The organism is Xenorhabdus beddingii (assembly GCF_002127545.1).
GTDB lineage: Bacteria > Pseudomonadota > Gammaproteobacteria > Enterobacterales > Enterobacteriaceae > Xenorhabdus > Xenorhabdus beddingii.
On record NZ_MUBK01000016.1, the window covers coordinates 1 to 57,671 of the forward strand.

Sequence of the window (57,671 nt, forward strand, 5' to 3'; positions counted from 1 at the left end):
TATCAGGCCATGATTTCGGGTGTGAGAGCCGTGAAATGTATCACAGTTGACTCACGCCTTTTAATATTCCGCCTGTTGCACTTAATATGTTAACTCAGCATGAATTATATGATATATATGAAAATTTTATTAAAGGGAGCTTAACAAAAAAGCGAACAATTGGGAGGCTATATAGAATATCAATATCTAATATTTCTACATCCAACGGCATAGGTACAATAATATTTACTAGATCTAATGATCAGTGGTTTACTAATTAAGAATTTGAATGAGTTAGTACAAGATGGCTAGGGCGTGTTAACGTTTTGTGAGTGGAATTTGAACAGCATGATGATCTGGTATCATTGTCTTCGCGAAAAAACGATTACCCCAGTCCATCATGCCAAGAACCATGTTATCAAAATCCTTATGGAATAAGCTAGCTGTATTGATGCAACAACGTGGATGTATTTACCACAAAGAAGAGCACTACCTGACTTTCGAAGGGATCCTTTATCGCATGAGAACGGGATGTCCATGGCGGGATTTACCTGATGAATTTGGAAATGTAATACCCTCTTTAAGCGTTTTAATGAATGGTCAAAGAAAGGTGTTTTTGATTTATTATTCAAATTATTATCTGAAAATACGGATACCGAGTGGTTATTTATTGATGGCAGTATTGTCCGTGCGCATCAACATAGCTCAGGCGCAGCGTCAACGGAAGATGAAGCCATCGGTAAGAGTCGGGGCGGACGTTCGACTAAAATTCATTTAGCCGTAGACAGTTACGGCTTGCCTGTCCATTTTGAGCTGTCAGGCGGTCAAACGCATGATCTTGTCCATGCAGAAAGTTTGGTCGCCCATTCACCGGCATCAGATTTTGTGATTGCAGATAAAGGTTACGATAGCGGTGCGTTCAGAAGTTTTGTTGAAAAACACGGGGCGAAAACGGTTATTCCTTATCGAAAAAATAGCCGAAAATCGGATAAGAAAATTGATAACGGCTTATACCGTTATCGGCATTTAGTCGAAAATGCGTTCGCCAGAGTGAAACACTTTCGTGCAATAGCAACAAGATACGATAAGTTTGAACGGAATTACGCCAGTATGTTGGCACTGGCGTTTGTCATTATATGGCTACCGATGTGGATTGAGTAAATGATAAACAATAAACGTCAACACACCCTAACTAATTTATTTGTTTTTCTTTATTTCCTCAATGTTTTTTTTCTTATGTAATTATTTATTGGTGATTCCAATTTTTTATGCATGATAATAGATAATAAAACACAAATAGCATAACAGAAAATAGATGTTAAGAATTGACTGTATATGTTTTTAACACTAAATAATTTTAACAATTTATCTAAAGCTTGTATTATGTATGCGTGAGTCAAATATAATGAGTAGCTAGATGAACCAAGCAGCAAAAGCCAATTATTGAATTTAATATTCTTGAATGCCATTAACAATATCAGCATAATAATGAATGAAGATATTCCATAAAAATACCCTCTTGATGTAGCAAGCTCGTAGTTTAATATGATAGGTGTTATTAGTATCATTATATATATAGTGCAGTGCAATAATCTTCTTGATGTCACTATTTCAAATAACATCATTCCCATGATGAACTCAAGTATTATCGAGTCACCATATACTCTATATATAAACCCGTCTAAGTTGTTGCATAAAATGAATGTTGATAAAACAAAAACAGATGCTATTAATCCTCTAAGCTTTGAATTTAAATTTAATGCTATAAAAAATAAAAAATAAAAAATAAAAAATAAAAAAACATTTCATAATTTAATGTCCATCCAACGAACAATATTGGGAAGTGTCCTATTCCGTTTTTATCAAATGGAATAAAAAGAATAGATTTGAATAGATTGATAAAATCGGGTGTTGTGTTATTTAATAATTTAGGTGCTATCAATGCTATCATAAAAACACCTAAAGTAAATAGCCAGTAAATAGGAGCAACACGAATAATTCTTTTTATGAAGAAATTTTCTCCAGAGTTTTTAGTTGATGCCATCATAACGAAGCCACTAATAATGAAAAACACATCGACACCCCAATGCCCTATCTCTATTGTTGGTATATGCACACAAACAACAGCCGATGCGGCAATAAATCTCATAATCTCTATTATTTCATACTTTTGTTTATCCATTTAATAATTCCGTCATTACTATTTATTTTTCTAGGAGAGTTTGATTTCTAGCGAACATGAACATCTAGTTACGCAAGTTATTACGTGAAACAATTAATCATAACAGTATGTCTATATGGAATATACAACATTCATGAAAATTATCCTACCTCTATTAATGTAATCAGCAAACAGGACTAATGCATGGATACTTATATAATGAACTAAATGATTATGAATAGTATGTAAAAGATGAATAAAAATTCGGAATTGCATATGAAATAAACTATTATTGTTCGATATAGGTACATAGGAGATTAAAAAGCGTTCGTGCGTTAGCCCTGAATTAGCAAACCATTGCGTCATAGTGACCGTAGCTTATTTTCCCATTGCTCTATTATTTCACGTTTTTCTTTCAGATAACTATAACGGTCATAGTATCTTGATGATATATCGAGTCTTTTGTGGTTTTGTACCCGATTTCTCATTTCAGAACTGAACTGCTCTGCACCGATATCGCATGGCCTGAACAGCCACAGTAAAGGCGGACTATTTTTCTTTTTTGAAAGTCACTTGTATGGATTTTTATACAAGACGCATTAATTAAAATAATCACAAATATTTATTAATATATTCGGACTGTTTAGCAATGGACGGGAAACACATCCTTTGGGATTGATCCCCTTGATATTTTGAACGAGAAGGAAACACGATGTCTGAATTGATTAAATCTGAAAATACATATCATCTGACTGATGACAATGCCCGTCAGGTGGGTGCTTTGGGATGGGCGCTGAGGCAGTTGAGAAAAGGTAATAAAGTCCGCCGCAGTGATTGGGATGACGCAGAACAGTTGCGTTTTGTTCCCCGTAAACCTGACGCAGAGGGGCAGGGCGATTATCTGGCGCATCTGGATAAGCACAATAAACAGGGGAATTGGGCACCGTGGCAGCCGACACAGGAAGATTTGATGGCCGAAGACTGGGAACAAGTGAAAGAGGCCGTCAAACCAGAACCCGAAACCGGTGATAATACGCTGATGTTTGACTTAACGACGGGTATGTTCACGGTACGCGGTATGCAGCAATTTCCTCATTTTTATGGATATACAGATACGATGATGGGGTATCCGACTATCCCAGTGACGTTGGGGACGTTGTCTATTACGCAAAATACCACCGTAATTGACAAGATAATGAATATTATGTGGGAAGAGCCTAAAGATACCCAATCGACGCTGGCTTTGTATTGGTATGTACAAGGAGCATCGTCTGTGGTGAGCGAATTATTTAAAAAGGCCCTGCAGATTACGGTGGAAGGAGTCACGTATAACTTGGGTGTCCCTGAAGTCAGCTCAAGTAAACCAGATGACTATCGTTTCAAATATGTTTATAACGTGAATTCTGAACTGAGAACAGAAGCTCAAAAATTCAGTGCGCTGTTTAAACAGGTTGATCAAACTAAACGTTATTCCTGCTCTTGGAATTAACGGCACTCTACCTTAAACTCTACCTTAAGGTTGCGCTCAGGCGCAGCCTCTTCACTGCATCGAACAAGGTGATTACGCCACGTCTTAACAGCTAATAATATTGCTTCCTAATTCATCCGCAGGGATCTCTCTTATCTGTTTGGTGTTCTTCCCTTTGTGCCAGCCCCACACAACCGTAATCCTCTGCATTTTATTGTAAAGTCGACCACTATAACGGCATCACCTTAACCGGAGTTTTTCCTGGATGAGCAGAGCTGTCACACCGATGATGAACCCGCAGGCACGCGCTTAGACGCCCGTATCCAGATGCCGGAAGATTCGGTGTGGAATGTGAGGCAGGGGGAGACTGGTGAGTTGGGGTCGTGATAAATATAAACCCGCAAAAGTTGCGGGTTAAATGGTCAACTCAGATTTAAGCGGCTCTGACTATGTAATTGAATGCAATATTGCGGGGGCGGGTTTCGTCACCGCTTGTATTGTTAGCAATCGAGGCCTTAGTCGCAGTTCCTATCACATCTCTACCGATTGGGAATTTTAGGTTATCCAAGTGGCCTTGGTATATGCTTAGGTAATCAATACCGTTACCTTCTGCAAGCTGTATTTTTTTTGTATTGTCAGCTTGCCATGATAAAACTTCTCGAGGATCGTCGACTCCACGCTCATCATCCCATCCTCGAATAAACTCGCCTCTCAAATCGGGTAATTTACCGGATGGATAGGCAAGGGCAAGTTTTGGATATTTCTCTGTATCAAATGTTTCACCATTGCATTTAAGCCAGCCATCTGGTGGGATTTCTGATGGCCACGGAATAGGAACGCCAACGGGTAACATTGTATAACCAATGTCTTCCCATGATTGCTGTGCTGATACTTCAGGCTTTTTATCTTGAATACTCATACTTATTCCCTCATCTAATCAACAATACAGATTGCTAAGTAACATGAAGGCGGTGGGTGACTGCTCCGCCTGTGAACATCAATAAAATGGGTTCATCAATACTGGAGAGTGCGTCTTGACTACGTTCAGTAGGTGAGTTGCATGTTTTGATGGCAGGATGACATAAAATAACAAACAGGGAATTAATAATATTTATCTGACGACTGATAAAACTTGGTGCAATAAAAATGAGATCCCTGCCTTTTAACTTACTGACATTTCATCGATCTAATCAGCAAGCTATTGCATCATCTCACACCGTTTATCCAGGGAAGAAATTATCGAGTGCAGAGGACGATGTTGGGAGTAGTAGGGAAATAAGCGAGGAAGTAACTATAAATCCCTCTAATTGGTACCAAACAGAAATCACCGAAAAAAACAGCAAGAAAAAAGGCGCCTCACACATCTTTGGGCAACAACAAAACCCATCCCAAAGTTAGCGCGCTTTTGTCATTTTTCGTCGGCCATTTTACCAGAATATTACCATCATTTTACCAATGGCAAATCCAAGGCATAAAAAAACCAACCCTAACAGGTTGGTTTTTCTGGGGAAATTTGGTCGGCATGATAGGATTTGAACCTACGACCCCCGACACCCCATGACGGTGCGCTACCAAGCTGCGCTACATGCCGATGACTTTTCCTATAGTACCGTTTTTTATTTTCAAAGCAACCCCCTAATTTAGCGAGTGATTGATTTTTAAACGATTAGTTTGCTAAAAAACGTTTCACTTCAGTGAGTACCTGTAATAATTGTGCAAGATTTGGTTTGGCATCTTGAATTTCATGACCATTTAAATCATATAGATGATATTCCCCATCTCTGGACAGGTAGATGGTATTTTTAGCTGTCGTAATAATCAATGAACCATTATCACCAGTAATCAGCCACGGGTTTTCTCTCTGGGCGTTAAAGAGGTCTTCGCCTTGTGAGTAATCTTCTGGAGAATTACTGACGTGAAGTAAACGTTGCATAAGGGTTGTCATGACATCCTGATGGCTGGTCAGTTTGTCAATAACTTGTGCCGGTGTGCCCGGCCAGTGAATGATCAGAGGAACGTGAAGCTGTTCGCGGTTGAATTTGTCATCAGTAAACCATTCTGAGGAACGGTTTGGTGTCTCTTTATTCTGCTTGGCTGTAATCACAACGATGGTTTTATCCAGAATGCCTTTATTTTTCAACACCTCTAAAACGTTGTTGATTTCGGTATCCAGCTCTTTCTTGTTAAATTGACCTGATGTATGACTAAAACCATTAATATCCAAAAATGAGAACCATGGTGTGGAGCCGCTGCGTAAATCCAACCATTGACGCCATTGTGTCACGGTTAAGCTATCGTCTTGTTTGCTGGCATTTGGCAGTGAGTAATCGGTCAATATCGCTTGACGATAAAGTGGGGCTTGGAATCCATCGGAAGAGAAGAGGCCAAATCGATATCCTTGATGTGTCAGCGCATCAACAAGTACGGATGATTTTCTGGCACTAAGGATCCCATCCAGATAACCCGATGATATGCCATAGAATAAACCAAACAATGCCGTGTCGTCCTGAATCCCTGTACTGAAATGTTGACTGAACTGGATATTGTTTTTCGCAAATTGTTCCAGTGCGGGCATACCATTGGTAATGTCTTGATTATCCAGCCCATCCACCACAAGCAGCAGTAGATTGTAACCGCGTCCGGTATCCAGATAGGATAATTTATTCAGTGGGTAATTGACGCTCAAGGCCGCAGGATTCCCTTGCTGGTCAATGCGACGTTGGTATTCTTGCTGATCCAGTAAGCCATGCTTTTCAAGGAACTTACGGGCCGTCATGGGATAAGAAAGCGGTAAATTTGAGCGTTGCATGGTAATCGGGCGATAGAAATTGGCATCTGCCCAGATATACATGAGATGGGAGGCAACAAAAGCAGTGATGAAGACCGCTGCCAGTGGTTTACCAAACCGCTGACGATTCAGGCTACGTAACTTTTGCCAGCTCCATGTACCGAAAAGCATCTGTATCAAGAATATGACGGGGATACAGATGAACATCAGTTGCCATTCTCTTGCTAATTCGCCTTGCTCTGGGTTGGTGACGAGATCCCAGACTAATGGTGTTAAGTGCAGGTGAAAGCGAACATAGATGGAGGAATCGAATATCAGTAGCGTCAAGCCAGCCGTCGCCAGTGCGGCTGAAAGAAACCTCAGTAACCGCTGAGACATGACGATAAAGGTCAGCGGGAACAAAATAAGTAAATAGATGGCAAAGATAATGAAGCTGAAATGACCGAGCCAACTGACCAGCGCGTAGATGCGACCAAACAGTGAACCCGGCCAGTCAGATGCAAATAAATAGCGACTGCCCAGCACAAGACTGAATATGATGTTGAACAGAGCGAACCAGTGTCCCCAACTGATCATCTGAGAAACTTTTTCGCGGTAATGCTGACGGCTAGTCACCATATTTTCTTTACATTAAGGTGTTAATTAAAGTTAATGCGCTTTATCTTCATTGATTGAAGACTGTAATGCGCGTGCAAACGAGTCTGCGATATGTCTGCGTTGTGCAGGGGCAATGCTCGTATTGATTAAATTCGTTACCATGTTGCCCAATACCATCAGGGTGAGGTCAGTTGGTGCATGGCTTTTCTCGAAAACATTTACTAATTCAGTTAATAAATGTTCAACTTTTTCATCGCTATAGCGAGACGACTGTGGCATAAATCAAATATCCTGAATGTACAAAGCCCCATATCTTACCGTATAGAAGGGCAATTTTCTGCCTTTTTATGACAAATTAATTCTTTACTGCGGGTGTTGCGGTCATTTTCCTGTTTGCTGCATCATTTTACTCTTTGATATGTTGAACATTAAGAATTAAATTGTGAACACTTTTCCATCATTGGGTTTTTTGGTTGCAGCAGAGAGATAACGATGTTTGAATACGCCGCTAGCCGCAAGGCACCATAGGTGGGCAAAGCTGCAAAAGGAGTATAAATAATGAGTCTGGACATTACCCAGATCGCGTTACATCGGTTGATTAAGCGTGATGAACAAACGTTGGAAGTGATTTTGCGTGATTCTCTGCTGGATACGAATCAAGTGGTTGATGAGATGATGGCTGAATTGCATCGTGTATATAGCGCAAAAAGCAAAGCCTATGGTTTGTTCAATGAAGAGAGTGAATTGGCGGAGTCTCTCCGGCATCTGCGTAAAGGTAATGAAAATTTTCTCGGATTTAGTCGGGCTGCAACCGTTCGCCTGAAAGATGAGTTGGCAAAATATCCGTTTGCGGAAGGGGGCACGGTTCTGTTTTGCCAATATCGCTACCTTGCCGTGGAATATTTGCTGATTGCCGTTCTGAATAGCTGTAACAGCATGTCCGTCAATGATGAGCTGGATGTGAACACGACGCAGTATCTTGATATTCCTCACGCAGATATTGTTGCCAGAATTGACCTGACTGAATGGGAAACCAATCCTGAGTCCAGTCGTTATCTGACTTTCTTGAAAGGTCGGGTAGGGCGCAAGGTTTCTGACTTTTTTATGGATTTTCTGGCTGCCAGTGAAGGCATGAATGCGAAAGTACAGAATAAGGGATTATTGCAGGCGGTGGACGATTATTGTGAATCGGCCCAACTGGATAAAAATGAACGTCAAGCCTATCGTCAGCAAGTTTATGGTTACTGTAATGAACAGTTACAGGCTGGCGAGGAGATTAAGCTACAAGATTTATCCCAAGAGTTACCGCCCTTGGGTGAGCAAAATTTTCAGCAGTTCTCGCAAGAACAAGGATATGAGCTGGAAGAAAGTTTTCCGGCTGATCGTGGGACGTTGCGCCAATTGACAAAATTTGCCGGCAGTGGCGGAGGATTGACCATCAATTTTGATGCCATGTTGATGGGAGAGCGGATTTTTTGGGACCCGGTGACGGATACCTTGACGATTAAAGGTACACCACCAAATTTACGCGACCAATTGCAACGTCGCGGTAATGGTAATCGCTAAAAATAAATAACGCCGCAATTGCGGCGTTATTTACTCGGCGTCCCGATAAAAGCTCGACTGTGGCTAATTAAGCACGCAGGAAATCGATGTGCGTCAGTTTAGGTTTAAACGGATGACGCTGTACTGCCTGCACTTTAACTTGGGTTTCTTTACCATCAACAACCAGAGTCATAACTTCGTAGAATTCTGGTTTGCTTTCGTGGTTGATAACTGCATCATGATCCAGTTCGATAGAAACTGGCTCTTGGTTACCACCATAGATGATTGCTGGAAACTTGTTAGCTCTACGCAGGCGGCGGCTCGCACCCTTGCCCTGCTCTTTACGTACTTCTGCATTAATAGTTAACATTATTTTTTCTCTGAAAAAGAAGAAAATAAATCCTGCTACAGGCGACCCAGCAGCAGGTTCGATACTTGTCTTAACATGACATATTATGTTAAGCGGGCGGCATTCTAACGAAAAACCCTTATGACAGCAACCATTATGACAGCAAATAGAAATACACTCTCTGACGGGGTAGGGACAGATTATTTGGCCGACTCAGTACAAATCATCAGCTCGTCTAAACCGCCCCTGGTAATCAAAAATTTTTTCCCGAATTTGCCAAAATTGCCCCTTTTTGCGTGCGACAACAAAATCAGGATGACGTAATAAAGGAAGCTGATGAGCAACGTCTGCTGCTGTTTTCCACTGAAAGGAAACCCCCGGTGCGCGCTGATGTTGGCGAAGGAATTGGAGTTCAAAGACTTTTTTCTGCGCCGGGGTGGATAAGCGGAACAACTCCGATACATCGGCTCCATCTTCATCATAATAGGTGATTTTCAGCCATTCTCCTTTGTTGTCATGACCGGGAATTAATTGCATTCCACCACAACGCAGTACCAAAGCGTCTTTAAGTTTCAGGGCTGCTTTCAGCATATCATCGGGATCGACCAGTATCTCTTCACACCGGTTGCAGCGGCGGGCGGCAATATCATTTTCTGCTCCACAATGGGGGCACGATTTAAAACGAAAACGGAAATCACATTGCTGTCGTTTTCCGTTTTCATCTTCTTCCCAGCCTTGGCAGCGCCTGCCAAAATGTTCGATGAGTTCTCCATCTGCTGTGCAGATTCCCCAAAACGTATTGGCAAATTGGCAGATGGGACAAAATACCTGCACGGGCTGGCTTTGTGAATGAGGTTTTTTTTTGCCGATTTCAGGCGTGTAAAGATCGTGGGGGTTGCCGGCATAATCCAGGATCAGGCAATCTTTTTTATCCGGAAATAAACGTAATCCCCGCCCGACAATTTGCTGATAGAGGCTAACGGACTCCGTTGGCCGCAATATGGCAATTAAATCGACATGTGGCGCATCGAATCCTGTTGTCAGTACGGCAACGTTGACCATATAGCGGAGCTGTTGTTCCTTGAAAGCCGTGATCAAGAGATCTCGCTCGGCTGTAGGGGTCTCCGCGCTGACTAACGCCGCTTGTCCGGTAGGTAACTGTTGAAAAATTTCTTTGGCGTGTTCAACCGTGGCCGCGAAAATCATCACACCTTTTCGGTTTTGGGCATAATCAATAATCTGTTTAACAATATGGGGAGTGATGCGTTTTTGGCGCTTGATTTCCCGATTTAGCTCAGATTCATTGAATATTCCTTGCTGACTGGTGCGCACTTGACTGAAGTCATACTGTATTATTGGCATGTCCAGTCTTTCTGGAGAAACCAGAAAGTGGTGTTTAATCATATAACGTAACGGAAGCTCATAAATGCAGTCGCGAAAAAAACTGCTTTCATCACCGCGTATCATGCCGTGATAATGGTATTGGTATATCCAGCCATAACCCAGGCGATAAGGTGTTGCGGTTAATCCCAGAATGCGTATTTGAGGATTGTTTCTCTGAAGCTGCTGGATAATTTGTTGGTATTGGCTGTTTTCGTTATCACTGATGCGATGGCATTCATCAATAATTAGCAGTGAAAAATGATGGTCAAAACGTTCCAGATTACGGGCTATGGACTGGATACTACCAAAAACCACTTTTCCTTCACTTTTTTTCTGATTTAATCCGGCAGAAAAAATATCTGCGTTTAATCCATAAGCACAATATTTGCCATGGTTCTGTGCAACGAGTTCTTTGACATGTGCCAACACTAAAACGCGGCCGTGAGCCCGCTTTGCCAATTCAGCAATGACGAGACTTTTACCTGCCCCTGTTGGTAAGACAATCACAGCAGGTTCTCTGTGTTGACGAAAATAGCGAATGGTAGCATCTACCGCTTCTTGTTGATAAGGGCGTAAAGTAAAAGCCATTTTTATGTTACTGTCACCGGTATCAGGTAAAAGGGAATTGATGTAGAGGATAACATTTTTCATTTAGCCTTGCTGTTGAGAAAATACTCGCCATTCTTTCTTTTTCTAGAATTAGACGGGCTATAACGCGTGATTTATTACTGTTATAGTTATTTTAGTGATGATTACTCAAAGAATGATCTGTTTAATCTAGCAGCCCAATAGTGACCTTGAAGTTGTTTGCAATATCAAAGGTGTGTTCAGTGTGTTTATTTTTTTTATCAGGGACATTTATTCATGCGATTGGATAAGTTTTTATCTCAACAATTAGGCATTAGCCGCAGTGATGTGGGGCGTGAGTTACGGGCAGGGCTAGTGACTGTCGATGGTGAAGTCATCAAAACAGGAGCCTATAAATTGAAGCTCGATCAGCAAGTTGCTTATGATGGAACGATATTGCAACAATTGAGTGGCTCACGCTATTTTATGCTGAATAAACCACAGGGATATGTGTGTTCGACAGATGATCCATCAAATCCGACGATTTTATATTTTATCGATGAGCCTGTTGCCCATAAATTACATTCGGCAGGGCGATTGGATATTGATACTACCGGATTGGTTTTGCTGACGGATGATGGGCAATGGTCGCATCGTATTACATCCCCCAAGCATCATTGCGAAAAAACCTACCTTGTTACATTGGAACACCCGATATCGGGAGATACTGAGCAACAATTTCTAGCCGGAGTGCAGTTAAATGGTGAAAAAACACTGACAAAACCCGCAAAGCTAGAAGTGGTCGAACCCCAGATTGTACGACTGACCATCAGTGAAGGGCGCTATCATCAAGTCAAACGGATGTTTGCCGCAGTGGGAAACCGTGTTGTTGAACTTCATCGGGAAAGAATCGGTGAAATTTATCTCGATCCTGAATTGGCCCCGGGAGAGTATCGAGCGCTGACTGACAGCGAGATCAACAGCCTCCAAATTCCAACGCTTTAATTTTTTATCCTTCAATTGATTCAGGAGTAACTGCGTGCAACAACAGCGAGTGTCTTATTTGGGATTAGTCATGATCCTTGGCTTGCTTTCTATGTTAATGCCATTGGCAATTGATATGTATTTGCCGAGTATGCCAACGATCGCTGAGAATTTTGGTGTCAGTGATGGTTTGGTGCAGATGACGCAGAATAGCTATATTCTGGGTTTTGCCATTGGTCAAATTATTTATGGGCCAATGGCAGACAGTTTGGGGCGTAAGCCTGTCATTTTAGGCGGTGTCATTGTTTTTGCTATATCTTCGGCTGCGTGTGCTTTGGCCCAAGATATTCATTCCTTCATCTCTATGCGTTTCCTGCATGGTTTTTCTGCCGCCGCAGCCAGTGTTGTTATCAGCGCTCTGATGCGTGATATGTTCACGAAAGATGAATTTTCCCGCAGTATGTCTTTTGTCACATTAGTGATGGTCATCGCGCCTTTATTGGCTCCCATGTTGGGTGGGATGATGATGATATGGTTTAACTGGCATGCTATTTTCTGGACAATTGCTATCGCAGCGGTAATCGCTGCGGCTCTGGTCGCTTTCTTTATCAGTGAAACATTGCCGAAAGAAAAAAGGCAGCGCTTTAATTTAAAAACCACTCTGAAGCAGTTTATTATGCTGTTCCGGCAGCGTCAGGTATTGTGTTATATCTTGGCCAGCGGTTTTTCCTTCTCTGGCATGTTCTCCTTCCTCAGTGTTGGGCCGTTTGTTTACATTAAATTAAATGGCGTGTCTGAACAGAATTTTGGCTACTATTTTGGTCTGAATATAATTTTTCTGTTCATAATGACCATCATTAATAGCCAATGTGTTCGTAGATACGGCGCATTGAAAATGTTGCATATCGGACTGTTGGTCCAGTTTATCATGGGGCTGTGGCTGCTGTTTTGTACCATGTTTGATCTGGGGTTTATTTCTTTAGTCATGGGTGTTGCTATTTATATCAGTGGTATTTCTATGATTACATCTAACACGATGGCTGTTGTGTTGGACGATTACCCTCATATGGCCGGAACAGTCTCTTCACTGGCGGGAACTATCCGTTTTAGTATCGCCGCATTGGTGGGCGTTATCCTGTCTCTACTACCGGGGAAAAGTGCCTGGCCGATGGTGGGTTCCATGGCGTTATGCTCGGCATTGGCGATGTTACTTATTCTCCATGTCCGCAAAGCACAAAAATAACACGTTGAAAGGCTGTCTCTTTGTATGAGATGGCCTTTTGTTGTCACGTCTGTTCACTCCCCCTTTATTTTTACTCTTGATATAAGAAAAATACAGGTTTGCTTAAGGTTTTTTCCTATGTGATAAGCGCTAACTTTGCATTTTCCTTCCTAAAATTCCTTAAATGCGGAAAGACGCTATTTTTTGGGTTAATAGACAGGAAATACCGAGTGATTATCAAATAAATGTAGAAATTTATTAAATTGGTTATATTTGAGAGTGTGGATGTGTTGTTTTTTTGTTAACTTTTCATGATTGGTTACATTACTATAAGTGATAATGGATCTCCTATTGATTAACTTATTGTAAAATAAATAAATTAATCTTGTTTTTGTGTAAGGTAAAGTTTGGAAAAAGCTAATATGTAAAAAAATTTTGAATGAAAAGTTGCCATCTTGCATGAAAATTAGTTGAATTATTTACCTAAACAGTATAAATATATACAAAATGCGAGTTCGATCGCACTTTTCCAAGATTAAGAGCGAAGGAAGTGCGGTAAAGTGGTTTTCATTTTAACTTTTTTTTTACTTTTTTGTTTGGTGGTTATTCGGTTTTGACGAGTCGATCACCGACAGTGGGTGGTTAGATGTATTAATGTTGTTTCTGATAGGAATGATACGTGAATAATATCCAACTTTCGGTAGTACACAGACTGCCGCAAAGTTATCGGTGGTCATCTGGGTTTGTTGGTACAAAAGTTGAAATTTTACCAGCAGAAGAAACAGATAAAGAAAATAGCCTGATGGGGCTGAAATTGTTAAGCCATGAAGGTGAAAAAGCCCGGGAGATTTTGCAGACCATCAATCAGTCTATTGCTGATATGCAGATACTAAGTGCGGTGATTGAGTGGGAAGGGGAACCCTGTTTGTTTTTTGCCAAGGAAGATGAAAGTGCGGTGATATGTCGTTTGAAAACATTAGGTGCTGCAATTGCAGAAAACATAACTGCGTTTTACCCGTTATAATTTTTACTCATTGATAAAAAACGCTTCCTAAATGGAAGCGTTTTTTAATGCCTGCAAGGGAATTTTTTTTGAGTAATGGGCGTTATACTCGATTTTAGGCGTTGGTCATTGCAACTTTCGTCTCATCTGAGAGCACCCGCCTTGCCCCATAGTACCGTTTACTCCAATAGTTATCGGTCAGTTTGGAAACCATAACCCCACTGCTGGTTGAAGCATGCACAAATTGGTTATTACCGATGTAAATACCAACGTGGCGCATATAACGGCCAGTCTTGAATAGTACCAAGTCCCCAGCACGTAATTTCGAGCGGCTAACGGTTTGACCTAGATACTGTTGTTCTGATGTTGAGCGTGGTAATTCCATGCCAAACTGGTCGTGAAAAGTACGCTGTACAAAAGCAGAACAATCAATCCCGCGTTTTGTGTTCCCTCCCAACCGATAGGCAACACCTTTCCAATCCGCATATTGGTTAAGTAGCTTGGATTTTATATCTAGATTATTAACTAAGGTTTCAAATTCATCCTGAGATGGTTGCAGTAAAAAATGCTTTTGGGTGTTTACTGCATGCGTCTCAGTTTGTTTATTACGCAGCCTGGAATCTGGTGAACTACATGCGGTCAGTGCCACTGCCGCTAGAATCGCGGGTATCAGCCGCAATACGTATCTCAGTATTGGTTGAGATTTGACCATTATAGTGATTTTCCCTTGCAGCCCTTAAATACGATTTATTGTCATCAAAAAACACTGAACTTTTTAAAGCCTAGTCAGAATATGATGAATTAACAAATTTTCTGTCCCTAAAGTGTGTGAAGCAACACATTTTATTAGCTTCTTTACAAAACGTATTATTTTAATAAACAGGACACCGGGAAGATTACTTAAATCATTAGTAAAAAGCGAGAGACGAAAAGGGTTCTTTACAAAAAATTAGATTAGGAACTAAGAGGTTAGAATGGTTTGTTGCGACTTTATACAGGTTTGGTAAATATTTTGTGATATTGAGGAGATAGCAGCGATCTCCTCAACAGCCTGACCTTAATTGGCTCGTCTGATATGTGGCAATTTCTTATCTAGCCATTTTGCCATGATATCACTTAATGGAGTCAGTAATATCCAACTCATGCCGATCAGTACCAGAGACAGGGAGCCTACGGCAATATCTGTAAACCAGTGAGCACCGGCCATAATGCGAGGAAGGGCGAAAGTGATCATAATCAGTAGCGCAATAAAGAATGCGCTGCGGGAGACATAACGCAGTATGAAGCTACTGAAAATCAACAACATTAAACCATGATCGCCAGGAAAACTGTCTTTGGATGCATCCTTGGTATGCCAACTCGTCATGCTGTCTATACGGTTAACGTTTTCAAATGTCAGTGTCGGGCTAGGGCGGGTGACAGGGAGCTGGTGACCTATTTGATTAATGATGACGGCAGAAATGAGCATGACGAAACCCATCATGAAAAGCCGGCGTTTGCCTGCATAATCCTGTTTACGAAATGCGCTGTAATAAAGCAGCCCCATGCATAGTAGTGATATCACATCAAATGCCCTGACATTGGCGATGGCGACAAATAGGGTAAATTTTGAATCTGGCAGCAGTTTCTCATTAAAAAAATAAAAAATAGAGGAATCGATGTGAAACCAAAAGCCATGGTTCTCTGGTAAGTACCATGAGAGAAACAGGGCGATACCAAGGATATTGAGTATAAGTATAGCGAGTGGGTGACTGCGGGTCATGGTGTACCTATCTAACACGTAAAATGGATTTTGGTAGACAAATTAACAGGGGAGGCACTATAACAAAAATTTATCGGAAAGCGTAATCATTGTAGAAAGCGATGGTTAAGGTATGGAAATATCAACATATTTGTACAGTCCATTAATGAATCCCTTTTTCATTAACATGGTAATAATTTCAATGATATCGGAAAAAGAGCTAAATCCCAACTTCAGTACCGATAATATATATTTGATGCAATATTGATACCTGACTATCATTAAATAACTGTGAATTAACTCCCTCATATCCAAACTTATCGGAATAATATATCGAATTGTGGTCTGGATAAGTAAAAGTATAAAGAAATCGTTCCATTTGCCGTTATATCGTTATATAGATAACAGGGCGTTGCACTATTATCTGTTTTTCGAATTAGCACGGGGCTAAAACTGAAAAAAAGATAATAATACCTGTAATGGAGGTTAACTGCTTATGTTACGAAAAATGACGACTTTTTTGTTTATGTCTTTATCTTATCCCGCAGTGGCTAATTCTCCATCAACCTCAATGCCGAATTCTGGAAATATTCATTTTCAAGGCGCTATTGTTGATCCTCCATGTCAATTTACTTTGGATGAAGAACGTACTTCTATGGTTTGCTGGTATAATGGTGAACGGCTAATTCAAGATAAAACCATTGAATATCAAGTTGATAGCAAGGATTTGTTATCTCTGAAAAAAAACATTGGAACAGAAGAAATAAGATGGGTGGGGGAAAACAAGCAGTTAGGCATCATGACGTTAACCTATCACTAAATGTTATAAATAATAACCATAATCATTATATTTGTTTTATTTAAACAATAAATATAACGACAAATTGTAAACTTTATTTGTGACTTAGTTCAAGTGATTATTTCTAATAACAATTTGGAAAGTACTTAATAAAAGTAATGTCTTTATTTTTAGCCAGAAATGTACCTTTGATATTTATCAATAAAAGATGTCAATATCGTATTTTTTTCATGTGAAATAGTTATTATGGAGAGGAAGGAATAAAAGATAGCTGCGTTTTAGTTAATGGATAAACGAAAGTGAGGTGACCATGCAAAATTATCTTAAATTGTTAATTAGCTGTTTGTTGGTTTCATGGCTTTCTTATGGGTATGCAGAATCTAAAGGAGGAGTTATCCAGTTTTCCGGCGCAATTGTTGACCCAGGGTGTCAAGTTGTCGTATCAAATGCTCAAGCCAATATCTCTTGCTATCGGTTAGGGAAAAACCACACCGTTAAGCACATCATTTCAACTCAGAAAACAACAGGTAATGTCATGCTTCCTGGTAACATCGGTGTTTCCAGTGTGAAGTGGACTGATAACCAAAAACGAGTGGCAATCGTTAATGTGGATTATTTCTAATTTAATAGGTGATGAGTTGCTCTTTTCATTGGATATTATTTCATAGAAAGAGCAACTCATATTTAAAAAGACAGGTTTAATCACAACGTCCCATATAACGACGCTCCACAATGTGAATGCGGATTTTTTCGCCTGAACTCAGGTATTCAGGAACTTGAACTGTCAGCCCTGTACTCATTTTAGCGGGTTTAGTACGAGCACTGGCTGATGCACCTTTAATGCCTGGTGATGTTTCTTCAATGACCATATCAACCGTTTGTGGTAATTCAAGAGCCAGTAATTGTCCCTCCATCGTTAGCACTTGCATTCCTGGTAAACCTTCTTCTGGAATGAATAGCAACTCTTCTTCGATTTGATCTTTTTTGAAGTGATAAGGCGTGAAATCTTCATCATCCATGAAAATATATTCATCACCATCAATGTAGGAAAAACTGACACCACGGCGAGTTAATGTGATGGCGTCAAGAATGTCATCACCTTTGAAACGCTCTTCCACTTTCTGACCAGTGCGAATATCAGTAAAACGCATTTTATACAAAGTGCTGGCTCCACGGGCGCTGGGGGACTGAATATCGATGTCTTTAACTAACAATAGTTTTCCATTGTGGCTGATTGCAGCACCGCGTTTAATTTCATTGGCTTTAGCCATAGATACCTTCCATAAGAACGGGGAAATAGTGGAATGAATATTTAAGTGGCGACAAAATTACTCGCAGTCAGTCTGTTAGGCAAGAGGTGAATGGATGCCCCCGTAAAAAATACGGGGGGCAAAAGGACGTGATTAACGGTAAGCAGGTAATAAATTAAACAAAGAGAGGATATGTGCTATTGCATTGATCAAACCAAACAGAATAACAAAGGCGATCAGGAAATTACCGCCAGGAGCCTGATAGCTGGCGGTTGGATAACGCTTGCGACTGGCTCGGGCCATTAATGCAGGGACAATCACCGCCCAAATGGTTGCTGCCAGACCGGCAAAACCAATTGCGTACAAGAAACCATTCGGGAAAATCAGTGCCAGCACAGTAGGGGGAACAAAGGTAATCAATGCGGTTTTAAAACGGCCTTTTCTACTGTCATCGAATTTAAAAAAGTCAGCCAGATAATCAAACAATCCCAGTGATACGCCCAAAAATGAACTTGCCAATGCCATATAGGAGAAAGCATTCAGAAGCTGGGCCACGGTTGCGTTGCTGGATGTATGATTCATCTGTTGCAGCAAGTTACCGATATTACCGCCATCTGCAATAATTTGTTTGAAGACCTCACGGGGAATATTTCCCTGAATCACATACTGCCACAAAATGTAGATGACTAATGTTGTCAATGTTCCGTATAACAAGCTGCGGGTCACCGCTTTACTGTCTTTGTGATAATACTTAATAAGCCCAGGAACGTTGCCGTGATAACCAAATGAAGCCAATAGGTAGGGCAGGGCGATTAAAGCGTAAGGCAAATAATTCGCTTCGGTATTGGCCTGATCAAATAAAATAGCGGGTTTGACTTCAGTAAACATCCCCCCGACAGACATGATAAAGGTGATTACCATACCGCCTATCAGGATAGTACTTAAACGGTCTACTGCTTTAGTGGACAACCAGACAATGAAGGCAACGATAAAGGCGAAAATCAGCCCAGCCACTGACTGTTTCATCGGAATAATATGTTCAATATTGAGTAAAATAATTGAGCTACCCGCTGAAACATAAGCATAGGTTAGGATATACAGAACAAATGTGATGGATAAATCGGTCAGAATGCTCCAGTGATTACCCAGCAAATCCTTGGCGACAGTATGGAAACTGGCGCCAACGGGATAATTCAGATTGGCTTCCAGAATCATCAGACTAGAAAAATACAGACATACACAGGTGTACACCAGCAAAATTATTGATCCTGCAAACCAGACACCAGAGGTGACAATGGGAATGGAAAACATACCTGCACCGATAGCAGTACCGGCAATGATCATTGCGCCACCTAATATGGAGGGGCGTTTTAAATTTTGCGTTACCTCAATGGTCATATAGACTCCTGATAAATGGTGTTACCTTGTACTAGCACGAAGATACATGAATGAATAATATGTGTAAACAAATATTTATGGAAGACAAATAGTTATGGAAGAAAGAGAGTTAAATGGCTTTTGTCGCATTTTGTAGACAAAGATAGGCAGGTTATTTGGATGAACCCACCTTTAAGGGATATTAAGTTTCTGAATAGAACTGCGCCTTTTGCCAGAGTTCGATGGCATTGCGGCTGGCTTCAAAATGAGGTTCGGGAAGATGGTTAGGGTCGCACCAAATAAGTTGTTCGCATTTATCTGGCTCCATTAATTTGGGTTCACCTCCGGTATAGTGTGCCAGCAAACAGACTGAAACGGTGTGTTTTCCTTCTTCGTGATAAGTTTCGAGATTATTGCAAATGCCATAGACTTTGGGGTCTTGGATTGTGAGGCCAATTTCTTCCTGAATTTCACGCATGGCGCATTCTTCGAAAGTTTCACCGGGATCAACATGTCCGCCAAAAATTGACCAATACGGAGCATGTTTGCTGGTACGTTTTCCCAATAGAACTTCACCCTTGGCGTTAACGATAATAACACCCACTCCGACAACCACTGACACGGGATAAATTCCTCCAGATTGAACATTTACCAACTGAATGACTTAGTCACCTATTTTCACTTTTAAACTGGAGTAACACAATGATCAATCAGGGCGTAATTTTAACTGAAACGATTCAATTTTGATGATATAAATATATAGATAAATCTTAATGTTACTTATGACTGTTTATTCAGGAGACATCGGGCAAGATGAGCCGCCGAGTTGCCACAATTACCTTAAATCCAGCTTATGATTTAGTTGGTTTATGCCCAGATATTATTAAGGGAACCGTTAACCGTGTACAGACCGCAGGACTGAATGCGGCTGGTAAAGGAAACAATGTTGCGAAGGTACTGCGTGACTTAGGCATTGATGTGACTGTCAGCGGTTTTCTGGGGCGGGATAATCAGGAAGGATTTCAGCAGTTTTTCAGTGAAAATACTATGGCAAATCGCTTCCATTTAGTATCAGGTCGAACGCGCATCAATGTAAAACTGACAGAAAAACAGGGTGAAGTGACGGATTTTAACTTTTCCGGTTTCCATGTGACACAAGAAGAATGGCGTCAATTTGTCAGTGATTCCCTCACATGGTTGGGGCAGTTTGACATGGTGGTTGTCAGCGGCAGTTTGCCTGAGGGGGTTGCGCCAGAGTTATTCGCAGATTGGATGATGCAATTACGGCAGTGTTGCCCTTGTGTTATTTTTGACAGTAGCCGTGAAGCGTTCGTTGCTGGCCTCAAGGCATCGCCATGGCTGGTGAAACCTAATCGCCATGAATTGGAAATTTGGGCTGGCAGACCCCTGCCGGATTTGGACAGTGTGATTGATGCTGCCCATAAATTGCGCGACAAAGGGATCGCCCATGTGGTCATTTCATTGGGGGAGCAGGGGGCGCTATGGGCTAATGCCTCGGGTGCATGGCTGGCAAAACCGCCACATTGTGAGGTTGTCAGCACTGTTGGGGCAGGGGATTCCATGGTTGGTGGATTGGTTTATGGTTTGTTGATGCGTGAATCGAGTGAACATACGTTGCGTCTGGCAACCGCAGTTTCCGCACTTACGGTCAGCCAGTCGAACGTTGGGATCAGAAGTCGCACTGAACTTGCATCAATGATGTCAAGGATCGAACTGACTTCGGTCAGATAATCAATTTTGTTGAGATTTCAGCCAGGCAATTTCTTGATCCCAAATATCTGGGTTGATCGTTTCAAGTATTAAGGGAATGCCATTGAAGCGATCATCTTTCATGATATAACTGAAAGGCGTTTTGCCGATATTACCTTCGCCAAGGCTGTGGTGTCGGTCAACACGACTGGAAAATTCACTCTTGGCATCGTTCAGGTGCATGGCTTTAAGATACGTGAATCCAACGACGTCATCGAATGCTTTGAACGTTTTATCGCAATCTTTTTCAGTGCGTAAATCATAACCTGCGGCGAAAGCGTGGCAGGTATCAATGCAGACACCCACACGGGTTTTGTCTTCGACACCATCAATAATCGCAGCGAGTTGTTCAAACTTAAAACCCAGGTTGGTTCCCTGCCCGGCGGTATTTTCGATGACGGCAATAACACCTTGTGTTTTATCCAAAGTGATATTAATGGATTCCGCAATACGAGCGAGACACTGATCAATATCGATTTTGTTGAGATGACTGCCCGGATGGAAATTAAGCAGACTGATGCCTAACTGCTCACAGCGTTGCATTTCATCAAGGAATGCTGCGCGGGATTTCTCCAGTGCTTCAGTTTCAGGATGGCCAAGATTAATCAAATAGCTGTCATGGGGAAGGATTTGTTGGCTGTCATAGCCATAACGTTCACAATTTTCCTTAAATTGATCAATGATATTTGCCGCTAACGGTGGGGCGTGCCACTGGCGCTGATTTTTCGTGAACAGGGCAAAGGCCGTTGCTTTTAATTCATGGGCACGGATCACCGCCTGATCGACACCACCCGCCGCGCTCACATGGGCTCCAACAAATTTCATATACTTTTCTCCTGTTTTTTTCATCATTATGGCATTGTTCGCCCCGTTGATAAAATTTTGCCGGAAAGCGTCCGTTTCCCTGAAATAGTGAGTCTAATTGGGCACCCCCATCCTGTTTCATTTTGGACTAACTCAATAAATTCTGAATACCTTGATTAATCATCAACCCTCCCACCATTAACCAGATAAACAAAATTAATGCCAATAAAATGGGTTTGATCCCTGCCTGACGAATGGCGCTGACATGAGTGGTTAAGCCCAATGCAACCATTGCCATCGCCAGCATGATGGTATCCGTGGCAATGATATAGTTAACAACGGACTGCGGTAATAAATGAAAAGAATTGAAACCCGCCGTTGCAATAAAAAACACCGCAAACCAGGGAATGGTGATTGGGAATTTTTTCTGCCCGGTATTACAATTCGGTGCTTCTATGCGGTTGAGATAGCAGGAAAGCAGCAACAAGAAAGGTGCCAGCAGCATAACACGGATCATTTTGCTGATAACGGCCGCATTTTCAGCATCGTCTCCCAATGTATGCCCAATCGCAACCACTTGGGCCACTTCATGAACCGTTGACCCAGAGAAGATACCAAATGCTTCTTGAGAGAGGTTAACCCACTGGTAATGAACATTGAGTTGGTAAAACCACGGATAGATAAAGATGGCGAGTGTGCCAAAAATGACCACGGTAGAGACCGCTACAGTGACTTTGCTGGCAGACGCTTTCACCACGGGTTCTGTTGCCATAACTGCCGCCGCTCCACAAATGCTGCTTCCGGCACCAATCAGAATGACAGTTTGGCGATCCAGTTGGAAAAACTTGCGTCCAACCCATAAAGCGATAAAAAAAGTTGAAGAAAGCATGATGACATCAATCAGTATTCCAGCCGCACCTACATCGGTGATTTGTTGAAATGTTAATCGAAACCCGTAAAGGATGATGCCAGCCCGCAGGAGATAGTGTTTGGAAAAATGGATGCCGCTATCGCAGGTGGATTTTAAGAACGGATACACGGTGTTGCCGATACCCATCCCCAAGAGAATCGCAAGGGTCAGGACGCCTAACCCCATGTTGATAAACCACGGAATACGGCCGATATAAATAGCGAACGCAGTCAGGGTTGCGGTTAATATCAATCCGGGAATGAATTTTATGACAGTATTTGGGTGAGGCTTTTTGCGATTACTGCATTGGTTTTCAGACATTGCGACGACTCTATATCTTATGTGTTTTAAGAATATGTGTTTTAAGAATATATATTTTAGGAATAAGCATATAGCTAACACATAAATCAATAAAATTGATAATATCTATATCAATGACCATTAAAAATGGTTAATTAAGGGCGACTTTTGTTAAGTTGCCTAATACTGTCTAAAATCAAGACAACCTTTTAATTTTATTTTGCTTCCCGTGAGGCCATATGCGTATCACTCTGAGACAACTGGAGATTTTTGCAGAAGTTCTAAAAAGTGGTTCAACGACACAGGCTTCTCAGCAATTAGCGTTATCCCAATCTGCGGTCAGTGCTTCACTGACGGATCTGGAAGGGCAGTTGGGAGTACAGCTATTTGATAGAGTAGGAAAACGTCTGGTGACCAATGAACATGGGCGTTTGCTCTATCCTAAGGCGCTGGCATTGCTTGAGCAGGCCGGCGAAGTGGAACAGCTTTTCAAACTCGAATTGGGGGCATTACGGTTAGCGGCCAGTAGCACGATTGGCAATTATATGTTGCCTGAAATGCTGGCGAAATATCGTCGGGATTATCCTGACACCCCCTTGGAATTGCATATCGGCAATACAGAAGATGTCATAAAGGCAGTGGTGGAATTCCGGGTCGATTTGGGCTTGATTGAAGGTTTATGTCACGATCCTGAATTGATCACACAACCGTGGATGGAAGATGAGTTGATCATTTTCTCTTCGCCAGACAGTCTGCTGTTGCAACGCGATTTGACTGTTGAGGATCTGATTACCGCACCTTGGATATTGAGGGAAAAAGGTTCAGGAACCCGAGAAGTGTTAGATCATCTTTTGTTCTCTCAAATGCCTCGATTCAATATCGCGATGGAATTAGGCAACTCAGAAGCCATTAAACATGCGGTTCAATATGGCATGGGGATCAGTTGCCTTTCACGGAAAGTCGTCCAAGAGCAACTAAAAAATGGGACATTGGCTGAACTGGTGATCCCGGGGCTGAGTCTCAATCGTCACCTGTACTTGATTTATCATCGTCAGAAACACATGTCCAATGCGTTACAGAAGTTACTGAGTTATTGTCACTAATGCTAAGTACATAATCGTGTAGCTTATAATGGGTTATGAATTATGAAGGTATCTTATAACCACGAATCGCCGCTATTCTGGAGACGAAGATTTGTTACAATTCCGCATTAAAGTTATTTTTAATGATATAGGAATAGAATGTCTCAAGAACAATGTACGCCACGGGATCAGGCTCCAAGAAACCTGCGCCGCGAATTAAAAGCACGACATATGGCAATGATTGCCATCGGTGGATCAATTGGTACAGGGTTATTTGTTGCTTCAGGCGCAACGATTTCTCAGGCAGGTCCTGCTGGAGCCTTACTTTCCTATGCGTTAATTGGTCTGATGGTCTATTTCCTGATGACCAGCTTGGGTGAATTGGCCGCGTACATGCCGGTTTCAGGATCATTTTCAACCTATGGCTCCAAATATGTGGATGAAGGTTTTGGTTTCGCACTGGGATGGAACTACTGGTACAACTGGGCGGTAACGATTGCCGTTGACCTTGTTGCTGCGCAATTGGTGATGGGGTACTGGTTCAATGATGTTCCTGGCTGGGTATGGAGTGCATTGTTTCTTGGCGTGATTTTTCTGTTGAATTTCATCTCCGTTAAAGGTTTTGGTGAAGCAGAATATTGGTTCTCCCTGATTAAAGTCTCTACGGTTATTGTTTTCATCGTGGTCGGTATTCTCATGATCGTCGGCATCATGAAAGGTGCTGAAGGCGCAGGCTGGCATAATTGGACCATTGATGATGCGCCATTTGCGGGCGGTTTTGCCGCTATGATTGGGGTGGCAATGATTGTCGGCTTCTCTTTTCAGGGCACAGAATTAATTGGGATCACCGCAGGGGAATCTAAAGATCCGGCAAAAAACATCCCTCGTGCTGTTCGTAAGGTATTCTGGCGTATCTTATTGTTCTATGTGTTTGCCATTTTGATTATCAGCTTAATCATTCCTTATACTGATCCGAGCTTATTGCGTAATGGGGTGAAAGATATCAGCGTTAGCCCGTTCACGTTAGTCTTTCAAAATGCCGGATTGCTGTCAGCCGCTGCCGTCATGAATGCGGTGATATTAACCGCTGTGCTTTCGGCGGGAAATTCAGGAATGTATGCTTCTACCCGAATGCTATTCACCCTGGCGAGGGAAGGGAAGGCACCGAAAATTTTTGGTCATTTGTCGCAAGGGGGGGTTCCCCGTAATGCGCTTTATGTCACAACGGTGGTCGCGGGATTGTGCTTCCTCAGTTCTATGTTTGGCAACCAAACCGTCTACCTGTGGTTATTGAATACTTCCGGGATGACGGGATTTATCGCCTGGTTAGGTATTGCAATCAGCCATTATCGTTTCCGGAAAGGCTATGTTGCACGCGGACTGGATTTGAATGATTTGCCATACCGCTCCGGTTTCTTCCCTATCGGGCCGATTTTTGCTTTTGTTTTATGTCTGGCGATCACTTTGGGGCAGAACTATCAGGCGTTCCTGCAAGATAAGATTGATTGGTATGGCGTTGTTGCAACTTACATTGGCATTCCGTTATTTCTCATCATTTGGTTTGGCTACAAATGGAAAAGGAAAACTCGCTTTGTTAAATACAGTGAGATGGAATTTCCCGCATTTAAAGACGCCAACCAAGAGTAATTTGTTAATAACTATATAATTAATTGATATTTATTAATTAAAATATTATTGCCATTATGTGGTAAAAAACTGTCTGTTCTGTGATGGAATTGGCAGTTTTTATTTTTCAGGAGGTTATGGGGAAAATAGAGACTGTAAATTTAGGGCATACTGAATCAATCGCATTGATAAGTATTCTTATTTGCTTTATTGTTAGCGGCACAATTGTTGTATGAAGAGGCTAACTAAAGTGAAGTTTGTATTTCGAGCAGTCGTGAAAAGTATGAGTGTCGGTCTGATGGCAGGCTCCGCCATGATGGCAAGTTTTTCATCTTGGGCTGAAACAGTCACTGATGTTGCTGGACGTACTGTGGAAGTGCCTGAAAAAGTCAACCGGATCTTATTGGGCGAAGGTCGTCTATTCCATTCTATTGCACTGTTAGAAGGCGATAAACCTCTGGCCCGTATTGCTGGCTGGCAAGGTGACTTCCGCAAACTAGACCCACAAACTTACTCCGTCTATAAAGCTAAATTCCCTGAAATCGACAATATTCCCCTGATTGGCAATACCAGTGAAGACAGCGTCAGTTCCGAGAAAGTACTGACACTGAATCCTGATGTTGCTATCTTCGGCCTGTCCGGACATGGTCCCGGAAAAAACAGTGAACTGGTAAAACAGTTGGAACGAGCGGGTATTCCGGTTGTTTTTGTCGATTTCCGCAACGACCCTTTGCATAACACCTTACCGAGCATCCGTATGCTGGGCAAAGTTCTGCACCGCGAAGAGCAAGCAAATGCTTACGCTGATTTTTATGAAAAAAATCAGAAGCGGGTGACGGATATTACTGACCGTATACCGGAGAACCAGAAACCCTCTGTATTTATTGAGCTGTTAGCGGGTTTCAGAGAAGATTGCTGTGGTACGGCGGGTAACGGCAATATGGGGAACTTCATTGACCTGGCTGGCGGTAAAAACATCGCGAAAAATGTACTGCCATCCCCATTGGGAACCATGAATCTGGAAAAAGTGATTGCTGAAGATCCTTATATCTATATTGCCAGTGGTGCACAAGATCCGGGTGATAAAGACGCAGGGGTTCAAATGGGCGCCAAAACTTCCGTGGATGTCGCTCGTGCCGGCTTGAAAACCGTGACTGAACGCAGTGGCATCAACACCTTAACTGCTGTGAAAGAAGGCCGTAGCCATGCTATCTGGCATCATTACTACAACTCGCCTTATAACGTTGTTGTGACACAAGTTTTTGCCAAATGGTTCTATCCTGAAAAATTTGCTGACTTAGATCCACAACAAACATTAAAAGAACTTCACAATAAATTCTTGGCTGTTGAACCAGCAGGTACGTATTGGGTTAGTGAGAAATAAGCAGTAACAGGTAATAAAAATGAGCGTCACTACTGAACCTATGCCAACAGCAAAACAGCCATTGAATGAGTGCGATATCAAAGCACATTATCGTCATATCCTGCGCCGACGTATTGCATGGATATTGTTTATCGTTTTGGTGATTGGTGCCTCTGTTGTACTGGATTTTACCATGGGACCATCAGGGTTATCGCTGCAAACCCTCTGGCAAACACTCGTTTCACCAGAAAGCGTTAATGCAGCGACAAGGGTGATTGTTTGGGATATTCGATTACCCTATGCTTTGATGGCGGTAGTGATTGGCCTGTCCCTTGGACTGGCTGGTGCTGAAATGCAAACAGTCCTGAATAACCCATTAGCCAGCCCATTTACTTTGGGGCTTTCCGATGCCGCATCTTTTGGTGCGGCATTGGCTATTGTGCTTGGGATAGGCATTTCCGGAATACCGGATCAGTGGTTCATCTCTGCGAATGCTTTTCTTTTTGCATTGCTGGCGGCCTTGATGCTTGATGGCATCACTCGTTGGACAAGGGTGGCGACCTCTGGTGTGGTATTGTTCGGCATTGCGATGGTATTTTCCTTCAGGGCGCTGGTTTCCATGATGCAATTTATCGCCACCGAAGACACCTTACAGGGACTGGTCTTCTGGACGATGGGGAGTCTTGGCAGAGCGACATGGGAAAAACTGGGCATCATGATGTTAGTTTTTGCCGTGATTATGCCGATCTCAATGAGTAACTCTTGGAAACTGACGGCGTTGCGGTTGGGAGAAGATCGTGCCAGCAGCTTTGGGATCAATATCCGCCGCCTTCGTTTGGGAACCTTATTGCGTATCAGTATCCTGACTGCGTTAGCCGTTGCGTTTGTCGGTCCTATTGCGTTTATTGGTCTGGTGGCCCCCCATATCGCCAGAATGATGTTTGGCGAAGATCACCGTTTCTTCCTGCCGGCAAGTGCGCTGATTGGCGCATTAGTTTTGTCAATGGCCTCCATTGCTTCTAAGAATTTGATCCCGGGAGTCATCATTCCGGTGGGGATCGTGACATCGTTAGTCGGTGTCCCCTTCTTCCTTAGCATAGTCTTACGCCATAGGGGGAATGTATGAGTCAGGGACTAAAAATCAATCGTCTGACGACGGGGTATCCGAAGCATCCTGTCATTCAAAATTTGGATGTCAATACCCTGCCGCGTGGTCAAATCACGGTGTTATTGGGACCAAATGGCTGTGGAAAATCCACACTTCTGCGTTCGCTGGCTGGACTGAATAAAGCGAATGGGGAACTACTGCTGGATGGGCAGGATTTAATGCAGATGAATTTTGCCCAACGTGCTCAGAACGTGGTGTACCTGCCCCAATCGTTGCCGGCGGGTGTTCACCTTCACGTACTGGAATCTGTTATTGTTGCCCAACGGGCATCAGGTGGCATCAGTAATAGCCAGTGTGAAAGAGAAGTGATGGATCTGTTACGCCAGCTTGGTATTGATCATTTGGCACTCAGTTACCTGGATCAATTGTCGGGTGGTCAGAAACAGTTGGTTGGATTGGCTCAATCATTAATCCGACACCCGACTCTGTTATTACTGGATGAACCATTAAGTGCGCTGGATTTAAATTACCAGTATCACGTTATGGACTTAGTTGCCCGAGAAACACGCCGCCGTAATATTATTACCGTTGTTGTTGTCCATGATATCAATATTGCATTGCGTCATGGTGATCATGTATTAATGCTAAAGAAAGGTGAATTAATTTCTGAGGGGATACCTGAACAAGTTATAACGCCTGAGAGCTTGGCGGAAGTTTATGGTATTAAAGGCCGAATCGAGCGTTGTTCTCAGGGAGTACCACAAGTATTAATTGATGGTTTAGTGGCGAAATTGGCGAGTTAACATAAAAAAGATATTAAATATTTTTTTAAAATTTAAATCTAATTAATTTAATAACTATAGCACTAACAGGGATAAGTCATTATCCCTGTACTGTGGGTGTATGTCGATTATCCATATTAATTTAAATAACTCTACTCTATCTGTTGGAGAATCGGGAATGGTTGTTTTTGCAAAGAAAAAAATCGCAATAGGCATTATCACCGTTATTTCATCCAGTACTGTTTTGGCTGCTAACCATGATGAAGACAAAATCGTTGTAACGACGGCATCGGGTTTTCAGCAGAAAATTGAAGATGCACCGGCTTCTATTTCGGTTGTTAGCCGTGAACAGTTGGAAACTAAAGCCTACCGTGATGTGACAGATGCATTGAAAGATGTACCGGGTGTGGTTGTTACGGGGGGTGGTAGCAGCAGTGATATCAGTATCCGTGGTATGGCCTCCAAATATACCATGATCTTAGTTGATGGCAGACGTGTTGATACACGTAGCACTCGTCCGAATAGTGACGGTTCGGGAATTGAACAGGGATGGCTGCCACCGTTAGCCGCCATTGAACGTATTGAAATTGTGAGAGGGCCGATGTCTTCTCTCTATGGTTCTGATGCCATGGGCGGTGTCATTAATATGATTACCCGTAAAGCTCAAAAAGAATGGCATTTAAGTGTGGGTACAGATGCTACCCTGACTGAAAGTAAAAATTCCGGCAACAGTTACCAGAACAGTATTTATGCCGCAGGGCCGATCATTGAAGGACTGCTGGGATTGAGGGTAAATGGCCTCTATTCTCATCGTAATGAAGATAAATTCCTGGGCGGATTTAGAAAGCAGGAAATGCGCAACGGTGCGTTCGCTCTCTCTTTAACGCCAGATGAGAAAAATGCTTTTACGTTTGAAGCTGGCCGCTATGAGCAAGATCGTGATTCAACGATTGGTAAGACCCGAGACTGTGGGAAAAAATCGTGTGAAAATGATACCAGCCGTTATAAACGCAATAATTACGCGGTTACTCATCATGGTATTTATGATTTTGGTACGACGACTTCTTATATTCAAAGGGATGAAAGTCGTAATCCTGAACGTGAAATGACAAACAATGAGACGGTATTTAATAACCATACGACGTTTGTCTTCGACGATCACACAGTAAGCGTCGGTGGCCAGTATCGTTATGAAGATTTACGCGACAATGGCAATCAGTTACCTTCGGCTAAAGATGTTAATAAATTAACTCGCTGGAGTTGGGCCTTGGTTTTAGAAGACGAATGGCAAATGGGGAATGATTTTGCCCTCACTGGTGGCGTTCGGCTGGATAAAGACCAAAACTTCGGCATGCATTGGACACCTCGCCTCTATGGAGTATGGCACACTGACGAGCAATGGACGATTAAAGGTGGTGTTGCTACCGGTTACCGTTCGCCTGATTTAAGGCAGGTTGCCCCTAACTGGGGTCAAGTAACGGGTGGGAGTAAGAGTGACGGAATGATCTTGGGAAACCCAGCCCTTAAGCCAGAAAAAAGTCTTAATGAAGAAATCAGTATTATCTGGAATAATCAAGAAAACCTTAATATTGGTGTGACTATTTTTAATACTGATTTTAAAGATAAAATCACTGAAACTAAAGATTGTGATAAAGGCAGTGATAAACAAGATAAAAATCCTGATAATAAATGTCTATTCGATGGCAAGTATTATGACTTTATTAACAAACGGACAAATGTTGATAAAGCGAATATCCGGGGTATCGAAGGCACCATCAATTGGGATATTGTTGAAAACTTATCATTAGCGGCAAACTATACTTATACCGATTCTGAGCAAAAAAGTGGTAAGTTCAAAGGAGAAGCGTTAAATAAAATGCCAACACATATGGCGAATGCCACCCTGAATTGGCAGCCGCTATCCGAGTTGGATACCTGGACACGTATTAATTTCCGTGGTAAGACAAAAAGTTATCAGAGCCGTACTGGCATGAAAGATGGAACCCCTTCTTATACTTTTGTCGACTTAGGGGTAACTTATAATTTGGATAAAAACTTACGTGTGTCAGGTGGGGTGTATAACGTTTTTGATAAACGCGTAACTCAAGAAAGCCATGATGCAGTACTCGACGGCCGCCGTTACCATGTCGGCATCAATTATGATTTTTAATTAATCTTTCGCCTTCTTATTAATATTAGTTATTCTGCTTAACATTTAGGCATGATATAAAAACACCCCGACATCATAAAATTGATGATGGGGTGTTTTTTTGCTATTAAAATAATCACAATTAAATGGCAAATCGCTTACCTCTGTGCTAAAAACTTATCAGAGGCCGATCAACGGATATGATGGCGTTAAGTTCCAGTACTCACTCAGTAAGAGCCTATTCCATAAGGCTCTGTAGTGTCGTAAAAAATAATAAATTTTTAGTGTTATCACGCTTGCTATTTCTGGACTTGAAGTGCAGAATGCGTGCACTAAAAATAACTGATGTGTAAATATGCATCAGTTATTTTTTTTGCTTTGCGTTATTTTTTACAACACCAAGAGGCCGGACCCTGTTCCGGATCGATACTACTGACCATAAGCAACCATACTTGAAACCGGGTTGCTGTATTGAGGAATGCAAATATGGAGCAATTATTCTCTTTTGCGCTAGTGCCAATTGGCGCTCGTTGCTGCAATGATGACTATGGGGCATGGCCCTCTGTTAGTTCACTCTCCTCCAATTTTTCTTTCTTTTCTGTCTATAGACAGATGCGAAGTCTACCCAGTAACTATCGATTAAGTAGTTGTATCAGTACCCAGATCGAAGTTATGGGGGATTTCGCTCATGTCGCATAATACCACCACGACTACACTTGATTTTAACCAAACCAATGTTGACAATCGCGTTCAGCTGAGAAGAACATTGACTCTATTCCAAGTAGTCATGATGGGGCTTGCCTATATGCAGCCAATGACTATTTTTGATACGTTTGGTATTGTCTCTGGTTTGACCAGTGGGCATGTTGCGACATCTTACGCTATCGCATTGACCGCGATTTTATTTACGGCTTTGAGTTATGGAAAATTAGTAAAACGCTTTCCATCGGCGGGTTCTGCTTATACTTACGTACAAAAATCAATGAATCCCCACCTTGGATTTATGGTAGGTTGGTCGTCTTTATTAGATTATATGTTGATGCCGATGATCAATGTCTTACTGGCAAAGATTTATCTACAGGCTTTGTTCCCCGGCATTGATCCATGGATCTTTGTGGTCGTATTGACTGCACTTATGACCATCTTCAATCTGAGTGGCATCAATGTTGTTGCGAATATCAATAGCATCGTTGTGATTATTCAGATTGCGGTTATGGTGATACTCGTTGGGCTGATGATCCGTGGTGTTTATAATGGAGAAGGCGCAGGAACGTTACTGAGTATTCAGCCATTTACATCAGAAGAAGCCCAATTGATTCCGATGATCACTGGCGCGACGATACTTTGTTTCTCATTTCTTGGTTTTGATGGCATTAGTTCATTGTCGGAAGAAACACCAAATGCAGGTAAGGTTATCCCTAAAGCGATCTTCATGACCGCATTAATTGGCGGTGTTATCTTCATTGCGGTGTCTTATTTCTTACAACTCTATTTCCCAGATATTTCTCGGTTTAAAAATCCGGACGCTTCCCAGCCAGAAATTATGCTTTATGTGGCTGGTGCATTATTCCAGTATGTAATTCTTATATTTTCCAGTGTCACGGTCATGGCTTCTGGTATGGCGGCGCACGCGGGGGTATCTCGTCTGCTCTATGTCATGGGACGTGATGGTGTATTGCCTGAAAAAATATTTGGTTATGTTCACCCTAAATGGCGTACTCCCGCGATCAACGTCATATTGGTTGGCATTATCGCCTTATCAGCATGTTGGCTGGAGCTGGTGACTGCGACGGCCCTGATTAATTTCGGTGCGTTGGTTGCATTTACGTTCGTTAACTTGTCGGTGATCTCTCAATTCTATATTCGTGAACGTCGCAATAATACATTGAAAGATACATTGAATTTCTTGATCTTACCTCTTCTTGGTGCTGCGACAGTCGGGGTTTTGTGGGTGAATTTAGAAGCTAATTCTATGGAGTTGGGTTTGACTTGGGGAGGCGTTGGTCTTCTTTACATGTTTTTCCTGACCCGTGGCTTCCGTCAATCAATGCCGCAGTTCAGTGAATCGCAAACGTAACGGAATAGTCAAGATAGACTTCAGGTTGCTGTTAATACCACAGTTATCTGAAAGATAAGGGTATACAGATACTTTTTTTGCAACAGCACCTTCGGGTGCTGTTTTTGTTTAAGCAGAAATAGCACGAAGAAAAAAGTCGCCGTTATATGAAAAACATGAAGACACAGTAAATGCTTAATAAATTTCAAACTGAAACGTGGATGAGAAATCAACAAACTACACTAGAAAAGGTATAATAGATAATAATTTCGCCATGCCTGATTTCATCAAGAACCTGTTTATCTGGCTCTGCAAGGTAAGAGAACGATTATGAATGATGTTAAAAGCCCTCAAAACCAGCAACTAATTGCTGTTCTTACCCATATCGTTGGTTCCTCACATATCCTCACTGAACCTGGAAAAACGGAACGTTACCGTAAAGGTTTTCGTTCTGGACAAGGCAGTGCCCTTGCGGTTGTATTTCCGGGATCATTATTGGAGCAGTGGAAAGTCTTTAAAGCCTGTGTTGATGCTGACAAAATTATTTTGATGCAGGCAGCCAATACGGGGTTAACGGAAGGATCTACCCCGAATGGCGATAACTATGACCGTGATATCGTTATCATCAGCACTCTACGGATGGATAAAATCCAGATCCTTCAATCAACCCATCAGGTTATCGCTTTTCCCGGTAGTACACTGTGGCACCTGGAAAAAGTACTGAAACCATGGGGGCGCGAACCTCATTCAGTGATTGGTTCATCCTGTATTGGTGCATCCGTGATTGGGGGGATTTGCAATAACTCAGGGGGATCTTTGGTTCAGCGTGGGCCCGCTTATACAGAAATGGCACTATATGGCCGGGTCAATGAAAAAGGCGAAGCTGAACTTATTAACCATCTGGGAATATCTTTGGGGGATCAACCTGAAGATATGCTGACGTGTCTGGAAGAGCAGCGTTATCGTACCGACGATATTGAACATACCGAACGGGTTGCTTCTGATCATGAATATTCGCAGCGCGTCAGAGATGTTGATGCAGAAACGCCATCACGTTTTAATGCGGATGAACGCAGGCTGTTTGAAGCCTCTGGCTGTGCGGGAAAATTGGTTGTTTTTGCGGTGCGCCTTGATACTTTTCCGGCAGAAACCTCTTCGCAGGTTTTCTATATTGGCACGAATCAACCTGATGTGTTGACGGAATTACGTCGTCATATTCTATCGAATTTCCAGCACTTGCCGGTTGCCGGGGAATACATGCACCGGGATGTTTTTGATATTGCACAAGTGTACGGGAAAGATACTTTCGTTATGATTGATAAACTGGGCACAGATAAAATGCCCCTGTTTTTCAGTTTGAAAGGGCGGATGGATGCCATATTGGGTAAAGTGCCCTTTTTGCCACCTCATTTAACCGACCGTGTCATGCAGGGATTGAGCCGTTTATTACCTTCTCATTTACCTGCTCGCCTGAAAGAATACCGGGATCGTTTTGAACACCACTTAATGTTGAAAATGTCGGGTGAAGGCATCAAAGAAGCCAGTGAGTGGCTGGAAAGTTATTTTAAGCAGGCTGATGGGGCGTATTTTTCCTGTACACCCGAAGAGGGAGCGAAAGCATTTTTACACCGTTTTGCTGCCGCAGGAGCGGCGATTCGTTATCAAGCTGTTCACAGTAATGAGGTGGAAGATATTCTGGCGTTGGATATTGCTTTGCGACGCAATGATCGTGAATGGTTTGAAACTTTACCGGCCGAAATCAATGAAGCGTTAGTGCATCGGCTGTATTACGGTCATTTTATGTGCCATGTATTCCATCAGGACTATATTGTTAAAAAAGGCACAGATGTTCACGCATTGAAAACAAAAATGCTGGAAATTTTGAACCAGCGCGGAGCGGAATATCCTGCCGAGCATAATGTGGGTCACTTATATCAAGCTAAACCACAGCTTAAGCATTTCTATCAAATCACTGATCCAACCAATACGTTAAATCCGGGAATTGGTAAAACCTCCAAGTTGAAGAATTGGGGCGGAGAATGTGGTTGTCAACCTGTTGGGCATCAACATGATTAGCTTGCTCTCATGATGTGAAGTAAAAATAGAAAAAGACAAAACCCCAGTGTTTGTCTTTTTCTTTTTTATTGGGAATGAAATTTATATGGGTATAGAGCTGATATGGGAATAGCACTGATATGAAAGTTTTATCCTGCTATCTGGATCGCATAATCAACCAATGCTTTTAACTGGCGGCATTTTTCTTCATCAGACTGATATTCAACAAAAAGTGCTTCAATAGTTGCAAGATATTGGCTGATGTTTTCCGGTGTTAACGTATCCCGACGGTGACGCAACCAGCGCTGTTGCTCGTCATAATCCAGCGTTGCCGGATAGTTTCTCGCACGATAGCGGAATAACAGTGGCTTAATGCGTGTATCTTGGAATGTTAAATCCAAGGCAGGCAAGTTCTGAGGGGACGTTTCCCTGATAATTTCCATAGCCGTTTTATCAGCATCACTGAAAAAAGCGCCATAGAGTTTAGTATCGACGTTATCAGATTCTGGAAATTCTTCCGAATGAGAAAACAGTTCAACAACTTTCTCTCTGATTTGCGGATGATTGCGTAAAATAGCCAAATTTTGCTCGCATTGGCTGCGATCTAATCCTACTCGCTCTGCATCTTTTGGTCGCAAAGTATTCTCTGGAGCAATGATTGGGCACTTATTAATATGCACCAATTTAATGGGCACGGGACTTTGGTCTGGTTGCAATTCATCCCGTCGGGTATACAAGCGTTCGCGTAACTCATTGGCGCTGAGTTGCAAAAGCGGAGAGACATCACCTGCCAGATCGCACATGATAACCGCATTACGATTACTCGGATGCCATGCCAAGGGAGCGATAAGGCTAATATTACTGCGCAGAGTCCCAAACATGCCCGATACATGAACCAGAGGTTTCATTTGTGGGATATCAATCTGATGGCTGATTTTCTGTTTGTTTCTTAATTGGAAAAAGTAATCGAACAGTTTAGGTTGAGCTTTTTTCACCAGCTTTGCCATTGCGATAGTGGCATAAACATCGGACATCGCATCATGGGCTTGAGTATGTTCAACGCCGTTGGCTTGTGTCAGGTGTTCCAGCTTGAAGCTGGGTAATCCATCATCGTTTTCTGGCCAGACGATACCTTCTGGTCGCAGGGCATAACAGGCACGTAATACATCAAGCAGATCCCAGCGGGAATTGCCTTTTTGCCAACTATAAGCGTAAGGGTCGTAAAAATTACGATAAAAAATGTTACGGCTGACTTCGTCATCAAAGCGAATATTATTGTATCCAAGAATACAGGTCTTGGGCTTGCTGAACGCGGCATGGATTTGGCGAGCGAATTCGGCTTCATTGACCCCTTTTTTCAGGGCCAACTGTGGTGTAATTCCAGTGATCATAACCGCTTCAGGATCAGGAAGATAATCATCAGCGGGGGTACAATACACCACTAAAGGTTCTTCAATGATATTGAAATCACTGTCGGTGCGAACGCCGGCAAATTGAGCAGGGCGATCTAGGGCAGGGTGTTTACCAAAAGTCTCATAATCATGGAAGTAGAAACTTTGTTCTTCTTGACGGGTGTTCAAAGTTGAATAATCTCCATTTAATTTATTATTTGGTATAGATGATTAAGCATACCCGCGCCGTTGGCAAACGATATTTCTCTTCGTATATCAAAAAGCACACTCGCCGATTATCGGGTGACGCATGCTTTAACCAAACAGGTGTGCTTTTTGATATGAGGGAATGAGGAAATAGTTGGATGCCCTGTCAGTTTGATGCCTCTATTTGGTAAGAGAGAGGAGTGCATATGCATGGATATTCGCAGCATCTGGGTTAAGGTGTACAAATCCCCTATCGAGAAAACGTAAGTCTATGTCACTGTTATCCCATACCATTGAATCAATACAATCATCTTTTAAAAGATCAGGGACATAATATGTCGTACCTTTCAATGGGGGCTTTCTTTCAGGTACAGGTACATCCCATTCTCCAATGCGAAGAATTTGTGGATTGGGTTTTAGCCTGAACTCCAATGTAGGGATAAAAGATAAATTTTTGGTGCAGTTTTGCCAACCTTCGGTAGCATTTCTGCGGTATTGAAACCAGCGCCACGGTTCATCGTGTTCGATTGCGAGTTTTGCGTATTCCTTAATTAAAGTGGCGTGTGGATGCGGATAAGCCGCTACTACAGTGTCGGAGTGAACAAAGACACCATTAATTTGATACTTACCGTTATTTTGTTCTGTAAGTTTATAAATCTTATTTTTAACTAAATTGTTCTGGGGATCATCTTTCCCGATATATTTGGCGTACATGTTTATTCCTCGGCCTTTGCAATGTTCAATTCATTACAGTTCACTCGGAAATGAGCTGGAGTTAGTCAGATGTAATCGTTCAAGTTTTACCTTCTGCCGAACTGTGTTTCTCCAATGTATTCAGGTCAGTTTTAAAATTTCCTAACTTTTCCCAACTTTTCCCATTGTGTGCAATATTACCTAAGGTTTTGGCAAGATTTATTAAACCGATTTTGGATTTTATGATGGGATCGTTAGTGTGGGGCTGTGAACTCTAAGGAGGCAGAATGATGATAGAAATTACAGAAGTATTCCCAACCCCGCAAGAATATATCATATTACGTGAGCAGGCTGGTTTGTCTGCAAAACCATTATGGACAAGATTGATACTGGGTTGGATGCGCGCTCTTATGTTTCCATGATTGCAGATAAACCTAGATCCTATGAAACCGGGTTATCCGATCGTGCCAAGTGCTCAAGGTATGTATCGTCGTTTGAAACCCTTGCGCCAAATCAAACGAGATATAAGGATAACCGAATGAGCTGTTTACTTTGTCATGATCTCTGTATTCGTAGTCCCAAAAATAGCTCATATCAATAAATTGTCGAAACTGACTTGTCTATACGTTGCTTGAAATTGTATTGTGTAGCCAGCATAAGAAATTATCAGTCTGATTAAAAAGGTGTAAAAAATGGACAACACAAATAAACCAACATTCCACAATGTACTGGAGTTTGTGCGTATATTCCGTCGCAAAAACAAATTACAGCGTGAGATCGTAGATAACGAGAAAAAGGTTCGAGATAACCAAAAGCGCGTGTTACTACTCGATAACCTGAGTGACTACATTAAGCCGGGAATGTCGGTTGAAGATATTCAAGGGATTATTGCTCATATGCGCAGCGATTATGAAGAACGTGTTGATGAATATATCATCAAAAATGCCGAACTCTCTAAAGAACGCCGTGAGCTATCTAAAAAACTTAAAGCTATGGATGGTGGAATCAAGTAAGTTTTGGTTGTTCAGCGTTGAACGTACAGTTAACCACGCCATTGGCGTGGTTAACTTTTTTCGCTTCTCTTGTAACCCGCTATTTTGTGATAAAAATCTTGAACTATTCAGAGTAGTCATTATGTTTACAGTAGCTTCCCTTAAATGGGGTTTATTTGTACATTTATGGCTGCTATACTCAATATCTATACAAAAATACCCCTTAAAAAGGGTGTTACGGTAGAGATAATGAGATGGACAAAATCACAGCTATTAATAGACTAGATAAATTTAGTGAGAAAGGACGGTATGTCTTTCTTTTCCAAGACTTAGAAACCATCTTTTTTGACGAACTAACACGCACATTACGCAAATCTATTGAACGCTTGGTTAAAGCTGGATTGCTGGCACGCGTTGCGAGGGGAGTCTATATCTATAACCGGGCGACTAAAGATAGTTATCCTCTGGAAAATATCGCCAAAAATATTAGACGAGGCGAGTTTAACTATGTCAGCTTAGAGTCGTCCTTATCTCAATATGGGATCATCTCCCAAATCCCAATTGACCGTCTGACCATTATGTCTACAGGTAGGTCAGGGGAGTTTAAAACACCTTGGGGGGTTATTGAGGTGACACACACCAGTAGAGAACCCAGCGAAATTTTGAAAGGAACGATTGAGACCAGATCACCGTTGAGGATCGCTACAGCAGAAACAGCACTGCGTGACCTTAAGCGCGTGGGCAGGAATATGCATTTAGTCAGATATGAGGATCTCAATGATGCCTAAGCCGATTGATTTTAACGCGCTTGTCGATCAGGCAGTTATACAAGGCGAACTGGAAAATTTAAGACCCGTCGTAGAAAAAGAATTATTACATTATGACATTCTTTTTTGTCTATCTAAGGAAGGACTACTGAAGGGAATGACGTTTCAAGGAGGGACTTCATTACGGTTATGTTATAGCTCAAACCGTTTTAGCGAAGACCTTGATTTTGCAGGTGGCCGGGATTTTTGTTCCGCTGATTTAGCCAAGATGAAGGGCTGTATAGAGAAGTGCTTGGGGGAACGGTACGGCCTTGAAATCAAAGTAAAAGAACCAAAAGAATTACGAAAGGAACCCGAATATGCTGAGGTGAAAGTAGATAAATGGCAGATATCCGTTACCACGGCTCCAGAGCGAAAGGATCTGCCTAAGCAACGTATAAAAATTGAAATTACCAACATTCCTGCTTATACGAAGAACCCGCTTCCACTTGCACGAAACTATTCTGTTTTGCCCGATGGATACAATGACATTTTAGTCCCTGTAGAAACGCTAACAGAAATTATGGCCGACAAACTCATCTCATTCCCTGCTACCACATCTCGCATTCGATATCGTGACATGTGGGATCTGTTATGGCTAATTCAGGAGAAAGCTGAACTAAACACGGAACTCGTCAAAAAGAAAATTTCAGATTATCAGATCGATAACTTTGAAGATTTACTCCAGTCCAGAGTCGATTCTCTTGATGAAATTGTTTCTTCTGGTGGATTTCATAATGAGATGAAGCGATTTATACCAACACATGTTTATGAAAGAAGTATTGGTCAAGATGGGTTTTCATCATATTTGCTTACCACCCTTAAGCGGCTATTAAATTCGTTGAAAGATGAACTTTACGTAGCCGAAAATAGCAAAATTTCATTTAAACTTTAATCGATACCCCATAAACTGGAAAAACTATGATCCGGAAGACCACAGATTCAGTGAATGATCCCGACATGCCCAGTTTTTTTCATCATCTGGTTATGAACCGTATGTACGGTGGGGGGAATCAAACAGCAAGATTCGCCCCTATTCCGATTTTCATCCCATAAATCAGCCCCAATGAGGCTTTAGCTCTGGATCGACTAAGGCATAAATCTGATAGTAAGTTTGTTTATCTTCTGCCATTTGTGCCAATTGTTCTGCCACATTTTCCCGGCTTACCATGCCATGAACTTCTTCCTGATAACGTTGACAGTGACCAGTACCCGCCTGATCGGTAAGACCGCCAGGGCGAATGATAGTAAAAGCCAGCGTGCTGGTTTGCAGATAACTTTCTGCGAGTGACTTGTGCCTGACGGATTGCCCAAATAATGATTTGGCTCGGGGTGATAATGTATGCCAACTTTCTCCACATCCAATGGATGTTACCAATAACATACGTGAAATCTGAGCTTGCTCCAGTGCATCTATAATAGCCATATTTCCATAATGATCGGCATCTCCTCCTCCAATGGTTGAAAAGACAACCGGATTTTCCCCTGCTTGTGCAATCGCTTTTTCTATGTTCTCTTTGTTACAGGCATCGCCGTGTATGACGTTAACACCGGCTGCACTCAATTCTATCGCTTGTTGTGTGTTGCGGATTAATGCTGTGACAGGGCGGTTTTGTTTTAGAGCCAAAGTGACCAAATGGCGTCCAACGCCTTTTCCCGCACCAAAGATAAGCCAGGGTTTCATAGATGGAAAGTTCTCCATAAAATTCACTATATTAATGGGAATGATAACCAGTTAATTTTATTGAAATAAATGGTTTAAAGGAATTAAATTGATCTGGTTTTGTGGTATGAGGGTAAAAAAAGTGGCTCCTAACAAGCGGAGCCACATTGAGTTTTACAGAAAATCACAATATCTGATTATTCGAATGTCTGTGGTTTCGACATCGCAGAGGTTGCGATATTTGTTGCAGAGTGCCCACCAGCACCGCCTTTACCTTTGAATGGGTCAGCAGGACGTTGCCATTCAGTAATCACGACAGGTTTTGCCACCATATCGGGTGCAGGTGCCTTCGTCATTGGGGAATAAGCGTGATGATTTTTTTCCACGATAATCGCAGGCTCAGTAGCTTTTGCCTCTTCCGTTTTAACTTCCTCTGCCTTAGAGCATGTTTCCGTTGCGACAGTTGGTTGTTCTTCATGATGTTCCTGTTTGAAGATAGGCGTCACAATGATAGCTTCCGCAGTGTGACGGGGTTCCTCAGAATCATGTGGTGTGGCATCAGGCTGTATTGTTTCATGAAGAATTGTCTCATGAGGGATTGTTTTATGAGGGATTGCCTCATAAGGTACAGTTTCATGGGATACAGTATCAACTAAAACTTCTGGCTGATGTTTTTCATCATGATTGATGACCGATTCTACGATTTCTGGCTCTGCTGAAACTTCAGGTAGTTCAAATTTCGGCTCTACAGATGTCGTGATAGAAGTCTCATCGTTAACCCGTTTTACACTGTCATGAGGCGTGGAGCTAGGTTGTTCAGCCACTTCAATGTGAGTTTCTGGTGAAACTGGCGCAGACTCTACTGCCTTAGACACTAGAACCCCATTTTCTTGCTGCACAAGTGTTGATTTTTCTTCAACCGCACCAACGGTAACTGAGGTTTCAAATTCAGTGGTTGTGACCGGGGCAACAGGGTAACTCACCCAAACTTTACCGGATGCCAGCTCTGGCGATACGACAGCCATTGTCAATGGGACGGGTGATTGGGTCAGGTTACGTTCATCACGATAGCGGCGGCGACGCTGACCACTGACACGCAAGTGACGTGGTGAACGGCGAGAGCGACGTGGCATTGTGTTGTCTTGTTGCTCATTGTTTGCAGATGCTACGTTTTGTGAAGCGGTATTTTGCACCACGCCACCTTGTGGAATGGCAGGTTGGTTGACCGCTTCAATATTCGTATCGACAACAGCAGGGATCGGCGCTTTTTGTTCCTTTTCTGTCTTGGTTGATACGTTTTCAGGCATTACTGCGGGTAAAGCGGTAATGATAGCGTCTTCTTTCACCTCATCAACAATACGTACTTTTTGGCTAAGCTGACGACGTTGACGACGTGGCATGACCGGCTGGCGCTCTTCTGCTTCTTCTTCGACAATATCCGGTTTAGTTGTTGTCTGCTGGACTTTGGCTTCCAGTTGTTGCTGGCGCTTTTCTTCCTGACGGCGGCGCTGACGTTCAGCCCGTTGTTCACGGCGTTGCTGCTGCTGTGCTTCACGTGCTTCATTGTCTATCGCAACATTTTCCTGAGCATTATTTTTCTGCTGGACATTACGGCCCTTGCGTTGTTCATCGCGCTCACGGTTATTGCGGGTTTCATTTTCGTTGCGTTCACGGCGCTGATTCTGGCGGCGTGGGTTGCGACGGTCTGGTGAACGGCGGTTATCATTGCCAGAAGATTTTTTACTATTCTCTCCAGCCTGTTTTTCTTCTTCACCACTGAACATTTTCTTCAGGGCCGTGACAAAGCGACTGAACAGTCCCGGTTTTTCAGCCTGCTGCTGAGTATTGATTGCGGCCTTTTTCTCTTTTGTTTTTGCTGCTGCAGGTGTCGGTGTATCTGCCGGCAGATCAAACGTTGAAATAGCAGGTTGTTCCGGGCGCTTACGTTCGTGCTGAACATCATCCTGAGCATTTATCATTTCTGCTTCATGAAGTTGTGGCAGCAAATAGCTCAAAGCAGAAATTTCTTCACCTTTACGTACCCGTAAAACAGAGAAATGAGGAGTCTGCATCTGATCATTTGGAACGATAACAACACCCACGTCACCTTGGCGATGCTCAATGGCGCTGACGGCCTTGCGTTTTTCATTCAGTAAGTAAGAAGCAATTTGGACAGGAACAATGGCATGAACCTGATGGGTGTTTTCTTTCAGTGCTTCTTCTTCAATGAGACGCAGTATTGACAGGGAAAGTGATTCGTTGTCACGAATTGTTCCTGTACCGCTACAGCGGGGGCAGACATGGTGACTGGATTCGCCCAGTGATGGACTTAAACGCTGGCGTGACATTTCCAGCAGGCCAAAGCGGGAAATACGGCCAATCTGAATGCGGGCCCGATCTTGGCGTACAGCATCACGCAGGCGGTTTTCAACTTCACGCTGATGACGAACAGGCGTCATGTCAATGAAATCAATAACAATGAGGCCACCGAGGTCACGCAAACGCAGTTGGCGTGCAATTTCATCAGCGGCTTCCAGGTTAGTATTGAAGGCCGTTTCCTCGATATCGCCGCCCCGGGTTGAACGGGATGAGTTGATATCAATGGCGGTCAGGGCCTCAGTAGTATCTATGACCACTGAACCACCGGAAGGCAGCCGAACTTCACGCTGGAAGGCCGATTCAATTTGTGATTCTATTTGATAATGGCTGAACAGGGGAACTTCACCGCTGTACAGCTTGATTTTGCTGGCAAAATCTGGACGACCCAAGGCAGTAATGTGTTGGCGTGCCAAATCAAGGATTTTCGGGTTATCAATCAAGATTTCCCCAATGTCCGGGCGCAGATAATCGCGGAAAGCCCGCACGATGACATTGCTTTCCTGATGAATTAAGAAGGGTGCAGGATGATTATCGGCGGCTTTCTTAATGGCTTCCCAATGTTTCAGACGGAAGTTCAAATCCCCTTGCAAGGCTTCAGCCGTTTTGCCTACACCTGCGGTACGGACGATAAGCCCCATGCCTTCCGGGACATCAAGAGAAGAAAGAGCCTCTTTTAATTCGATGCGATCATCGCCTTCGATACGGCGGGAAATTCCGCCGGCCCTTGGGTTATTCGGCATCAGCACCAAATAACTACCTGCCAGACTGATAAAAGTGGTTAACGCAGCACCTTTATTGCCTCGTTCTTCTTTATCGACTTGAACGATGACTTCCTGGCCTTCTTTAAGGATATCCTTAATATTAGGGCGACCATGAGAGTGATAATTACTTGGGAAATATTCGCGAGCAATTTCTTTAATGGGAAGGAAACCATGCCGTTCCGCGCCATAATCAACAAAAGCAGCTTCCAGGCTAGGTTCAATCCGAGTAATTTTACCTTTATAAATATTTGCCTTTTTCTGCTCGTGTCCTGGGCTTTCAATATCCAAATCATAAAGACGTTGCCCGTCAACAAGGGCAACACGCAACTCTTCCTGTTGGGTTGCGTTGATTAACATTCTTTTCATTCTAACTTACTCATTATTTTTTACATTAGTATAGAGCTGCGAGCAAAAAAGAGATGAGCTACTGGTTACCGATGGCCTCGTGTCTTTTACAAAACCGCCAGCCTCACGGCTATCGTTTGTATAGAGGCGCCTATTTGTCGGGGCAAGTCTGAATTTCATTTAAATACAGCACTCTTTATTTGGGACACTGTAATAAATCGGTACAGTTATGCCCCAATCCAGTAAGCTACAACCCGCAGCCCATAAATTGTTTGCTTAAACATTACGTCTTACGCCATTGCTGCGTTTTTGTTCAACCAAACAGATAACAAACAATTTCAATCTTGCCATTCATAGTTTAGTAAATCGTGGCCAGAAAGCATTATTCCATTGCTATTGGGGTGATAGCAAGGTGACTTTGTCGCTTTACGGCTTTTTTATTAGGAAATAGTGATAAGTTGTTAATCTTTAGTCTTTATCCTAAGACACTTGAAATAATCAAGTAGGAAAATATGGATGTTATTTAGACATCTTTAAAAATGAGTGGCGCTCAGTTTATTGGATAATTAGAATCTCGCCCATGAAAACAAATAATCAAACTGTACAGTTTGTCACGATTGATGACGATGAAGCCGGTCAGCGAATTGATAACTTTTTGCTGGCTCGTTTAAAAGGTGTACCTAAGAGCATGATTTATCGGATCTTGCGTAAAGGTGAAGTTCGAGTTAACAAGGGAAGAATCAAACCTGAATATAAATTGACAGCAGGTGACATCATCAGGGTTCCACCTGTCAGGGTTGCGGAAAAACAGGAAGCGCCTGTTTCTGCGAAACTGGGTAAGGTGGCTGCGCTGGCAGAGTGTATCTTGTATGAAGATGACCATATTCTGGTCATAAATAAACCCTCCGGAACGGCAGTTCATGGCGGCAGTGGGCTGAGTTTCGGTGTGATCGAAGGGTTGCGTGCGTTACGCCCGGAAGCGCGTTTCCTTGAGTTGGTGCATCGTCTTGATCGCGATACTTCGGGTATTTTATTGATTGCCAAAAAGCGCTCTGCATTGCGCGCGCTGCATGAGCAGTTACGTTTGAAACAGATGCAAAAAGACTATCTGGCATTAGTGCGTGGGCAATGGCAATCCCATTGCAAAGTCGTCGAAGCTCCCTTATTGAAAAATATCCTGCAAAGTGGGGAAAGGGTGGTAAAAGTCAATAGTGAAGGCAAACCGTCTGAAACACGCTTCAAAGTTGAAGAACGGTATGCGTTTGCGACATTAGTGCGAGCCAGCCCGGTTACGGGACGAACTCATCAGATCCGTGTGCATACATTACATGCGGGTCACCCCATTGCTTTTGATGATCGTTATGGCGATAAAATGTTCGATGCTCAGCTTGCAGAAACAGGTCTTAACCGATTGTTCCTGCATGCAAGTTCATTGAAGTTTACCCATCCGTCCACGGGGGAAACCCTGCGTTTCGAAGCCCCATTGGATGATAGGTTGAAGCAATGTTTAACAGCACTGCGGCAAAGTCATCACTGAGAACATACCGTCAGTGGGTTTATCCCCTGGCGGATCAGCATGTCTGACAAAGTGATTAAGGGTAAGCCGATTAATGTGTTGGGATCTCTGCCATCTAATTTTTCAAATAATGTAATGCCCAGCCCTTCACTTTTAAAGCTGCCAGCGCAATTGAAAGGTTTTTCCTTGTTTAAATAACCCATGATTTCGGGTTCGGTAAGCTCTCTGAAATAGACATGAAAGAGTTCACAACGGGTATCTATGTTCCCCGTTTTGCTATTTAACAGGGTAATTCCAGTATAAAAAGTAACACATTTGCCACTGGCTTTTCGGAGTTGAGAGAACGCATTCTCAAAATTATGTGGCTTACCGGTAATTTTATTATCTAAAACACAAACCTGATCTGAACCTATAATGAGATGGCTGGAATAACTGCCCTGTAATGCGCTGGCTTTTGCATAGGATAGCCGTTTTACTAATTGTTCCGGGCTTTCGTTCTCCTGTGGACTTTCATCAATATCCGGAGAGACACAAGTAAAAGGCAAACCTATTTTTTCCAGTAATTGACGGCGATAGACAGAAGTTGATGATAAAACAATCGGAAGCATCATTTTTCCATAAAATACGTAGAGAAATATTCGCAGGCATTTTAAACTATACGCCGCTTAACAAGCGAATATTTTACGGAAAGGTGCAGATGTGTGGCCTTTTTCTTTGACTATGTCCCATTACAAAGATAATATGCGCGCCTTATGCAAAAGGTAAAATTACCCCTGACCATTGATGCGCTTCGAACCGCTCAGAAAAGACTGGACTACCACGGTAGTTATTCTGCTGGGCAGGTTTCTCGTATTGCAGAAACTGTGGTCAGTGTGGATAGTGATGTAGATAATTCAATATCATTTGAAATTGATAATCAACGTTTGACAGTGGTAAGAGGGCATTCTGATGTGGATGTCACGCTTAGTTGTCAGCGTTGTGGCAGTAATTTCAGTCATCATGTTCACACAACGTATTGTTTTAGCCCGATCGTCAATGATGAACAGGCTGAGACATTACCGGAAGAGTATGAGCCAATTGACGTTAATGAATTTGGCGAAATAGATTTACTGGCAATGATTGAAGATGAAATAATTCTATCTCTGCCGGTGGTTCCGGTACATGATTCTGAACACTGTGAAGTGTCCGACGCGGACATGGTATTTGGTGTTCTGCCTCCTGAAGCAGAAAAACCAAACCCATTTGCCGCATTAGCCAGTTTAAAGAAAAGTACTTAAGGAGTAAGGTCAATGGCCGTACAACAGAATAAACCAACTCGTTCTAAACGTGGTATGCGTCGTTCTCATGACGCACTGACTGCAACACTTGTCTCTGTAGACAAAACTTCTGGTGAAACTCACCTGCGTCACCATGTGACTGCTGATGGCTACTACCGTGGCCGCAAGGTAATCAACAAGTAATTTTGGCTAACCATTAGCAAGTTGATATCTTGGTTAATCTAACCTTAGCGTTAGATGCAATGGGCGGGGACTTTGGTCCTCGCGTCACAGTGCCTGCTGCATTGCAGGCACTGGCATCTAATCCACAACTAAAGCTATTGTTGGTCGGTAATCCCGAAACCATCTCTCCTTTGCTTGCAGATGAAAATGCTGAGCTGCTCAGCCGTTTGCAAATTATCCCTGCGGAACACGTTGTTTCCAACGATGCAAGGCCCTCTCAGGCTATTCGTTCCAGTCACGGTACTTCAATGCGCATTGCTCTAAGCCTGGTTAAATCGGGTGAAGCGCAGGCCTGTGTCAGTGCGGGAAATACAGGGGTCCTGATGGGGCTGGCCAAATTAATGCTTAAATCCATAGACGGAATTGAACGGCCTGCATTAATGACAGTGATTCCTAATCTAAAACAGCAGAAGACCGTTGTATTAGATCTAGGCGCTAATATTAATTGTAATAGCAGCATGTTAGTTCAGTTTGCGATTATGGGCGCCGTAATGGCAGAGTATGTGGCCGGGATTGATAATCCTCGTGTCGCATTACTCAATATCGGGGAAGAGGAATCCAAAGGGCTGGATAATATCCGCGAAGCTGCTATGACCTTACGCAATACCTCAGCGATTAACTACATAGGTTATGTGGAAGGAAATGAGTTACTGACAGGAAAGACTGATGTGCTTGTATGTGACGGCTTCGCAGGTAATGTTACGCTGAAGACGATGGAAGGTGCGATCAGAGTGATTCTATCTCTGGTAAAATCACCGGGTGGTCAGCAGAAAAATTCATCTTGGTTAATGAAAATATTCAAGATGAAGATATTCAAAAAATGGTTGATGAAACAGCTAACAAAGCGGTTTGTCCATCTAAACCCTGACCAATATAACGGAGCAACGTTATTGGGGCTGCGTGGCATCGTCATAAAAAGCCACGGTGCTGCCAATGAACGTGCGTTTAAGGCTGCGATTGATCAAGCAGTTCAAGCTGTAGACAAACAGGTTCCTGACAGAATCGCTGCCCGGTTGGATGCAGTATTACCCAAGAGTGAATAAAACATACATGTATACAAAAATCTTAGGTACGGGCAGTTATTTGCCTGCGCAGGTGCGTACTAACGCAGATTTGGAAAAAATGGTGGATACGTCTGACGAATGGATTGTCACCCGTACCGGCATTCGTGAACGTCGTATTGCCGCTGAAGATGAAAACGTGGCAGTGCTGGGATTCAAAGCTGCTGAAAAAGCCATTGAAATGGCTGGTATCGATAAAACGCAAATCGATTTAATCGTTGTTGCGACAACAAGTTCAACCCACGCTTTTCCGAGCGCCGCTTGTCAGGTTCAGCAATTATTGGGAATTCAAGGTGTTCCGGCTTTTGATGTCGCAGCAGCATGTGCTGGCTTTACTTACGCATTGAGCGTCGTCGATAAATTTATTAAAACGGGTGCGGCTAAACATGCACTGGTGATTGGTTCCGACATTATTTCAAGAGTTGTAGATCCTCAAGATCGCAGTACAATTATCCTCTTTGGTGATGCGGCAGGAGCAATGGTAGTCGGGGCTTCAGAGGAGCCTGGTATATTGTCTACCCACCTCCATGCTGATGGCCGTTATGGTGATTTGCTATCGTTGCCTCATCAAAGCAGAGTGCAGCTTGATACACCGGAATACGTTACGATGGCGGGCAATGAAGTCTTTAAAGTTGCCGTCCGTGAATTGGCCAATATCGTTGATGAAACATTGGAAGCTAATAACTTGGCTCATTCCCAGCTTGATTGGCTGGTTCCTCATCAGGCCAATTTGCGTATTATTTCGGCGACAGCCAAAAAGTTGGACATGACAATGGATAAAGTGGTTATCACACTGGATCGTCATGGCAATACCTCGGCTGCCTCTGTTCCGACAGCATTTGATGAAGCGGTTCGTGATGGAAGAATTCAACGCGGCCAACTTGTCTTACTTGAAGCATTCGGCGGTGGCTTTACCTGGGGCTCCGCGCTAGTACGTTTTTAATTTAACAGGAAGATAGACATGTCTGATTTTGCAATGGTGTTTCCCGGTCAAGGTTCTCAGTCTCTGGGGATGTTGGCGGATTTGGCCTCAGAGTTCCCGCTGGTTGAGCAGACTTTCGCAGAGGCTTCTGCGGTTTTGGGATATGATTTATGGACATTGGTTCAGCAGGGACCGGCAGAAGAGCTGAACAAAACATGGAAAACCCAACCTGCGTTGTTGGCTGCTTCTGTGGCCATTTGGCGAGTATGGCAGGACAAAGAGGGTAAAACCCCTTCGATGATGGCAGGCCACAGCCTTGGCGAATATTCAGCATTGGTTTGTGCTGGTGTCATTGAATTCCAGCAGGCGATTAAGCTCGTTGAATTGCGCGGAAAACTGATGCAAGAAGCTGTACCCGCAGGGCAGGGTGCGATGTATGCCATCATCGGTTTGGATAATGAGTCCATTGTAAAGGCATGTGAAGAATCAGCACAGGGGCAGGTTGTTTCGCCGGTTAATTTTAATTCACCTGGGCAAGTTGTGATCGCGGGTGAAAAAGAGGCCGTAGAGCGTGCGGGTGAAGCATGTAAAGCGGCGGGCGCAAAACGTGCATTACCTTTGAGTGTTAGTGTGCCTTCGCATTGTGCTCTGATGAAATCAGCCGCTGAACGACTGGCCTCTGCATTGCAAGAGATTGAGTTTAGCCAGCCACAGTTTCCCGTCGTCAATAATGTCGATGTAAAAATAGAACAATCTGCTGATGTTATTCGCGACGCGCTGGTTCGTCAGTTGTATAATCCTGTACGTTGGTCAGAGTCAGTTGAATATATTGCTGATCAAGGCATTGAACAATTGCTGGAAATTGGGCCGGGCAAAGTATTAACTGGGTTGACTAAACGAATTGTTGGTACTTTAAATGCTGTAGCAGTAAATGATGTACCATCACTCACAGTTGCTCTGAACAAATGACTGAGGAAAACATGAGCTTTGATGGAAAAATTGCACTGGTCACGGGTGCTAGCCGTGGTATAGGCCACGCGATTGCTGAGTTATTGGTTGAACGTGGTGCATGTGTTATTGGCACCGCAACCAGTGAAACGGGAGCCGAAGCAATCAGTGCCTACCTTGGTGATAAAGGCAAAGGTTTTGTACTGAATGTCACAGATTCAGAATCTATTGAAAATACACTATCGAATATTCGTGCTGAATTTGGTGAAATAGACATTTTAGTTAATAATGCAGGCATCACTCGTGATAACTTGTTGATGCGCATGAAAGATGATGAGTGGCAAGATATTATTGACACTAATCTTTCTTCGATTTTTCGTCTGTCAAAAGCAGTAATGCGCTCTATGATGAAAAAACGTTATGGGCGTATTATTTCCATTGGGTCGGTTGTCGGAACGATGGGAAATGCAGGGCAGGCGAATTACGCGGCAGCGAAAGCAGGAGTTATTGGTTTTAGTAAATCACTGGCTCGTGAAATCGCTTCCCGTGGCATCACCGTCAACGTTGTTGCACCTGGTTTTATTGAAACAGATATGACCAGAGCGTTGACAGACGAACAACGTGCAGGTATTTCAGCCGAAATTCCTGCTAATCGTCTTGGTGACGCAAAAGAAATTGCCAGTGCTGTAGCGTTTCTTGCTTCTGACGAGGCCGCTTACATTACGGGTGAAACATTGCATGTCAATGGTGGCATGTACATGGTCTAAAAATGAACGAACCATCTGTTTTTGATGTATTTTTTGTACAAAAAGAAGCAGATTGTGGTTCGACCAGCCGGGATTTGGTTGCATCTTTTCCTGTATTTTATAAACTACGAAAACCATCGCATAAGCGAGTTTTGATAGGAAATTTAATAGTATGAGCACTATCGACGAACGCGTTAAGAAAATCATCGTTGAACAACTGGGTGTTAAAGAGGAAGAAGTTGTGAACACAGCTTCATTTGTTGATGACTTGGGCGCTGATTCTCTTGACACAGTTGAACTGGTAATGGCTCTGGAAGAAGAGTTCGATATTGAGATCCCAGACGAAGAAGCTGAAAAAATCACTACAGTTCAGGCTGCTATTGACTACGTTGAAAACGCAGGTAAATAAGCACACATACCTAGGCGGTCATTCGACCGCCTATGTTTTTCGTCCTAAATTTTTTCCCTCCCTGGAGGATAACCGTGTCTAAGCGTCGAGTAGTCGTGACCGGACTAGGCATGTTATCTCCTGTCGGCAATACAGTAGAGTCTTCTTGGAATGCTGTTTGTAGCGGACAGAGTGGTATCGGCCTTATCGAACATTTTGACGCCTCTAACCATGCAACGAAGTTTGCTGGTGTGGTGAAGAATTTTAATCATGAAGATTTCAATATTTCGCGCAAAGAAGCACGGAAAATGGATCTCTTCATTCAGTATGGTATTGCTGCGGGCGTACAAGCCATTGAAGATGCAGGAATCGAAGTAACAGAAGCCAATGCTGGCCGTTTTGGTGCTGCTATTGGTTCTGGTATTGGTGGTTTAGGCCTGATTGAAGAAAACCACAGTACATTGCTTGCGGCGGGGCCTCGTAAGGTCAGCCCATTCTTTGTACCTTCGACCATCATTAATATGGTGGCAGGCCATCTGAGCATCCTTTATGGTCTGCGTGGCCCTAGTATCTCCATCGCAACCGCGTGTACTTCTGGCGTACATAATATCGGCCATGCAGCGCGTATTATTGCCTATAATGATGCCGATATTATGCTGGCAGGGGGTACTGAGAAAGCCAGCACTGAATTTGGTATTGCCGGATTCGGTGCAGCCCGTGCATTATCGACCCGTAACGACGATCCTCAGAGGGCAAGCCGTCCTTGGGACAAAGATCGTGATGGTTTTGTTCTGGGCGATGGCGCTGGCGTTGTCGTTCTTGAAGAATATGAACATGCCAAAAAACGTGGTGCAAAAATCTATGCTGAAATTGTTGGTTTCGGCATGAGCAGTGATGCTTACCACATGACATCACCTCCTGAAGATGGGGCAGGTGCTGCGTTAGCGATGGAAAATGCCCTGAAAGATGCGGGTATTGCACCAGAGCAAGTGGGTTACATTAATGCTCATGGGACATCGACATCTGTCGGTGATATTGCAGAAGCCCGTGCGGTTGAGTCTGTCTTTGGTGAAGGTACTAAGGTATTGGTGAGTTCAACCAAATCCATGACCGGTCACTTGCTGGGTGCAGCAGGCGCCATTGAATCTATTTTCACCATTCTTTCTCTGCGTGATCAGATTGTTCCTCCTACCATTAACTTGGAAAATCAGGATGAGAACTGCCATTTGGATTTAGTTCCGGGTGAAGCACGTAAAGTTGAAGGGATGGAATACGCGTTGTGTAACTCTTTCGGCTTCGGTGGCACCAATGGGTCATTGATTTTCCGCAAGATCTAAAAACACACGGTGTTTATATACCCAATGGATTGCAAGATGCCGCCAACAAAGCGGCAACTTGAAAGACGGAAGGTATAAAGAGCCTCAACATTTGTTGGGGCTTTTTGCATCTGTTTTTCGGTTGCTTGTTTTTGATTGATTGACGGTTTTTGTCTGGCTGACTGCTTTTGTATGGTTCTTTGCACAGTCCGGACTCCTATACTATTATAACGCCCTTGAGTCGCTGAGGTTATCACGCCTTTTTATCGAAAATAAGAAGTTAAAATGACGTATTGGATTAATGGTCATCAGAGTGATCACTTACCTGTGAATGATCGCGCGGTACAATTTGGTGATGGTTGTTTTACCACAATAAGAGTTGAGCAGGCGCAGCCAGCTTTGCTACCTTTTCATATAAAACGGTTGCAAAAAGGGGTTGAGAAACTGTTTATGCCCGCACCGGATTGGACGCAACTTGAGCACCATATTAAACAGGTAGTGCAAGGGTGTGGATCCGGGGTTCTGAAAGTGATCCTCTCCAGAGGAGCGGGAGGGCGTGGTTACGGTATTGATGATGCAATTGAGCCTACAAAGATCCTATCGTTGAGTTCATATCCTGAGCAATATACCGCCCTGCGCCAAAACGGTGCTGCATTGGTCCTTAGCCCTGTCTCTATGGGAATTAATCCTTATTTGGCAGGTATCAAACACTTGAATCGTCTGGAGCAAGTTTTGATCAAGAGATTTATCGCTCACGCCAAAGCCGATGAAGCGCTGGTGCTTGATAGTGATGGCCTGTTGGTTGAATGTTGCACGGCCAATCTATTTTGGCGAAAAGGAAAAAATGTTTATACACCCGACCTCAGCCAGTGTGGTGTGGAAGGCGTCATGCGGCAGAAAATCATCGAACTATTGACAGACAGTGATTATAACCTGTCCTGTGTTATGCGTTATCCTGAAGCGCTGGCGCATGCCGATGAAGTGATTATTTGTAATTCTCTGATGCCGGTGATCCCAGTAAATCAAATTCAGGCACATAAAAATCAACCTGTGTGGAAATACCAATCAAGAGAGTTGCATGAGTATTTATTACCTGAATGTTTAACGCTCTAAGGTTTAAGAAAGTCATGCCTGCATTCACATACAAGTGATTACCGAATGAAACTAAAAAAGCGCATTCTAATTTTATCTGGTTTGATTATCGCCGTTGCTGTGATTCTGTTTTTTTCCTTTGCGAAGAAAATAGAAAACTTTGCAAATCAGGATATTAACCTTAATCGAGAAATTATCATTACTGTACCTGCGGGAACGGGGCGTGCCGGGCTGGAAACCTTACTGATCCAGCATAAATTAATTGAAGATCATCGATTATTGCCGTGGCTATTTCGATTTGAGCCTGAACTGGCAAAATTTAAGGCCGGGACTTATCGCTTGCAAAAAGGGATGTCCTTGAAAACGGTCTTGCAGTTGTTTGCCAGCGGTAAAGAAACACAATTTTCCATCCGTTTTGTGGAAGGCAGCCGTCTTTCTGATTGGTCAACAATTTTGCAAAATGCGCCATACTTAAAGCGGGAAGCGGAAAGTCAAACAGCGCAAGAGCTGGTTGATACGTTGGGGATGAAAAGGGGAGAAGCTCTGGAAGGTTGGTTTTATCCTGATACCTATCTCTATACCGCCGGTACGAGTGATGTGGAATTACTCAAGCGGGCGCATAATAAAATGAAAATAGTGCTGGAGCAGGAGTGGAAAAACCGCGCAAAAAATCTTCCGTACAAAGACGCTTATGAGATGTTGATCATGGCATCCATTATCGAAAAAGAGACGGCCATTGAATCTGAACGTACCAAAGTGGCTTCTGTATTTCTGAATCGCCTGCGGTTAAAGATGCGATTACAAACTGATCCCACCGTGATTTATGGTATGGGAGATAAATATACAGGTACGATTTTTCGCAGCAGTCTCACTACATTGACTCCATACAATACCTATATGATTGATGGATTACCGCCAACACCTATTGCCATGCCAAGTTTGGCTTCGATTAAAGCAGCAGCACATCCGGCTGTCACAGAGTACTTATACTTTGTGGCCAATGGCGATGGCGGTCATACATTCACTACCAATCTGGTGGCACATAATAAGGCGGTAAATCATTATCGCCAGAGATTAAAGCAGGATAAATGAACGGCAAATTTATTGTAATTGAAGGACTTGAAGGCGCGGGAAAAACGACGGCTATCCAAACAGTGGCTGAAGCATTGAAGCAATACGGTATTTCTGACCCGATTTTTACCCGTGAACCGGGGGGCACGCCATTGGCAGAGAAACTACGCCAGCTAATAAAACAGGGTATTGAAGGTGAACCACTGACCGATAAGGCGGAAGTCTTGATGCTATATGCGGCCAGAGTTCAATTGGTAGAAAATATCATCAAACCCGCGTTGGCAAAGGGAACTTGGGTCGTAGGTGATCGTCATGATCTTTCTTCTCAGGCTTATCAGGGCGGCGGTCGTGGTATTGATCAACACTTGATGGCATCATTGCGCGACGCGGCATTGGGCGATTTTTGCCCTGACCTGACCCTCTATCTTGATTTACCGCCAGAAGTGGGTTTGCAGCGTGCCAGTGAGCGTGGCGAATTGGATCGCATTGAAAAAGAATCGTTAGATTTCTTTAATCGTACCCATGAAAGATATCTCGAATTAGTGGCAAAAAATGACAACATCAGAAAAATTGATGCCACTCAGTCACTGGAAAAAGTGCAGGATGATATTCGCCATATCTTATTTGATTGGTTAAAAGAACAGGAAACTCAGGCATGAATTGGTATCCGTGGCTCAATCATGCGTACCGTCAGTTAGTGGAGTTCCATCAACAAGGGCGGGGGCATCATGCATTTTTGCTCCATGCCCATGAAGGAACAGGAGCGGGTGCGTTACTCTATGGATTGAGTCGCTGGTTAATGTGTCAGAATAAACAGGGCATAAAAAGCTGTGGCAAATGCCATGGCTGTCATTTAATGTTGGCAGAAACCCATTCTGACTGGCATGTCCTTGCGCCGGAAAAGGGAAAAAATAGCATTGGAGTGGATGCTGTGCGCCAGCTCAGTGAAAAACTCTATGAATATTCTCAGCAAGGAGGAGCCAAAATTGTTTGGTTGCCATCCGCAGAATCCCTGACTGATGCTGCCTCCAACGCCTTATTGAAAACATTGGAAGAGCCGCCCCAAAACACGTATTTTCTGTTGCAGTGTCGGCATCCTACTCATTTGCTGGCAACACTGCGCAGTCGCTGTTTTTACTATTTTCTTCCGGTGCCTGAAAATGCCATAGGGCTGTACTGGCTGAAAAACCAGCTTCCCGCAGTATCACCACAGGATGCGCAGACCGCATTAAAACTTTCGCAAGGGGCACCACTGGCTGCGGTGCAATTGCTTCAGACTGAAAAATGGCAACAGAGAAACTCACTTTGCCAAGCGATTGCACAGGCATTGCATAAATGTGATACCTTGTCACTTTTACCCTTGTTGAATCGTGATGATGTACAGCAATCTTTGCATTGGCTGATCAGTTTACTGTCAGATGCCGTTAAATGGCGGCAGCAGGCGCAAAATTACTGCGTTAACCAAGATCAACAGGCGCTGATTTATCTCCTTGCCTCGACCCAAAGTGTGGAAAATTTGTTAAGTACGGTTGATGATTGGATACATTGCCGTCATCAATTATTCTCTGTGGTGGGTATCAATCGTGAATTGTTGCTGACAGCACAATTACTCAATTGGGAAAAGCAACTTTGCTTCACACAATAACTTATTTAAATACGAGCATATTATGTTTTTAGTTGATTCACATTGTCATCTTGATTGCCTTGATTATGAAACGCTGCACAAAAGTGTCGATGATGTAGTGGCGAAAGCCGCAGAACGGGATGTGAAGTATATGTTGGCCGTGGCGACGACGTTGCCCGGTTTCCTGCAAATGAAAAACTTGATTGGTAAGAGAGAAAATATAGCCTATTCCTGTGGTATCCACCCCTTGAATCTGGATGAAGGTTATCATTTTGAAGAACTTGCCCGGCTGGCTGCGGATGAAGATGTCGTCGCAATGGGTGAGACAGGGCTGGATTACTACTATCAAAAAGAAAATGCTGAACTCCAGAGAACCTCATTCCGTGAGCATATTCGCATTGGCCGTGAATTAAACAAACCGGTGATTGTGCATACCCGCGACGCAAGGGACGATACACTGAAAGTGCTGCGGGAAGAGAAAGTGCAAGAGTGTGGTGGTGTTTTGCACTGTTTCACAGAAGATAAAGAAACCGCCAAGGCGTTGCTTGATTTGGGATTTTATATCTCTTTTTCTGGTATTGTTACCTTTCGTAATGCAGAGCAGATCCGTGAAGCGGCAAAATTTGTGCCACTTGACCGTATTTTGGTAGAAACCGACTCACCTTATTTGGCACCGGTTCCCTATCGCGGGAAACAGAATCAACCTGCTTATGTGCGCGATGTTGCTGAATATATGGCAGTTTTGAAAGGTGTTAGTATTGAAGAATTGGCCGCAGTGACCACAAAAAACTTTTGTGAACTGTTTCATGTGAATATTGACAAAAATTAAATGGAAAAGGAGAAGTAAAATGGCAGAAGAAACTATTTTTAGCAAAATTATTCGCCGTGAAATTCCTGCTGATATTATTTATCAAGATGATTTAGTAACAGCATTCCGTGATAACGCCCCGCAGGCACCATCGCATATTTTGATTATACCTAATGTGCTGATCCCAACGGTTAATGATGTCACCGCTGAACATGAACCTGCATT

At 43.0% G+C, this 57,671-nt stretch carries 54 protein-coding genes and 1 tRNA gene (1 of these 55 running past the window's edge); 36 read left to right on the forward strand and 19 right to left on the reverse strand.

All coding sequences use genetic code 11. The features are described 5' to 3' along the window. Window positions 1-379: 379 nt before the first annotated feature. Window positions 380-1,140, forward strand: a protein-coding gene (locus tag Xbed_RS10490) for an IS5 family transposase (protein ID WP_139837480.1) whose coding sequence is annotated in 2 segments (ribosomal slippage) — window positions 380-548 and window positions 548-1,140 — 762 coding nt in all. Because the reading frame shifts where the segments join, the coding sequence is not laid out codon by codon here. Between the two features lie 601 nt (window positions 1,141-1,741). Here the strand turns inward: Xbed_RS10490 and Xbed_RS10500 are convergent. Beyond that, a complete protein-coding gene (locus Xbed_RS10500; RefSeq protein ID WP_086112880.1) occupies window positions 1,742-2,161 on the reverse strand; it encodes an acyltransferase family protein in 420 nt (139 codons plus the stop codon). 691 nt (window positions 2,162-2,852) lie between these two features. Between Xbed_RS10500 and Xbed_RS10510 the strand changes: the two genes are divergently transcribed. Then, a complete protein-coding gene (locus tag Xbed_RS10510; protein WP_086112882.1) occupies window positions 2,853-3,629 on the forward strand; it encodes a DUF2829 domain-containing protein in 777 nt (258 codons plus the stop codon). Window positions 3,630-4,041: 412 nt separating this feature from the next. On the opposite strand, the gene Xbed_RS10515 is transcribed toward Xbed_RS10510, so the two are convergent. The 4 genes from Xbed_RS10515 to Xbed_RS10535 all read right to left on the reverse strand — a co-directional run bounded on the left by Xbed_RS10515 (window position 4,042) and on the right by Xbed_RS10535 (window position 7,272). After that, entirely contained in the window at window positions 4,042-4,527 is a 486-nt protein-coding gene (locus Xbed_RS10515; RefSeq protein ID WP_086112883.1) for a phage tail protein, read from the reverse strand. A gap of 595 nt (window positions 4,528-5,122) precedes the next feature. After that, window positions 5,123-5,199, reverse strand: a tRNA-Pro gene (locus Xbed_RS10525). A gap of 75 nt (window positions 5,200-5,274) precedes the next feature. Continuing rightward, window positions 5,275-7,014, reverse strand: a complete 1,740-nt coding sequence (gene yejM, locus Xbed_RS10530; RefSeq protein ID WP_086112885.1) for an LPS biosynthesis-modulating metalloenzyme YejM — start codon at window positions 7,012-7,014, stop codon at window positions 5,275-5,277. A gap of 30 nt (window positions 7,015-7,044) precedes the next feature. Further along, complete coding sequence (locus tag Xbed_RS10535) at window positions 7,045-7,272, reverse strand: YejL family protein (protein ID WP_086112886.1); 228 nt, start codon at window positions 7,270-7,272, stop codon at window positions 7,045-7,047. A gap of 279 nt (window positions 7,273-7,551) precedes the next feature. Here Xbed_RS10535 and yejK point away from each other — a divergent pair, with 279 nt between their 5' ends. Next, entirely contained in the window at window positions 7,552-8,559 is a 1,008-nt protein-coding gene (yejK, locus tag Xbed_RS10540; protein ID WP_086112887.1) for a nucleoid-associated protein YejK, read from the forward strand. 67 nt (window positions 8,560-8,626) lie between these two features. On the opposite strand, the gene rplY is transcribed toward yejK, so the two are convergent. Further along, window positions 8,627-8,908, reverse strand: a complete 282-nt coding sequence (rplY, locus tag Xbed_RS10545; protein ID WP_086112888.1) for a 50S ribosomal protein L25 — start codon at window positions 8,906-8,908, stop codon at window positions 8,627-8,629. Between the two features lie 192 nt (window positions 8,909-9,100). After that, a complete protein-coding gene (radD, locus tag Xbed_RS10550) occupies window positions 9,101-10,858 on the reverse strand; it encodes a DNA repair helicase RadD (protein WP_086112965.1) in 1,758 nt (585 codons plus the stop codon). Window positions 10,859-11,134: 276 nt separating this feature from the next. Between radD and rsuA the strand changes: the two genes are divergently transcribed. The 3 genes from rsuA (at window position 11,135) to Xbed_RS10565 (ending at window position 14,067) form a co-directional block, all read left to right on the forward strand. Continuing rightward, the gene (rsuA, locus tag Xbed_RS10555) at window positions 11,135-11,842 is read left to right on the forward strand and encodes a 16S rRNA pseudouridine(516) synthase RsuA (RefSeq protein WP_086112889.1); all 708 of its coding nucleotides are present in this window, start codon (window positions 11,135-11,137) and stop codon (window positions 11,840-11,842) included. Between the two features lie 34 nt (window positions 11,843-11,876). Continuing rightward, complete coding sequence (locus Xbed_RS10560) at window positions 11,877-13,064, forward strand: Bcr/CflA family multidrug efflux MFS transporter (protein ID WP_086112890.1); 1,188 nt, start codon at window positions 11,877-11,879, stop codon at window positions 13,062-13,064. Between the two features lie 658 nt (window positions 13,065-13,722). Further along, window positions 13,723-14,067 (forward strand): YejG family protein, encoded by a 345-nt coding sequence (locus Xbed_RS10565; RefSeq protein WP_086112891.1) that lies wholly within the window; start codon window positions 13,723-13,725, stop codon window positions 14,065-14,067. 94 nt (window positions 14,068-14,161) lie between these two features. Here the strand turns inward: Xbed_RS10565 and mepS are convergent, their stop codons facing one another. Beyond that, a complete protein-coding gene (mepS, locus tag Xbed_RS10570) occupies window positions 14,162-14,758 on the reverse strand; it encodes a bifunctional murein DD-endopeptidase/murein LD-carboxypeptidase (protein WP_086112892.1) in 597 nt (198 codons plus the stop codon). Window positions 14,759-15,103: 345 nt separating this feature from the next. Beyond that, window positions 15,104-15,808 carry a phosphatase PAP2 family protein gene (locus tag Xbed_RS10575; protein ID WP_086112893.1) on the reverse strand — a complete coding sequence of 235 codons (705 nt, stop codon included), beginning with the start codon at window positions 15,806-15,808 and terminating at the stop codon, window positions 15,104-15,106. Window positions 15,809-16,283: 475 nt separating this feature from the next. On the opposite strand from Xbed_RS10575, the gene Xbed_RS10580 reads away from it, so the two are divergent. After that, window positions 16,284-16,607: a type 1 fimbrial protein gene (locus Xbed_RS10580; protein WP_086112894.1), complete on the forward strand. Its 324-nt coding sequence runs from the start codon at window positions 16,284-16,286 to the stop codon at window positions 16,605-16,607. A gap of 289 nt (window positions 16,608-16,896) precedes the next feature. Continuing rightward, entirely contained in the window at window positions 16,897-17,208 is a 312-nt protein-coding gene (locus Xbed_RS10585) for a hypothetical protein (protein ID WP_086112895.1), read from the forward strand. Window positions 17,209-17,284: 76 nt separating this feature from the next. Here the strand turns inward: Xbed_RS10585 and yeiP are convergent, their stop codons facing one another. The 3 genes from yeiP to Xbed_RS10600 form a co-directional block, all read right to left on the reverse strand. Beyond that, window positions 17,285-17,857 (reverse strand): elongation factor P-like protein YeiP, encoded by a 573-nt coding sequence (yeiP, locus tag Xbed_RS10590; protein WP_086112896.1) that lies wholly within the window; start codon window positions 17,855-17,857, stop codon window positions 17,285-17,287. A 132-nt stretch (window positions 17,858-17,989) separates the two neighbouring features. Beyond that, complete coding sequence (gene mtr / locus Xbed_RS10595; protein ID WP_086112897.1) at window positions 17,990-19,234, reverse strand: tryptophan permease; 1,245 nt, start codon at window positions 19,232-19,234, stop codon at window positions 17,990-17,992. Between the two features lie 181 nt (window positions 19,235-19,415). Next, window positions 19,416-19,835 carry a nucleotide triphosphate diphosphatase NUDT15 gene (locus Xbed_RS10600; RefSeq protein WP_086112898.1) on the reverse strand — a complete coding sequence of 140 codons (420 nt, stop codon included), beginning with the start codon at window positions 19,833-19,835 and terminating at the stop codon, window positions 19,416-19,418. Between the two features lie 191 nt (window positions 19,836-20,026). On the opposite strand from Xbed_RS10600, the gene fruK reads away from it, so the two are divergent. Then, window positions 20,027-20,965: a 1-phosphofructokinase gene (gene fruK, locus Xbed_RS10605; protein WP_086112899.1), complete on the forward strand. Its 939-nt coding sequence runs from the start codon at window positions 20,027-20,029 to the stop codon at window positions 20,963-20,965. Here fruK and nfo read toward each other — a convergent pair whose 3' ends face one another. After that, entirely contained in the window at window positions 20,966-21,808 is an 843-nt protein-coding gene (nfo, locus tag Xbed_RS10610; protein ID WP_086112900.1) for a deoxyribonuclease IV, read from the reverse strand. It lies immediately after the preceding gene. 127 nt (window positions 21,809-21,935) lie between these two features. Further along, a complete protein-coding gene (locus Xbed_RS10615; RefSeq protein WP_086112901.1) occupies window positions 21,936-23,018 on the reverse strand; it encodes a YeiH family protein in 1,083 nt (360 codons plus the stop codon). A gap of 218 nt (window positions 23,019-23,236) precedes the next feature. Between Xbed_RS10615 and yieE the strand changes: the two genes are divergently transcribed. The 8 genes from yieE (at window position 23,237) to dld (ending at window position 35,239) form a co-directional block, all read left to right on the forward strand. Then, complete coding sequence (gene yieE, locus Xbed_RS10620) at window positions 23,237-24,100, forward strand: DNA-binding transcriptional regulator YeiE (RefSeq protein WP_086112902.1); 864 nt, start codon at window positions 23,237-23,239, stop codon at window positions 24,098-24,100. Window positions 24,101-24,238: 138 nt separating this feature from the next. Further along, a complete protein-coding gene (locus Xbed_RS10625) occupies window positions 24,239-25,726 on the forward strand; it encodes an amino acid permease (RefSeq protein WP_086112903.1) in 1,488 nt (495 codons plus the stop codon). Between the two features lie 262 nt (window positions 25,727-25,988). Then, on the forward strand, window positions 25,989-27,089 hold the full coding sequence (locus Xbed_RS10630; RefSeq protein ID WP_425274951.1) for an ABC transporter substrate-binding protein: 1,101 nt from the start codon (window positions 25,989-25,991) through the stop codon (window positions 27,087-27,089). A 19-nt stretch (window positions 27,090-27,108) separates the two neighbouring features. Continuing rightward, on the forward strand, window positions 27,109-28,194 hold the full coding sequence (locus Xbed_RS10635; protein WP_086112905.1) for a FecCD family ABC transporter permease: 1,086 nt from the start codon (window positions 27,109-27,111) through the stop codon (window positions 28,192-28,194). After that, the gene (locus Xbed_RS10640) at window positions 28,191-28,979 is read left to right on the forward strand and encodes an ABC transporter ATP-binding protein (RefSeq protein WP_086112906.1); all 789 of its coding nucleotides are present in this window, start codon (window positions 28,191-28,193) and stop codon (window positions 28,977-28,979) included. The genes Xbed_RS10635 and Xbed_RS10640 overlap by 4 nt, the downstream gene beginning before the upstream one ends. 157 nt (window positions 28,980-29,136) lie before the next feature. Then, entirely contained in the window at window positions 29,137-31,128 is a 1,992-nt protein-coding gene (locus Xbed_RS10645) for a ligand-gated channel protein (RefSeq protein WP_086112907.1), read from the forward strand. A 667-nt stretch (window positions 31,129-31,795) separates the two neighbouring features. Then, window positions 31,796-33,184: an APC family permease gene (locus tag Xbed_RS10655; protein WP_086112909.1), complete on the forward strand. Its 1,389-nt coding sequence runs from the start codon at window positions 31,796-31,798 to the stop codon at window positions 33,182-33,184. A gap of 309 nt (window positions 33,185-33,493) precedes the next feature. Next, window positions 33,494-35,239 (forward strand): D-lactate dehydrogenase, encoded by a 1,746-nt coding sequence (dld, locus tag Xbed_RS10660; protein WP_086112910.1) that lies wholly within the window; start codon window positions 33,494-33,496, stop codon window positions 35,237-35,239. Window positions 35,240-35,367: 128 nt separating this feature from the next. Here the strand turns inward: dld and sbcB are convergent, their stop codons facing one another. Both sbcB and Xbed_RS10670 read right to left on the reverse strand, forming a co-directional pair. Then, on the reverse strand, window positions 35,368-36,798 hold the full coding sequence (gene sbcB, locus Xbed_RS10665; RefSeq protein ID WP_086112911.1) for an exodeoxyribonuclease I: 1,431 nt from the start codon (window positions 36,796-36,798) through the stop codon (window positions 35,368-35,370). 198 nt (window positions 36,799-36,996) lie between these two features. Beyond that, the gene (locus Xbed_RS10670) at window positions 36,997-37,530 is read right to left on the reverse strand and encodes a hypothetical protein (protein WP_086112912.1); all 534 of its coding nucleotides are present in this window, start codon (window positions 37,528-37,530) and stop codon (window positions 36,997-36,999) included. 266 nt (window positions 37,531-37,796) lie between these two features. Between Xbed_RS10670 and Xbed_RS20510 the strand changes: the two genes are divergently transcribed. The 4 genes from Xbed_RS20510 (at window position 37,797) to Xbed_RS10685 (ending at window position 40,202) form a co-directional block, all read left to right on the forward strand. Then, window positions 37,797-37,931, forward strand: a complete 135-nt coding sequence (locus Xbed_RS20510) for a hypothetical protein (protein WP_279625520.1) — start codon at window positions 37,797-37,799, stop codon at window positions 37,929-37,931. A 270-nt stretch (window positions 37,932-38,201) separates the two neighbouring features. After that, complete coding sequence (tmaR, locus tag Xbed_RS10675; RefSeq protein WP_086112913.1) at window positions 38,202-38,522, forward strand: PTS system regulator TmaR; 321 nt, start codon at window positions 38,202-38,204, stop codon at window positions 38,520-38,522. Between the two features lie 233 nt (window positions 38,523-38,755). After that, window positions 38,756-39,289 carry a type IV toxin-antitoxin system AbiEi family antitoxin gene (abiEi, locus tag Xbed_RS10680; RefSeq protein WP_086112914.1) on the forward strand — a complete coding sequence of 178 codons (534 nt, stop codon included), beginning with the start codon at window positions 38,756-38,758 and terminating at the stop codon, window positions 39,287-39,289. Then, a complete protein-coding gene (locus tag Xbed_RS10685; RefSeq protein WP_086112966.1) occupies window positions 39,282-40,202 on the forward strand; it encodes a nucleotidyl transferase AbiEii/AbiGii toxin family protein in 921 nt (306 codons plus the stop codon). The genes abiEi and Xbed_RS10685 overlap by 8 nt, the downstream gene beginning before the upstream one ends. A 162-nt stretch (window positions 40,203-40,364) precedes the next feature. On the opposite strand, the gene Xbed_RS10690 is transcribed toward Xbed_RS10685, so the two are convergent. Next, window positions 40,365-40,991 (reverse strand): SDR family oxidoreductase, encoded by a 627-nt coding sequence (locus Xbed_RS10690; protein WP_086112915.1) that lies wholly within the window; start codon window positions 40,989-40,991, stop codon window positions 40,365-40,367. A gap of 176 nt (window positions 40,992-41,167) precedes the next feature. Then, on the reverse strand, window positions 41,168-44,476 hold the full coding sequence (gene rne, locus Xbed_RS10695) for a ribonuclease E (protein WP_086112916.1): 3,309 nt from the start codon (window positions 44,474-44,476) through the stop codon (window positions 41,168-41,170). 559 nt (window positions 44,477-45,035) lie between these two features. Between rne and rluC the strand changes: the two genes are divergently transcribed. Continuing rightward, complete coding sequence (gene rluC, locus Xbed_RS10700) at window positions 45,036-45,992, forward strand: 23S rRNA pseudouridine(955/2504/2580) synthase RluC (RefSeq protein WP_086112917.1); 957 nt, start codon at window positions 45,036-45,038, stop codon at window positions 45,990-45,992. Here the strand turns inward: rluC and Xbed_RS10705 are convergent. Continuing rightward, entirely contained in the window at window positions 45,986-46,579 is a 594-nt protein-coding gene (locus Xbed_RS10705; RefSeq protein WP_086112918.1) for a Maf family protein, read from the reverse strand. The two genes, rluC and Xbed_RS10705, sit on opposite strands and share 7 nt — an antisense overlap. Before the next feature lie 144 nt (window positions 46,580-46,723). Between Xbed_RS10705 and yceD the strand changes: the two genes are divergently transcribed. The 14 genes from yceD to hinT all read left to right on the forward strand — a co-directional run. Then, window positions 46,724-47,248: a 23S rRNA accumulation protein YceD gene (yceD, locus tag Xbed_RS10710; protein WP_086112919.1), complete on the forward strand. Its 525-nt coding sequence runs from the start codon at window positions 46,724-46,726 to the stop codon at window positions 47,246-47,248. A gap of 12 nt (window positions 47,249-47,260) precedes the next feature. Continuing rightward, window positions 47,261-47,431, forward strand: coding sequence for a 50S ribosomal protein L32 (rpmF, locus tag Xbed_RS10715; protein WP_004253223.1), 171 nt, complete (start codon window positions 47,261-47,263; stop codon window positions 47,429-47,431). A gap of 29 nt (window positions 47,432-47,460) precedes the next feature. After that, window positions 47,461-48,513, forward strand: coding sequence for a phosphate acyltransferase PlsX (plsX, locus tag Xbed_RS10720; protein WP_086112920.1), 1,053 nt, complete (start codon window positions 47,461-47,463; stop codon window positions 48,511-48,513). A gap of 7 nt (window positions 48,514-48,520) precedes the next feature. After that, the gene (locus Xbed_RS10725) at window positions 48,521-49,474 is read left to right on the forward strand and encodes a beta-ketoacyl-ACP synthase III (RefSeq protein ID WP_086112921.1); all 954 of its coding nucleotides are present in this window, start codon (window positions 48,521-48,523) and stop codon (window positions 49,472-49,474) included. Window positions 49,475-49,492: 18 nt separating this feature from the next. After that, window positions 49,493-50,422 (forward strand): ACP S-malonyltransferase, encoded by a 930-nt coding sequence (gene fabD, locus Xbed_RS10730; RefSeq protein WP_086112922.1) that lies wholly within the window; start codon window positions 49,493-49,495, stop codon window positions 50,420-50,422. Window positions 50,423-50,433: 11 nt separating this feature from the next. Beyond that, window positions 50,434-51,168 (forward strand): 3-oxoacyl-ACP reductase FabG, encoded by a 735-nt coding sequence (fabG, locus tag Xbed_RS10735; RefSeq protein WP_086112923.1) that lies wholly within the window; start codon window positions 50,434-50,436, stop codon window positions 51,166-51,168. Window positions 51,169-51,319: 151 nt separating this feature from the next. Beyond that, window positions 51,320-51,556 carry an acyl carrier protein gene (gene acpP, locus Xbed_RS10740; RefSeq protein WP_012989255.1) on the forward strand — a complete coding sequence of 79 codons (237 nt, stop codon included), beginning with the start codon at window positions 51,320-51,322 and terminating at the stop codon, window positions 51,554-51,556. A 74-nt stretch (window positions 51,557-51,630) separates the two neighbouring features. Then, window positions 51,631-52,872, forward strand: coding sequence for a beta-ketoacyl-ACP synthase II (gene fabF, locus Xbed_RS10745; RefSeq protein ID WP_086112924.1), 1,242 nt, complete (start codon window positions 51,631-51,633; stop codon window positions 52,870-52,872). Window positions 52,873-53,136: 264 nt separating this feature from the next. Beyond that, a complete protein-coding gene (gene pabC / locus Xbed_RS10755) occupies window positions 53,137-53,964 on the forward strand; it encodes an aminodeoxychorismate lyase (protein ID WP_086112926.1) in 828 nt (275 codons plus the stop codon). A gap of 45 nt (window positions 53,965-54,009) precedes the next feature. Continuing rightward, entirely contained in the window at window positions 54,010-55,035 is a 1,026-nt protein-coding gene (gene mltG / locus Xbed_RS10760) for an endolytic transglycosylase MltG (RefSeq protein WP_086112927.1), read from the forward strand. Then, the gene (tmk, locus tag Xbed_RS10765; protein WP_086112928.1) at window positions 55,032-55,673 is read left to right on the forward strand and encodes a dTMP kinase; all 642 of its coding nucleotides are present in this window, start codon (window positions 55,032-55,034) and stop codon (window positions 55,671-55,673) included. The genes mltG and tmk overlap by 4 nt, the downstream gene beginning before the upstream one ends. Continuing rightward, on the forward strand, window positions 55,670-56,659 hold the full coding sequence (gene holB, locus Xbed_RS10770) for a DNA polymerase III subunit delta' (RefSeq protein ID WP_086112929.1): 990 nt from the start codon (window positions 55,670-55,672) through the stop codon (window positions 56,657-56,659). Before tmk ends, holB begins: the two co-directional genes overlap by 4 nt. Before the next feature lie 22 nt (window positions 56,660-56,681). Beyond that, window positions 56,682-57,467: a metal-dependent hydrolase gene (locus tag Xbed_RS10775; RefSeq protein ID WP_086112930.1), complete on the forward strand. Its 786-nt coding sequence runs from the start codon at window positions 56,682-56,684 to the stop codon at window positions 57,465-57,467. 19 nt (window positions 57,468-57,486) lie between these two features. Beyond that, window positions 57,487-57,671 carry the 5' portion of a purine nucleoside phosphoramidase gene (gene hinT / locus Xbed_RS10780; protein ID WP_086112931.1) on the forward strand. It continues 166 nt past the right edge of the window, so the window shows 185 of its 351 coding nt (coding positions 1-185); it begins with the start codon at window positions 57,487-57,489; its stop codon lies off the right edge, out of view.

Coding starts and splice junctions, on each gene's coding strand:
- rluC (WP_086112917.1), top strand. CDS start 45,036: ATGAAAACAAATAATCAAACTGTACAGTTTGTCACGATTGATGACGAT.
- Xbed_RS10575 (WP_086112893.1), bottom strand. CDS start 15,808: ATGACCCGCAGTCACCCACTCGCTATACTTATACTCAATATCCTTGGT.
- rpmF (WP_004253223.1), top strand. CDS start 47,261: ATGGCCGTACAACAGAATAAACCAACTCGTTCTAAACGTGGTATGCGT.
- Xbed_RS10645 (WP_086112907.1), top strand. CDS start 29,137: ATGGTTGTTTTTGCAAAGAAAAAAATCGCAATAGGCATTATCACCGTT.
- yeiP (WP_086112896.1), bottom strand. CDS start 17,857: ATGGCTAAAGCCAATGAAATTAAACGCGGTGCTGCAATCAGCCACAAT.
- yceD (WP_086112919.1), top strand. CDS start 46,724: ATGCAAAAGGTAAAATTACCCCTGACCATTGATGCGCTTCGAACCGCT.
- Xbed_RS10775 (WP_086112930.1), top strand. CDS start 56,682: ATGTTTTTAGTTGATTCACATTGTCATCTTGATTGCCTTGATTATGAA.
- yejM (WP_086112885.1), bottom strand. CDS start 7,014: ATGGTGACTAGCCGTCAGCATTACCGCGAAAAAGTTTCTCAGATGATC.
- Xbed_RS10685 (WP_086112966.1), top strand. CDS start 39,282: ATGCCTAAGCCGATTGATTTTAACGCGCTTGTCGATCAGGCAGTTATA.
- Xbed_RS10690 (WP_086112915.1), bottom strand. CDS start 40,991: ATGAAACCCTGGCTTATCTTTGGTGCGGGAAAAGGCGTTGGACGCCAT.
- fabG (WP_086112923.1), top strand. CDS start 50,434: ATGAGCTTTGATGGAAAAATTGCACTGGTCACGGGTGCTAGCCGTGGT.
- Xbed_RS10725 (WP_086112921.1), top strand. CDS start 48,521: ATGTATACAAAAATCTTAGGTACGGGCAGTTATTTGCCTGCGCAGGTG.
- tmk (WP_086112928.1), top strand. CDS start 55,032: ATGAACGGCAAATTTATTGTAATTGAAGGACTTGAAGGCGCGGGAAAA.
- Xbed_RS10705 (WP_086112918.1), bottom strand. CDS start 46,579: ATGCTTCCGATTGTTTTATCATCAACTTCTGTCTATCGCCGTCAATTA.
- mltG (WP_086112927.1), top strand. CDS start 54,010: ATGAAACTAAAAAAGCGCATTCTAATTTTATCTGGTTTGATTATCGCC.
- Xbed_RS10655 (WP_086112909.1), top strand. CDS start 31,796: ATGTCGCATAATACCACCACGACTACACTTGATTTTAACCAAACCAAT.
- Xbed_RS10640 (WP_086112906.1), top strand. CDS start 28,191: ATGAGTCAGGGACTAAAAATCAATCGTCTGACGACGGGGTATCCGAAG.
- Xbed_RS10510 (WP_086112882.1), top strand. CDS start 2,853: ATGTCTGAATTGATTAAATCTGAAAATACATATCATCTGACTGATGAC.
- Xbed_RS10585 (WP_086112895.1), top strand. CDS start 16,897: ATGCAAAATTATCTTAAATTGTTAATTAGCTGTTTGTTGGTTTCATGG.
- holB (WP_086112929.1), top strand. CDS start 55,670: ATGAATTGGTATCCGTGGCTCAATCATGCGTACCGTCAGTTAGTGGAG.
- Xbed_RS10535 (WP_086112886.1), bottom strand. CDS start 7,272: ATGCCACAGTCGTCTCGCTATAGCGATGAAAAAGTTGAACATTTATTA.
- Xbed_RS10580 (WP_086112894.1), top strand. CDS start 16,284: ATGTTACGAAAAATGACGACTTTTTTGTTTATGTCTTTATCTTATCCC.
- Xbed_RS10670 (WP_086112912.1), bottom strand. CDS start 37,530: ATGTACGCCAAATATATCGGGAAAGATGATCCCCAGAACAATTTAGTT.
- pabC (WP_086112926.1), top strand. CDS start 53,137: ATGACGTATTGGATTAATGGTCATCAGAGTGATCACTTACCTGTGAAT.
- Xbed_RS20510 (WP_279625520.1), top strand. CDS start 37,797: ATGATGATAGAAATTACAGAAGTATTCCCAACCCCGCAAGAATATATC.
- dld (WP_086112910.1), top strand. CDS start 33,494: ATGAATGATGTTAAAAGCCCTCAAAACCAGCAACTAATTGCTGTTCTT.
- Xbed_RS10615 (WP_086112901.1), bottom strand. CDS start 23,018: ATGTCTGAAAACCAATGCAGTAATCGCAAAAAGCCTCACCCAAATACT.
- radD (WP_086112965.1), bottom strand. CDS start 10,858: ATGGCTTTTACTTTACGCCCTTATCAACAAGAAGCGGTAGATGCTACC.
- abiEi (WP_086112914.1), top strand. CDS start 38,756: ATGGACAAAATCACAGCTATTAATAGACTAGATAAATTTAGTGAGAAA.
- Xbed_RS10625 (WP_086112903.1), top strand. CDS start 24,239: ATGTCTCAAGAACAATGTACGCCACGGGATCAGGCTCCAAGAAACCTG.
- Xbed_RS10515 (WP_086112883.1), bottom strand. CDS start 4,527: ATGAGTATTCAAGATAAAAAGCCTGAAGTATCAGCACAGCAATCATGG.
- rplY (WP_086112888.1), bottom strand. CDS start 8,908: ATGTTAACTATTAATGCAGAAGTACGTAAAGAGCAGGGCAAGGGTGCG.
- mtr (WP_086112897.1), bottom strand. CDS start 19,234: ATGACCATTGAGGTAACGCAAAATTTAAAACGCCCCTCCATATTAGGT.
- rsuA (WP_086112889.1), top strand. CDS start 11,135: ATGCGATTGGATAAGTTTTTATCTCAACAATTAGGCATTAGCCGCAGT.
- yejK (WP_086112887.1), top strand. CDS start 7,552: ATGAGTCTGGACATTACCCAGATCGCGTTACATCGGTTGATTAAGCGT.
- fabD (WP_086112922.1), top strand. CDS start 49,493: ATGTCTGATTTTGCAATGGTGTTTCCCGGTCAAGGTTCTCAGTCTCTG.
- Xbed_RS10630 (WP_425274951.1), top strand. CDS start 25,989: ATGAGTGTCGGTCTGATGGCAGGCTCCGCCATGATGGCAAGTTTTTCA.
- Xbed_RS10500 (WP_086112880.1), bottom strand. CDS start 2,161: ATGGATAAACAAAAGTATGAAATAATAGAGATTATGAGATTTATTGCC.
- yieE (WP_086112902.1), top strand. CDS start 23,237: ATGCGTATCACTCTGAGACAACTGGAGATTTTTGCAGAAGTTCTAAAA.
- tmaR (WP_086112913.1), top strand. CDS start 38,202: ATGGACAACACAAATAAACCAACATTCCACAATGTACTGGAGTTTGTG.
- fruK (WP_086112899.1), top strand. CDS start 20,027: ATGAGCCGCCGAGTTGCCACAATTACCTTAAATCCAGCTTATGATTTA.
- Xbed_RS10635 (WP_086112905.1), top strand. CDS start 27,109: ATGAGCGTCACTACTGAACCTATGCCAACAGCAAAACAGCCATTGAAT.
- rne (WP_086112916.1), bottom strand. CDS start 44,476: ATGAAAAGAATGTTAATCAACGCAACCCAACAGGAAGAGTTGCGTGTT.
- nfo (WP_086112900.1), bottom strand. CDS start 21,808: ATGAAATTTGTTGGAGCCCATGTGAGCGCGGCGGGTGGTGTCGATCAG.
- mepS (WP_086112892.1), bottom strand. CDS start 14,758: ATGGTCAAATCTCAACCAATACTGAGATACGTATTGCGGCTGATACCC.
- acpP (WP_012989255.1), top strand. CDS start 51,320: ATGAGCACTATCGACGAACGCGTTAAGAAAATCATCGTTGAACAACTG.